Source organism: Streptomyces sp. NPDC096176, assembly GCF_044763255.1.
Classification (GTDB): Bacteria; Actinomycetota; Actinomycetes; order Streptomycetales; family Streptomycetaceae; genus Streptomyces.
In genome coordinates this window covers 60,186-117,024 of record NZ_JBIWFV010000002.1, presented here as the reverse complement: position 1 = coordinate 117,024, position 56,839 = coordinate 60,186, and the positions used below count along the sequence as shown (strand labels likewise).

General features: G+C 71.4%; 47 protein-coding genes, 5 tRNA genes, 1 other RNA gene and 1 pseudogene (2 of these 54 only partly in view). 25 read left to right on the top strand and 29 right to left on the bottom strand.

Annotated features, from left to right (window positions below; genetic code table 11):
• From ACIQ7Q_RS05685 to ACIQ7Q_RS05665, 5 genes are all read left to right on the top strand, one after another.
• Positions 1-416, top strand: the end of a protein-coding gene (locus ACIQ7Q_RS05685) for a bifunctional MaoC family dehydratase N-terminal/OB-fold nucleic acid binding domain-containing protein (RefSeq protein WP_403856630.1). 487 nt of this gene lie to the left of the window's left edge; only the last 416 of its 903 coding nucleotides appear in the window; its start codon lies beyond the left edge, outside the window; its stop codon occupies positions 414-416.
• A gap of 84 nt (positions 417-500) precedes the next feature.
• A complete protein-coding gene (locus ACIQ7Q_RS05680) occupies positions 501-950 on the top strand; it encodes a MaoC family dehydratase (protein ID WP_403856628.1) in 450 nt (149 codons plus the stop codon).
• On the top strand, positions 947-2,116 hold the full coding sequence (locus ACIQ7Q_RS05675; protein WP_403856626.1) for a lipid-transfer protein: 1,170 nt from the start codon (positions 947-949) through the stop codon (positions 2,114-2,116). The genes ACIQ7Q_RS05680 and ACIQ7Q_RS05675 overlap by 4 nt, the downstream gene beginning before the upstream one ends.
• Positions 2,117-2,238: 122 nt before the next feature.
• Positions 2,239-2,793 (top strand): SigE family RNA polymerase sigma factor, encoded by a 555-nt coding sequence (locus ACIQ7Q_RS05670; RefSeq protein WP_403856624.1) that lies wholly within the window; start codon positions 2,239-2,241, stop codon positions 2,791-2,793.
• Positions 2,794-2,973: 180 nt separating this feature from the next.
• On the top strand, positions 2,974-4,620 hold the full coding sequence (locus ACIQ7Q_RS05665) for a long-chain fatty acid--CoA ligase (protein WP_403856622.1): 1,647 nt from the start codon (positions 2,974-2,976) through the stop codon (positions 4,618-4,620).
• A gap of 250 nt (positions 4,621-4,870) precedes the next feature.
• Here ACIQ7Q_RS05665 and ACIQ7Q_RS05660 read toward each other — a convergent pair whose 3' ends face one another.
• On the bottom strand, positions 4,871-8,878 hold the full coding sequence (locus ACIQ7Q_RS05660) for a PAS domain-containing protein (RefSeq protein WP_403856620.1): 4,008 nt from the start codon (positions 8,876-8,878) through the stop codon (positions 4,871-4,873).
• Between the two features lie 168 nt (positions 8,879-9,046).
• Positions 9,047-9,520, bottom strand: a complete 474-nt coding sequence (locus tag ACIQ7Q_RS05655; RefSeq protein ID WP_403856618.1) for an SSI family serine proteinase inhibitor — start codon at positions 9,518-9,520, stop codon at positions 9,047-9,049.
• A gap of 203 nt (positions 9,521-9,723) precedes the next feature.
• Between ACIQ7Q_RS05655 and ACIQ7Q_RS05650 the strand changes: the two genes are divergently transcribed.
• The 4 genes from ACIQ7Q_RS05650 to ACIQ7Q_RS05635 all read left to right on the top strand — a co-directional run bounded on the left by ACIQ7Q_RS05650 (position 9,724) and on the right by ACIQ7Q_RS05635 (position 12,000).
• A tRNA-Ser gene (locus ACIQ7Q_RS05650) sits at positions 9,724-9,814 on the top strand.
• A gap of 187 nt (positions 9,815-10,001) precedes the next feature.
• Positions 10,002-10,074: transfer RNA gene (locus tag ACIQ7Q_RS05645), tRNA-Arg, on the top strand.
• A gap of 88 nt (positions 10,075-10,162) precedes the next feature.
• On the top strand, positions 10,163-11,035 hold the full coding sequence (locus ACIQ7Q_RS05640) for a DUF2797 domain-containing protein (RefSeq protein WP_403856616.1): 873 nt from the start codon (positions 10,163-10,165) through the stop codon (positions 11,033-11,035).
• A gap of 14 nt (positions 11,036-11,049) precedes the next feature.
• Entirely contained in the window at positions 11,050-12,000 is a 951-nt protein-coding gene (locus ACIQ7Q_RS05635; protein WP_403856614.1) for an amidohydrolase family protein, read from the top strand.
• Positions 12,001-12,114: 114 nt separating this feature from the next.
• On the opposite strand, the gene ACIQ7Q_RS05630 is transcribed toward ACIQ7Q_RS05635, so the two are convergent.
• Both ACIQ7Q_RS05630 and ACIQ7Q_RS05625 read right to left on the bottom strand, forming a co-directional pair.
• The gene (locus tag ACIQ7Q_RS05630; RefSeq protein WP_403856612.1) at positions 12,115-13,893 is read right to left on the bottom strand and encodes a S8 family serine peptidase; all 1,779 of its coding nucleotides are present in this window, start codon (positions 13,891-13,893) and stop codon (positions 12,115-12,117) included.
• 320 nt (positions 13,894-14,213) lie between these two features.
• Positions 14,214-17,069, bottom strand: coding sequence for a LuxR C-terminal-related transcriptional regulator (locus ACIQ7Q_RS05625; RefSeq protein WP_403856610.1), 2,856 nt, complete (start codon positions 17,067-17,069; stop codon positions 14,214-14,216).
• Positions 17,070-17,242: 173 nt separating this feature from the next.
• Here ACIQ7Q_RS05625 and ACIQ7Q_RS05620 point away from each other — a divergent pair, with 173 nt between their 5' ends.
• From ACIQ7Q_RS05620 to ACIQ7Q_RS05595, 6 genes are all read left to right on the top strand, one after another.
• On the top strand, positions 17,243-17,980 hold the full coding sequence (locus ACIQ7Q_RS05620; RefSeq protein ID WP_403856608.1) for a response regulator transcription factor: 738 nt from the start codon (positions 17,243-17,245) through the stop codon (positions 17,978-17,980).
• A gap of 1 nt (position 17,981) precedes the next feature.
• Positions 17,982-19,556 (top strand): sensor histidine kinase, encoded by a 1,575-nt coding sequence (locus tag ACIQ7Q_RS05615; RefSeq protein WP_403856606.1) that lies wholly within the window; start codon positions 17,982-17,984, stop codon positions 19,554-19,556.
• A 26-nt stretch (positions 19,557-19,582) separates the two neighbouring features.
• Complete coding sequence (locus ACIQ7Q_RS05610) at positions 19,583-21,022, top strand: glycosyltransferase (protein WP_403856604.1); 1,440 nt, start codon at positions 19,583-19,585, stop codon at positions 21,020-21,022.
• Complete coding sequence (locus ACIQ7Q_RS05605) at positions 21,019-23,199, top strand: ArnT family glycosyltransferase (RefSeq protein ID WP_403856602.1); 2,181 nt, start codon at positions 21,019-21,021, stop codon at positions 23,197-23,199. Before ACIQ7Q_RS05610 ends, ACIQ7Q_RS05605 begins: the two co-directional genes overlap by 4 nt.
• 72 nt (positions 23,200-23,271) lie before the next feature.
• Complete coding sequence (locus ACIQ7Q_RS05600) at positions 23,272-24,795, top strand: MFS transporter (protein ID WP_403856600.1); 1,524 nt, start codon at positions 23,272-23,274, stop codon at positions 24,793-24,795.
• 98 nt (positions 24,796-24,893) lie between these two features.
• Positions 24,894-25,667, top strand: coding sequence for a TetR/AcrR family transcriptional regulator (locus ACIQ7Q_RS05595; protein ID WP_403856598.1), 774 nt, complete (start codon positions 24,894-24,896; stop codon positions 25,665-25,667).
• A gap of 128 nt (positions 25,668-25,795) precedes the next feature.
• Here ACIQ7Q_RS05595 and ACIQ7Q_RS05590 read toward each other — a convergent pair whose 3' ends face one another.
• The 4 genes from ACIQ7Q_RS05590 to ACIQ7Q_RS05575 form a co-directional block, all read right to left on the bottom strand.
• Complete coding sequence (locus ACIQ7Q_RS05590; protein ID WP_403856596.1) at positions 25,796-26,263, bottom strand: PPOX class F420-dependent oxidoreductase; 468 nt, start codon at positions 26,261-26,263, stop codon at positions 25,796-25,798.
• Between the two features lie 10 nt (positions 26,264-26,273).
• A complete protein-coding gene (locus ACIQ7Q_RS05585; RefSeq protein WP_403856594.1) occupies positions 26,274-27,086 on the bottom strand; it encodes a YceI family protein in 813 nt (270 codons plus the stop codon).
• A gap of 386 nt (positions 27,087-27,472) precedes the next feature.
• Positions 27,473-29,917 (bottom strand): MFS transporter, encoded by a 2,445-nt coding sequence (locus tag ACIQ7Q_RS05580; RefSeq protein ID WP_403856592.1) that lies wholly within the window; start codon positions 29,915-29,917, stop codon positions 27,473-27,475.
• A gap of 17 nt (positions 29,918-29,934) precedes the next feature.
• Positions 29,935-30,390, bottom strand: coding sequence for a MarR family winged helix-turn-helix transcriptional regulator (locus tag ACIQ7Q_RS05575; RefSeq protein ID WP_403856590.1), 456 nt, complete (start codon positions 30,388-30,390; stop codon positions 29,935-29,937).
• Positions 30,391-30,592: 202 nt separating this feature from the next.
• Between ACIQ7Q_RS05575 and ACIQ7Q_RS05570 the strand changes: the two genes are divergently transcribed.
• Positions 30,593-30,814: a hypothetical protein gene (locus ACIQ7Q_RS05570; RefSeq protein ID WP_403856588.1), complete on the top strand. Its 222-nt coding sequence runs from the start codon at positions 30,593-30,595 to the stop codon at positions 30,812-30,814.
• A gap of 34 nt (positions 30,815-30,848) precedes the next feature.
• Here the strand turns inward: ACIQ7Q_RS05570 and ACIQ7Q_RS05565 are convergent, their stop codons facing one another.
• The 9 genes from ACIQ7Q_RS05565 to ACIQ7Q_RS05525 form a co-directional block, all read right to left on the bottom strand.
• On the bottom strand, positions 30,849-31,610 hold the full coding sequence (locus tag ACIQ7Q_RS05565; RefSeq protein ID WP_403856586.1) for a hypothetical protein: 762 nt from the start codon (positions 31,608-31,610) through the stop codon (positions 30,849-30,851).
• 199 nt (positions 31,611-31,809) lie between these two features.
• Positions 31,810-32,667, bottom strand: a complete 858-nt coding sequence (locus ACIQ7Q_RS05560) for an RNA polymerase sigma factor SigF (RefSeq protein ID WP_356632234.1) — start codon at positions 32,665-32,667, stop codon at positions 31,810-31,812.
• 234 nt (positions 32,668-32,901) lie between these two features.
• A complete protein-coding gene (locus ACIQ7Q_RS05555; protein ID WP_403856583.1) occupies positions 32,902-33,747 on the bottom strand; it encodes an RNA polymerase sigma factor SigF in 846 nt (281 codons plus the stop codon).
• Positions 33,748-33,925: 178 nt separating this feature from the next.
• Positions 33,926-34,219 (bottom strand): Dabb family protein, encoded by a 294-nt coding sequence (locus tag ACIQ7Q_RS05550; RefSeq protein WP_403856581.1) that lies wholly within the window; start codon positions 34,217-34,219, stop codon positions 33,926-33,928.
• 27 nt (positions 34,220-34,246) lie between these two features.
• Entirely contained in the window at positions 34,247-34,411 is a 165-nt protein-coding gene (locus tag ACIQ7Q_RS05545; RefSeq protein WP_356632240.1) for a hypothetical protein, read from the bottom strand.
• 169 nt (positions 34,412-34,580) lie between these two features.
• Positions 34,581-34,665, bottom strand: a tRNA-Ser gene (locus ACIQ7Q_RS05540).
• 80 nt (positions 34,666-34,745) lie between these two features.
• Positions 34,746-35,345 carry a tRNA adenosine(34) deaminase TadA gene (gene tadA, locus ACIQ7Q_RS05535; RefSeq protein WP_403856578.1) on the bottom strand — a complete coding sequence of 200 codons (600 nt, stop codon included), beginning with the start codon at positions 35,343-35,345 and terminating at the stop codon, positions 34,746-34,748.
• Positions 35,345-35,881: a hypothetical protein gene (locus ACIQ7Q_RS05530; RefSeq protein ID WP_403856576.1), complete on the bottom strand. Its 537-nt coding sequence runs from the start codon at positions 35,879-35,881 to the stop codon at positions 35,345-35,347. The genes tadA and ACIQ7Q_RS05530 overlap by 1 nt, the downstream gene beginning before the upstream one ends.
• A 151-nt stretch (positions 35,882-36,032) precedes the next feature.
• On the bottom strand, positions 36,033-36,215 hold the full coding sequence (locus tag ACIQ7Q_RS05525; RefSeq protein WP_403856574.1) for a hypothetical protein: 183 nt from the start codon (positions 36,213-36,215) through the stop codon (positions 36,033-36,035).
• A 117-nt stretch (positions 36,216-36,332) separates the two neighbouring features.
• On the opposite strand from ACIQ7Q_RS05525, the gene upp reads away from it, so the two are divergent.
• A complete protein-coding gene (gene upp / locus ACIQ7Q_RS05520) occupies positions 36,333-36,968 on the top strand; it encodes a uracil phosphoribosyltransferase (protein WP_403856572.1) in 636 nt (211 codons plus the stop codon).
• A 109-nt stretch (positions 36,969-37,077) separates the two neighbouring features.
• On the opposite strand, the gene ACIQ7Q_RS05515 is transcribed toward upp, so the two are convergent.
• Together ACIQ7Q_RS05515 and ACIQ7Q_RS05510 are read right to left on the bottom strand one after the other, a co-directional pair.
• Positions 37,078-37,698 (bottom strand): LytR C-terminal domain-containing protein, encoded by a 621-nt coding sequence (locus tag ACIQ7Q_RS05515; RefSeq protein WP_403856570.1) that lies wholly within the window; start codon positions 37,696-37,698, stop codon positions 37,078-37,080.
• A gap of 126 nt (positions 37,699-37,824) precedes the next feature.
• Complete coding sequence (locus tag ACIQ7Q_RS05510; RefSeq protein WP_003955420.1) at positions 37,825-38,121, bottom strand: type II toxin-antitoxin system VapB family antitoxin; 297 nt, start codon at positions 38,119-38,121, stop codon at positions 37,825-37,827.
• 38 nt (positions 38,122-38,159) lie between these two features.
• On the opposite strand from ACIQ7Q_RS05510, the pseudogene ACIQ7Q_RS05505 reads away from it, so the two are divergent.
• Positions 38,160-39,803 (top strand): annotated as a pseudogene (locus tag ACIQ7Q_RS05505) (helicase HerA-like domain-containing protein).
• 58 nt (positions 39,804-39,861) lie between these two features.
• Here ACIQ7Q_RS05505 and ACIQ7Q_RS05500 read toward each other — a convergent pair.
• The 6 genes from ACIQ7Q_RS05500 to ACIQ7Q_RS05475 all read right to left on the bottom strand — a co-directional run bounded on the left by ACIQ7Q_RS05500 (position 39,862) and on the right by ACIQ7Q_RS05475 (position 46,278).
• Entirely contained in the window at positions 39,862-41,397 is a 1,536-nt protein-coding gene (locus ACIQ7Q_RS05500; RefSeq protein WP_403857972.1) for a M28 family metallopeptidase, read from the bottom strand.
• A 162-nt stretch (positions 41,398-41,559) separates the two neighbouring features.
• Positions 41,560-42,234: an HhH-GPD-type base excision DNA repair protein gene (locus ACIQ7Q_RS05495; RefSeq protein ID WP_403856568.1), complete on the bottom strand. Its 675-nt coding sequence runs from the start codon at positions 42,232-42,234 to the stop codon at positions 41,560-41,562.
• Between the two features lie 112 nt (positions 42,235-42,346).
• A complete protein-coding gene (locus ACIQ7Q_RS05490) occupies positions 42,347-43,579 on the bottom strand; it encodes an RNA polymerase sigma factor (protein WP_403857970.1) in 1,233 nt (410 codons plus the stop codon).
• Positions 43,576-43,992 carry a YciI family protein gene (locus ACIQ7Q_RS05485; protein WP_403856566.1) on the bottom strand — a complete coding sequence of 139 codons (417 nt, stop codon included), beginning with the start codon at positions 43,990-43,992 and terminating at the stop codon, positions 43,576-43,578. Before ACIQ7Q_RS05485 ends, ACIQ7Q_RS05490 begins: the two co-directional genes overlap by 4 nt.
• 166 nt (positions 43,993-44,158) lie before the next feature.
• Positions 44,159-44,431: a hypothetical protein gene (locus tag ACIQ7Q_RS05480; RefSeq protein ID WP_403856564.1), complete on the bottom strand. Its 273-nt coding sequence runs from the start codon at positions 44,429-44,431 to the stop codon at positions 44,159-44,161.
• A 137-nt stretch (positions 44,432-44,568) separates the two neighbouring features.
• Positions 44,569-46,278, bottom strand: a complete 1,710-nt coding sequence (locus tag ACIQ7Q_RS05475; RefSeq protein WP_403856563.1) for a lysyl oxidase family protein — start codon at positions 46,276-46,278, stop codon at positions 44,569-44,571.
• Positions 46,279-46,765: 487 nt separating this feature from the next.
• Between ACIQ7Q_RS05475 and ACIQ7Q_RS05470 the strand changes: the two genes are divergently transcribed.
• On the top strand, positions 46,766-47,233 hold the full coding sequence (locus ACIQ7Q_RS05470; RefSeq protein ID WP_403856561.1) for a DUF3592 domain-containing protein: 468 nt from the start codon (positions 46,766-46,768) through the stop codon (positions 47,231-47,233).
• 125 nt (positions 47,234-47,358) lie between these two features.
• Here ACIQ7Q_RS05470 and ACIQ7Q_RS05465 read toward each other — a convergent pair.
• Positions 47,359-47,446 (bottom strand) — tRNA-Ser (locus ACIQ7Q_RS05465).
• A gap of 99 nt (positions 47,447-47,545) precedes the next feature.
• Here ACIQ7Q_RS05465 and ffs point away from each other — a divergent pair.
• The 6 genes from ffs (at position 47,546) to ACIQ7Q_RS05435 (ending at position 55,888) form a co-directional block, all read left to right on the top strand.
• An RNA gene (ffs, locus tag ACIQ7Q_RS05460) (signal recognition particle sRNA small type) lies at positions 47,546-47,640 on the top strand.
• 58 nt (positions 47,641-47,698) lie between these two features.
• Positions 47,699-49,981, top strand: a complete 2,283-nt coding sequence (locus ACIQ7Q_RS05455) for a DNA polymerase III subunit gamma and tau (protein WP_403856559.1) — start codon at positions 47,699-47,701, stop codon at positions 49,979-49,981.
• A gap of 61 nt (positions 49,982-50,042) precedes the next feature.
• Positions 50,043-51,293: a phosphoribosylamine--glycine ligase gene (purD, locus tag ACIQ7Q_RS05450; RefSeq protein WP_403856557.1), complete on the top strand. Its 1,251-nt coding sequence runs from the start codon at positions 50,043-50,045 to the stop codon at positions 51,291-51,293.
• A gap of 277 nt (positions 51,294-51,570) precedes the next feature.
• Positions 51,571-53,226: a hypothetical protein gene (locus ACIQ7Q_RS05445; protein WP_403856555.1), complete on the top strand. Its 1,656-nt coding sequence runs from the start codon at positions 51,571-51,573 to the stop codon at positions 53,224-53,226.
• Between the two features lie 210 nt (positions 53,227-53,436).
• Positions 53,437-54,897: a N,N-dimethylformamidase beta subunit family domain-containing protein gene (locus tag ACIQ7Q_RS05440; RefSeq protein WP_403856553.1), complete on the top strand. Its 1,461-nt coding sequence runs from the start codon at positions 53,437-53,439 to the stop codon at positions 54,895-54,897.
• Positions 54,898-54,988: 91 nt separating this feature from the next.
• On the top strand, positions 54,989-55,888 hold the full coding sequence (locus tag ACIQ7Q_RS05435; RefSeq protein WP_403856551.1) for a phosphoribosylaminoimidazolesuccinocarboxamide synthase: 900 nt from the start codon (positions 54,989-54,991) through the stop codon (positions 55,886-55,888).
• A gap of 43 nt (positions 55,889-55,931) precedes the next feature.
• Here ACIQ7Q_RS05435 and ACIQ7Q_RS05430 read toward each other — a convergent pair.
• The 3 genes from ACIQ7Q_RS05430 to ACIQ7Q_RS05420 all read right to left on the bottom strand — a co-directional run.
• A tRNA-Gly gene (locus tag ACIQ7Q_RS05430) sits at positions 55,932-56,004 on the bottom strand.
• A gap of 22 nt (positions 56,005-56,026) precedes the next feature.
• On the bottom strand, positions 56,027-56,662 hold the full coding sequence (locus tag ACIQ7Q_RS05425) for a response regulator (protein WP_403856549.1): 636 nt from the start codon (positions 56,660-56,662) through the stop codon (positions 56,027-56,029).
• A protein-coding gene (locus ACIQ7Q_RS05420) for a sensor histidine kinase (protein WP_403856547.1) crosses the window boundary here: on the bottom strand, positions 56,659-56,839 show its final stretch. The gene runs 1,037 nt beyond the window's last position; 181 of the gene's 1,218 nt are visible here — the last part of the coding sequence; the start codon falls outside the window, past its right edge; the stop codon is at positions 56,659-56,661. Before ACIQ7Q_RS05420 ends, ACIQ7Q_RS05425 begins: the two co-directional genes overlap by 4 nt.

Here is a 56,839-nt window from a genome sequence, read left to right as displayed (position 1 = left end):
GGCCCAAGGGAACGCGTCCGCGGCCGGTGATCAACAGGGACAACGCGGGATTCTGGGAAGGAGTGGCCGCGCACCGGCTGCTCATCCAGCGGTGCGGCGGCTGCGGGACGCTGCGTCTGCCCTGGCTGCCGGGGTGCGGTTCCTGCGGATCGCCCGAGTGGGACACGGTCGAGGCGAGCGGCCGGGGCAGCGTCTTCTCCTATGTGGTCATGCACCATCCACCGTTCCCCGCGTTCGACCCGCCGTTCGCGGTGGGCCTGATCGAGCTGGCGGAGGGAGTGCGCTTCGTGAGCAACGTGGTGGGTGTGCCGTACGACATGGTGCGCATCGATATGCCTGTGGAGCTGGAGTTCCTCGGCGTGGACGGCGAGTTCGAGCTGCCCGTCTTCCGGGGAGAACGGGGCGGTGACGGTTGACGTGGACTCCACGCCGACCGCCTGTCGGAGGCGGCGCCGAAGTCCTGTCCGAACCGGGCGCATTGCTCGGAAGGAGGAAATCCGATGACCCCGAGGACCCCGACGACCACCGCGGGCGCGAGCTGTCCGGTCCCATGCGCCGGCACGCAGCTGCCGCCCCTGACCGTCCCCGTCACCCGCACGCTGATTGTCGCCGGAGCACTCGCCTCACGCGACTACCAGGACGTGCACCACGACGCGGAGCGGGCCAAGGAGAAGGGCTCTCCCGACATCTTCATGAACATCCTGACGACGAACGGCCTCGTCGGCCGGTACGTCACCGACTACTTCGGCGACGGTGCCGTGCTCCGCAAGGTAGCCATACGGCTCGGCGCTCCCAACCACCCGGGCGACACCATGGTGTTGAGCGGCACGATCGGCGCCTTCGACGGGACGACGGCCGAAGTGCGGGTGGTCGGTGCCAACAGCCTCGGCAACCACGTCACCGGCACGGTGACGGTGGCCCTCCCGCCCCTCCCGGAGGCCGGCACATGAGCATCCGGCAGAGGGACACCCTCGGTGGCAGGGCGGCCGTCGTGGGCATCGGTGCGACCGAGTTCTCGAAGGACTCGGGGCGCAGTGAGCTGACGCTCGCCGTGGAGGCCGTGCGTGCCGCGCTCGACGATGCCGGCCTCTCCCCCGCCGAGGTCGACGGCATGGTCACCTTCACGATGGACACCAGCCCGGAGATCACCGTCGCCCAGGCCGCGGGCATCGGTGAGCTGTCCTTCTTCTCCCGTATCCACTACGGCGGAGGTGCGGCATGCGCCACCGTGCAGCAGGCGGCGCTGGCCGTCGCCGCGGGGATCGCCGATGTCGTCGTCTGCTACCGGGCGTTCAACGAGCGCTCCGGTCGGCGTTTCGGTTCCGGAGTGCAGCGCAGGGAGCCGTCGGCGGAGGGGGCCGCCCTCGGCTGGAACCTCCCCTTCGGGCTGCTCACTCCTGCCTCCTGGGTGGCGATGGCCGCCCAGCGCTATCTGTACGCGTACGGGCTGACCCCAAAGGCGTTCGGCCAGGTCGCGGTCGCCGGCCGGCGGTACGCGGCCACGAATCCCGCCGCGTATTTCCACGGCCGCCCGATCACCCTGGCCGACCATGCCGCATCCCGGTGGATCGTCGAGCCGCTTCGGCTGCTGGACTGCTGTCAGGAGACCGATGGCGGCCAGGCCCTGGTCGTGACCAGTGTCGAGCGGGCCCGGGATCTGCCTCAGCCGCCTGCGGTGGTCCTCGCCGCCGCGCAGGGTGCGGGCAGGGCCCAGGAGCAGATGACCAGTTTCTACCGCGACGATCTCACCGGCCTGCCCGAGATGGGGGTCGTCGCCCGACAGCTGTGGCGGACCTCCGGTCTCGCACCGGCCGACATCGACGTGGGGATCGTCTACGACCACTTCACGCCGTTCGTGCTGATGCAGCTGGAGGAGTTCGGTTTCTGCAAGCCGGGGGAGGGCGCCGACTTCGTGGCCGCGGACCTGCTTCCGCTGAACACCCACGGAGGGCAGTTGGGAGAGGCGTATCTGCATGGGATGAACGGCATCGCCGAGGCGGTCAGGCAATTGCGCGGCACGTCGGTGAACCAGATACCGGGCGCGGCCAGGACCCTGGTCACGGCGGGCACCGGCGTCCCCACCTCGGGGCTCGTCCTCGGGGCCGACAGCGCATAGCCCCTGAGGGTGCCCTCCACCTTCAGGAGGTGCAGCCCCCGCCGCCCCTACAACCTGAGGGGGACAAGGCTTCGGGACCTGGGGCCGATCCGCGACGGCGGGTCCGCTCCTAGCGTGGAGCCATGACCACGCCAGTCTGTACGAGCGCTTCCAAGGCCGCCGCGCCGGTGCCGTCGTACACGCCCTACACATCGTTCTCGTCGTACGTACGGGTGCGGGGGCCCGTGCTGCTGCGCACCGCGCGGTCGCTGACCTCGAATCCGAGTGACGCCGAGGATCTGCTGCAGACGGCGCTCACCAAGACGTATGTCGCCTGGGAGCGCATAGAGGACCATCGAGCGCTCGACGGATATGTGCGCCGTGCCCTGCTGAACACGCGTACGTCGCAGTGGCGCAAGCGCAAGGTGGACGAGTTCGCCTGCGACGAGCTGCCGGAACCGGAGACCGTGCCGGCGACCGATCCCGCCGAGCAGCAGGTCCTGCACGACGCGATGTGGCGCGCGGTGATGAAGCTGCCGGACCGCCAGCGGGCGATGGTCGTGCTCCGCTATTACGAGGACCTGAGCGAAGCCCAGACGGCCGAGGTGCTCGGCGTCTCGATCGGTACGGTCAAGAGCGCCGTTTCCCGGGCGCTCGGCAAGCTCCGCGAGGACCCGGGGCTCTCCCCGGTACGCTGAGGCACTGTTTCAGGCCACTCGGCGGGGCCGCCGAAGCGATCCTCTGTGCGCTGTTGTGCGTCATTGCGCGGGGATGTGCCGGGATTCCTTACCCCCGGGTAGTGACATACCGCGTGGTATGTGCGCAGAATCTTCCCACCTTTTCTGCCACGTAGCGCTAGCGCCCACCGGGAGGACGCCGTGCTGAGCACCATGCAGGACGTACCGCTGACTGTGACCCGCATCCTCCAGCATGGGATGACGATCCACGGGACATCACAGATCACCACCTGGACGGGGGAGCCCGAGCCGCAGCGTCGCACCTTCGCCGAGACCGGCAGGCGGGCGACCCAGCTGGCCAATGCCCTGCGCGACGAGCTCGGCATCGACGGCGACCAGCGGGTCGCCACCCTGATGTGGAACAACGCCGAGCACGTCGAGGCGTACTTCGCGATCCCCTCCATGGGCGCCGTGCTCCACACGCTGAACCTCCGTCTGCCCGCGGAGCAGCTCGTCTGGATCGTCAACCACGCCGCGGACCGGGCCGTGATCGTCAACGGCTCCCTGCTGCCCCTGCTCGCCCCGCTGCTGCCGCACCTGCCGACGATCGAGCACATCATCGTCTCCGGCCCCGGCGACCGCTCCCTCCTCGCCGACACCGAGGCGCAGGTCCACGAGTACGAGGAGCTGATCGCCGGCCGCCCGACCACCTTCGACTGGCCGGAACTGGACGAGCGCAGTGCCGCGGCCATGTGCTACACCTCCGGCACCACCGGCGACCCTAAGGGCGTCGTCTACTCGCACCGCTCCATCTACCTGCACTCCATGCAGGTCAACATGGCCGAGTCGATGGGCCTGACCGCCAGCGACACCACCCTCGTGGTCGTCCCCCAGTTCCATGTGAACGCCTGGGGCCTGCCGCACGCCACGTTCATGACCGGCATCAACATGCTGATGCCGGACCGCTTCCTGCAGCCCGCGCCGCTCGCCGACATGATCGAGCGGGAGAAGCCCTCGCACGCCGCGGCCGTTCCCACCATCTGGCAGGGTCTGCTCGCCGAGGTCACCGCGAAGCCCCGCGACCTGTCGTCGATGAAGCAGGTCACCATCGGCGGCGCCGCGTGTCCGCCTTCCCTCATGGAGGCGTACGACAAGCTCGGCGTGCGGCTCTGCCACGCGTGGGGCATGACGGAGACCTCGCCGCTCGGCACGATGGCCCACCCGCCGGCCGGGCTGAGCGCGGAGGAGGAGTGGCCGTACCGCATCACGCAGGGCCGCTTCCCCGCCGGTGTGGCGGCGCGGCTGGTCGGCCCCGGCGGCGAGATCCTGCCCTGGGACGGCGAGTCGGCAGGCGAGCTGGAGGTGCGCGGCACCTGGATCGCCGGCGCGTACTACGGCGGCGCGGGCGGTGAGGACTTCCGACCGGAGGACAAGTTCAGCGAGGACGGCTGGCTGAAGACCGGCGACGTCGGCGTGATCAGCCCCGACGGCTACCTGACCCTGACCGATCGCGCCAAGGACGTCATCAAGTCGGGCGGCGAGTGGATCTCCAGCGTCGACCTGGAGAACGCGCTGATGGCCCACCCCGAGGTCGCAGAGGCCGCCGTCGTAGCCGTACCCGACGAGAAGTGGGGCGAGCGTCCGCTGGCGACGGTCGTCCTCAAGGACGGTTCGACCGCGGACTACCACACGCTGAAGACCTTCCTGTCCGCGACGATCGCCAAGTGGCAGCTGCCGGAGCGCTGGGCGGTGATCCCGGCGGTGCCGAAGACCAGCGTCGGCAAGTTCGACAAGAAGGTCATCCGCAGGCAGTACGCGGACGGTGAGCTGGACGTCACCGAGCTGTAGCAGCGGCAGAGGTGCGCGAGGGGCCGGCGGTTGTCACGCCGGCCCCCTTCACGTCAGTTGGCGCCGGTCCCGTTTGGGCCGTCAGGTGACGCCGGTCCCGGTGGGGCCGGTCTTAGTGGGTGCCGCTCCCCACGGGTGCCGGAATTGGTGCCGGTTCCAGTCGGGCCGGCCTCAGCCCGGGCCGGCGCCGCTCCGCTCTGTCCCGCCCCGGTCCGTGCCCCGGTCCGGCCGGCTCCCGGTCGGGGCGGTCTCAGTTGGTGCCGATCTTCGCCAGCAAGTCGACGATCCTGGCCTGCACCTCGTCGCTGGTGGAGCGCTCCGCGAGGAAGAGCACCGTTTCCCCCGAGGACAGCCGGGGCAGCTCCTCCTGGTTGAGGCCGGCCGACGTGTAGACGACCAGCGGCGTGCGGTTCAACTGGCCGTTCGCGCGCAGCCAGTCGATGATCCCGGCCCGGCGGCGGCGTACCTGCATCAGGTCCATCACCACCAGGTTGGGCCGCATCTGGGTCGCGAGCGTGACCGCGTCCGCGTCCGCTCCCGCCCGCGCGACCTGCATGCCGCGCCGCTCCAGGGTGGAGGTCAGTGCGAGGGCGATCTCCTCGTGCTCCTCGATCAGGAGCACACGCGACGGGTGCTGGTCGCTGTCCCGCGGGGCCAGCGCCTTGAGCAGCACGGCCGGGTCGGCGCCGTACGCGGCCTCGCGCGTGGCTTGACCGAGCCCCGCCGTCACCAGCACCGGCACCTCGGCGGCCACGGCGGCCTGGCGCAGCGACTGCAGCGCGGTACGGGTGATCGGCCCGGTGAGTGGGTCCACGAACAGCGCGGCCGGGAACGCCGCGATCTGCGCGTCGACCTCTTCGCGCGAGTGCACGACGACCGGCCGGTAGCCGCGGTCGCTGAGCGCCTGCTGCGTGGAGACGTCGGGGGCGGGCCACACCAGCAGCCGCCGCGGGTTGTCGAGCGGCTCCGGGGGCAGCTCGTCGTCGACGGGCTGCGGCTGCGGCCGGTTGGCCACCTCGACCGCACCGCCGGGGCCGTCCAACGGCTGGGGCCCTTCCGCCCCCTCGTCCGGTGCCCCGATGACGTAGGCCCTGCCCTCGGTGCGGCTGTCCGTCCGGTCGGCGGAGAGCCGGGGCCCGTTCTGCTGGGCGGCCGTCGGCGTCGCCGGAACCGGAACGGGTGCCGCCGTCGGCTGCGGGTGCGGACGGGCGGCGGGCTCGGGGAACGCGCTGTCGGCGCGTGTCGCCAGCTTGCGGCGGCGGCCGGAGCCGAGGGTCTGGTTCTGCTGCTGGGTGAGGTGCTGCGCGAACGGTACGCCCTGGCCGAGCGTGCGCACGCTGAACGCGCGCCCCTGTGTGGAGTCCGCAGCGGCCGGTTCCTCCGCCGGCAGCGGCTGCGCGGCCGGCGGCCGGACAGGCTCCGGCGCGGGCAACGCGCGGTTTCCGGGCGCCGCCTCCTGCGGTTGCGGCTGTGCCTGCGGTCGGGCCTGCGCGGCGGCCGGGACCTGGGCGGCGGCCGAAGCGTCTGTCGGCTGCGCCTGGCCCTGGGCCGGTGCCGCAGGCGGCAGAGGCATCGATACGGAACCGGTGTCCGGGGCCCGCACGGAACCGGTGTCCTGGGTCTGCCCCGGCGCGGCGGTGTCCCCGTCGGTCACGCCCACAGAGCCCTGCCCGCCGCCCGAGGTGCCGTCCTGCACCCAGTCGGCCCGACCGGTCGCCATCGGCCCTTCGGGACCTGCCGGACCTGCCGGACCTGCCGGACCTGCCGGGACGGGAGCCGACGGACCCGCCAGGACCTGACCGGCACCGGTCGACTGCTGCGGCATCGACTGCTGCGGCATCGGCTGTTCGCCCTGGCGCGCACGCCTGCGTCCCGTCGGCGCGGGGTGCTGCTGCGGCGGGGTGTGGTGCTGCGTGCCCGGTGCCGTGGTCACGGCGTCGTGCCGCTCCGGCGTGGAGTCGTCCGCCGTGCCCGCCGTGGCGGGCACCCGGTCGGCCTCGGCCGGCGGCAGCGCGAACGCGGCGCGCGGTCCGCTCTCGGCCTCGGCCGGTGCGGCAGCCAGCGCACGCCTCGCGCGCCGGCCGGCCGGTTGGGCCGGCTGCTGAGCCACGGCCTGCGGGGCCTGCTGCGGGCCGGCCGGCGCGGCTGAGAGCTCCGGCCGGCCGCTTTCGACGGCTCGCCGCGCGCGCCGCCCCGAGGGCTGGAGACCCTGGGCGTCGACCGGTACTCCCTGCGGCGGCACGGTCTCCCCGCGCGCAGCGCGTCCGCCCGCACCCTCGGCGGCGGTCACCACAGCGCCCTCCGCGGGCCGTAGGGCGGCCACGGCGTTCTCCACGGGGCTGGGGCGGCCGCGTCGGCGACCGGTCCCGCCGCTGCTGCCCGTGCCCTCGCCCTTGTCCTGCGCGGGGATGAGTTCGGCGTCCGGGTGTGTCGCCCGGCGCCGTCCGGTCGGCTGCGCGGCCACGGGGTCCTCCATGGCCACGGGGCTCTCCAGGAAAGCGTCCGTGGACGAGCGACGCGCCCGCCGCCGCCCGCCGCCCCCGGACGTCGTGGGAGCGGGGTCGGTAGCGGGGACGGGGTCGGACGACTGCTGCGCGGGCAGCACGGCCATTTGCTCGGCGACCGGAGCGGACGGGACCGTCCCGGCGCCCTCGCCCAGCGGCACCTCGAGCACGTACGCGCTGCCGCTCATCCCCGGCACCTCGTGCGTCTGCAGCACACCGCCGTGCGCCCGTACGATCCCGCGCACGATCGGCTCGTGCACCGGGTCCCCCCCGGCGAACGGCCCGCGCACCTCGATCCGCACGACGTCGCCGCGCTGCGCCGCCGCGACCACGACCGTCGAGTCCACATATCCGCCGCCGGGCACCAGCCTGGCCTTGCCGGTGGAGTCGACGCCCGCCACGTCCGCGACCAGGTGGGCGAGCGCCGTCGCCAGCCGTGCCCCGTCCACCTCGGCCTCTATCGGCGGCGCGTGCACCGCGAACTGCGCGCGCCCGGGGCCGATGAGTTCGACGGCGCCGTCGACTCCGGCCGCCACGACCGCGTCGAGGAGGACATTGGACTTCGTCAGCCGCTCCACGCCCGTGTCGAGCCGCTGATAGCCGAGAACATTGTCGACAAGTGTGGTCATCCGGGCGTAACCGGCGGCGAGATGGTGCAGGATCTGGTTCGCCTCGGGCCACAGCTGCCCGGCCGGGTCCGCGGCCAGCGTGCCCAGTTCGGTGCGCAGCTCCTCCAGCGGACCGCGCAGCGACTCACCGAGCACGGCGGTCAGCTGGGCGTGCCGGGCGGCGAGATCCTCGTACCGTTCGGTGCCCGCCTCCAGCTCGGACGCGTAGCGCTCGGCCTTGTCGGCGAGCTCCGCCTCGTACCGTTCCGTGGCGTCGGCGAGCTCCGCGGTGAGCCGCTCCGTCGTCTCCGCCAGCTCGGCGGCGTGCTTCTGTGCCTGCTCCTCGTAGGGCCGCCGGTCGGTGAACGTCATCACCGCTCCGACCAGCTGGTCCCCGTCACGCACCGGTGCCGTGGTCAGGTCGACGGCGACCTTGTCGCCGCTCTTCGTCCAGAGCACCTGGCCCCGCACCCGGTGCTTGCGCCCCGACTTGAGGGTGTCGGCGAGCGGCGACTCCGCGTACGGGAAGGGCTCGCCGTCGGCACGCGAGTGCAGGATCAGCGGGTGCAGTTCCTGGCCGCCCAGGTCGCTGGCGCGGAAGCCGAGGATCTGTGCGGCGGCCGGGTTCACGAGCACGACCCGCCCGTCGGTGTCCGTGCCCACCACGCCTTCCGACGCGGCCCGAAGGATCATCTCGGTCTGCCGCTGCGAACGCGCCAGCTCCGCCTCGGTGTCCATGGTCCCCGACAGATCCCGGACCACGAGCATCAGCAGCTCGTCGCCGGTGTACGCGTTGTACGAGTCGTAGGCCTCGCGCCCGTCCTCGAGGCTCGCGCTGGTCACCTCGACCGGAAACTCACTGCCGTCCGTACGCCGGGCGATCATGCGGGCCGGCTTGGTGCGGCCGCGCTCGTCGGCGGCGTCGGGACGGCGCATGGAGCCGGGGATCAGCCGGGAGTCGAACTCGGGCAACAGGTCGAGCAGCCCCCGCCCGACGAGCGCGGTGCCCGGCGCCTCGAACAATTCGAGGGCGATGGTGTTGGCGTTGACGACCGTGCCGTTGGCATTGACGAGGACGAGCCCGTCCGGAAGGGCGTCGAGTATGGCTGCGAGGCGAGCAGCGCCTCGGGATGGCCTGCTGCTCACGACGACGGTTCCTCCCTGACCTACTGCATATTGCGGACGGCCGGCCCCATCTTGCCTCTCGGGCCTCGGCCTGTCACTGAGGGAGTCTAAGGGCAGCGGATGGGGCTCAGGCGGCGGATGAGGGGGAGCTCTCACCAAGGTTGTGTGCACATGGCGTACCCCGTCGGCCTATGACCTGGTGTTCGGCAGTACTGGCTCGAGTGTCTGCCATCGCGAGATCTCACACCCGTTCGACCGGTCGAAGGTGGCGTCGATCTGCCGGCCCTGCCATGTGCCGGTGATCCGCGCGGTGGCCGGCCCGCCGAACTGCTGGGTGCAGATCTGGTCCTGCGGCACCGGAGCGAACGGGTCCCGCTCCTGCTGCGCGAGCTCCTCGAGGCGGCTGCAGGCCGACTCGGCCGACGGGTGCGTCCCGCCGGCCGGTCCGCACTGCAGCTCGTATCTCCCGTCCGTCCGGGTGTTCCCGGTCTGGGAGACGGTCACCGACAGGTGGTCGGGCTGCTCCGTCACCACCGGCGGGTCGGGCTGCTCCATCAGCGGCAGGGGCAACGGCAGCGGCGAGGCCGCCGCACCCGCGGCGGGGACGGCCGCGGCCAGCGCGGCGACGGACGCGGTTGCGGTGAGAACGAGGCGGCGCAGCATGGGGGCTCCTGGAGAGTCATTGGGTCCGGCCGGGAGCCGCGACGGGCCCCGGCATGTCTAACGCTGCTCACGCCACGGCGTTGCGCAACCCGAAGCGCTTTGCTCTGCGGGCCAAAGGGCTAGTACCGTGGACGGCGATTGGTGACAGGCCACTGGGCTGTGTCATCATCTGCACGCACCACCCGCGCCTGCGCGGGTGTGCTGGAGGCGTCGCCTAGTCCGGTCTATGGCGCCGCACTGCTAATGCGGTTTGGGTCTTAAAGCCCATCGAGGGTTCAAATCCCTCCGCCTCCGCAGTTGATCACCGAAGCCCCGGCCACACGGCCGGGGCTTCGGTCGTTCCAGCGGCGCGCCACAGAGGCCCGTTTCGGGCGTTTGCCCAGGTCGGAGCTGGTACGGCTAATGGATTTCGCGTGACGGCGCCGGTCATGTAATGTTGTTCCCGCAACGCCGACCGGGCAGAAAAGCCCAGGGAAGCAAGGCACTCGTAGCTTAACGGATAGAGCATCTGACTACGGATCAGAAGGTTGCAGGTTCGAATCCTGCCGAGTGCACAGCAGGCGAGAGGCCCCCGGAGATGATCCGGGGGCCTCTCGCGTTGGGGGGCAGGATGGGGTGGGGGAGCAGCGGCCGGAGGTGTGGATGGCTTGGCGGTGTGCCGGGATCAGTTGGCCGCCGGGGGCGCGGACGGGCGTGCTCGTGTGGGCGGGCGGGCGGGTCAGTCCACTGGTCGCCGGCAAGGAGCTCGGCTTCCGGGCCGAGGGCGCCCGCCGGTGTGTCGGTGCGCGGGGGAACGTATGTCCCCTGGCCGCCGTGGTGCCCGGACGGACGACGCAGGCGCGGTGCCCGGAGTGCGCGCGGCTGGACCGGGCGCATTCGGTGGCCGCGGACACGATCGCCGACGACCCGCGCACGTACCGCGTGTATCTGGCCTGGTTCGGGCCCGGGATGGTCAAGGTCGGGATCACCGCGGAGGCGCGCGGGCCGGCGCGGCTGCTGGAGCAGGGGGCGGTGGTCTTCAGCTGGCTGGGCCGCGGCCCGTTGATGGCCGCGCGGCGGACGGAGGAACTGCTGCGTACGGCTCTCGGCGTGCCGGACCGGATTCCGTACGCCGACAAGCGTGCGGTACGGGCCGCGTTGCCGGGGCCGGCTGAACGGGTCGCGGAGATCGAGGAGCTGCACGGGCGCGCGCTGGCGTTGCCCGGGTGGGCGGAGTCGTTGGAGCGGATCGCGTTCGAGGCGGTCGACCACGCCGGGGTGTTCGGGCTCGACGGGCTGCCGGCCGCGACCGGCGTGGTGCGCGAACTGGTGGACGGCGGGGTGGTCGCGGGCCGGCTCCTCGCGGCCGCCGGGCCCGACCTGCATCTGCGGACCGCCGGGGGGCAGGTCGTCGTCGTGGACACGAGGCTGATGACCGGCTGGGGACTGGTCGGGGCGGACCCCGGGGCCGGTATCAGTGTGCCCGTCGCCGAGGTGGGTGCGGGGGACCCGGGCGTTCAGGACGGCCTGTTCTGATGCGGGCGGACGGGATGCAGAGGGGACACGGCACGGGTGGAGGGAGCACGGCGTTGAGTGACGGCATCAATGGTGGCAGCAGTGGTGATGGCGAGGCTGTGAAGGACTTCTGGCAGCGGCTCGGGCTGCCGGGGCTCGTGGACGTCCACACGCATTTCATGCCCGAACGCGTCCTCGCGAAAGTGTGGGCCTACTTCGATGCCGTCGGCCCGATGACCGGGCTGGAATGGCCCATCACCTACCGCCACGAGGAGGAGGAACGGGTCGCGCTGCTGCGGGAGTTCGGTGTACGAGGCTTCACCTCGATGCTCTACCCGCACAAGGCCGGCATGGCGGCCTGGCTCAACGGGTGGGCGGCGGACTTCGCCGCGCGGACCCCGGACTGTGCGCATACCGCGACGCTGTTCCCCGAGGACGGGGTGGCGGCCTATGTGCGCGAGGCGGTCGAGAGCGGGGCGCGGATCTTCAAGTCGCATCTGCAGGTCGGCGCGTACGACCCGTGCGACCCGCTGCTGGACCCGGTCTGGGGGCTGCTCGCGGAGGCGCGGGTGCCGGTGGTGATGCACTGCGGTTCCGGTCCGGCGCCCGGCAAGCACACGGGGCCGGAGCCGGTCGGCCGGCTGCTGGCGCGCCATCCGCGGCTGCGGCTGGTGGTGGCACACATGGGGATGCCCGAGTACGGCGACTTCCTCGCTCTCGCGGAGCGGTACGAGGAGGTCCGGCTCGACACGACGATGGCGTTCACGGACTTCAGCGAGGCGTTCGCGCCGTTCCCGGAGGGGGAGCGGGGGCGGCTCGCGGATCTCGGGGACCGGATCGTGCTGGGGACGGACTTCCCCAACATCCCGTACCCGTATGTGCACCAGCTGCGGGTGCTGGAGGAACTGGGACTCGGGGACGACTGGCTGCGCGCTGTCTGTCACGACAACGGCGCGCGGCTGCTGGGGCTGACGCCGGGCCGGTGAGAGCCGGGTCGCGGAAGGCAGGTGAAGGCCGGTGAAGGGCGGACACGGCAAGGGCCTGCCGATGCCCTCCTCGACATCGGCAGGCCCTGGTTCCGGCCTGGAGTTGCGAACCCGTCAGAAGGTCAGGCCCCAGGAGTCGATGTAGCCCGTGTCGCCGCTGTAGACGTCGGTCACCCGCAGCTTCCAGGTGCCGTTCGCGGCGACGCCGGAGGCGTCGACGGTGTAGGTGGTGATGACGTTGTCCGCGCTGTCGCTGGAGCTGGAGCCCTTCAGCCGGGCGGAGGAGCCGTTCGGGGCGACGAGCTCGACGACGAGGTCACCGCGGTAGGTGTGCTTGATGTCGACCGCGATCTTGAGGTCGGCCGGGGCGTTGCCGCTGATGCCGGTCACCGAGAGGGAGGAGGTGACCGCGGTGCCGTTGTCGGCGATGGTCACGTTGCCCGCGTTGGTGAACACGTTGCCGGTGGACGGCTCGGGGTCGCCACCGCCGGGCGTGCCGAGCGTGGCAGCGGCGTCCGCGAGGCCCGCGCCGCAGCCGCCGGAGCAGGAGCCGGGCAGCGTACGGGCGTTGCTCTTGATCGCGGACTCGATCTGCGCCGGTGTCAGGGCCGGGTCGGTGTCCACCATCAGCGCGGCGAGGCCGGCGATGTGCGGGGCAGCCATGCTGGTGCCCTGGTAGGCCACGTAGTTCTCGCTGCCGACGCTGCGGGTGCCGGTGTTCAGCGTGGACAAGATGCCGTTGGCCGAGCTCACCGCGGTCTCGCCGCCGGGCGCGGTGATGTCGACGACGGTGCCGTAGTTGGAGTAGGACGCCCGGTTGCCCTCGCGGTCGGAGGCCGCGACGGTGATGACGTTGCTGCAACTGGCGGGGTTGAAGTTCGCCGCGTTGGCGTTGCTGTTGCCGGCGGCGACGACGACGGTCGTGCCGCGGCTCACGGCGCCGTTGATGGCGCTCTGGGTGCCGGAGTCGCAGGCGCCGCCGCCGCCGAGGCTCATGTTGATGACGTCGGCCGGGTTCGCATTGGCGGGCACGCCCTGGACGGAGCCGCCGGACGCCCAGGTGATGGCGTCGATGATGTCGGCGGTCGTGCCCCCGCACTTGCCGAGCACGCGGACGGGCTGCACGGTCGCGTTGTACGCGATGCCGGCGACGCCCTTGCTGTTGTTGGCGGTGGCGGCGATGGTGCCGGCGACGTGGGTGCCGTGCCACGAGTTGTTGGTGTCCCGCGAGGGAACCGGCTGGCCGGCGGCGTCGGTGCCGCACTCGCCCCGGTTCATCCAGTCACCCGGGTCGGCGGGGTTGCTGTCGCGGCCGCCGCCGTCGTTGGCCATGAACGAGTCGGAGATGAAGTCGTACCCGGCGACCACGTTGGCGGCAAGGTCGGAGTGGGCCACGTAGCCGGTGTCGATGACGGCGACCTTCACGCCCTCGCCGGTCGCCTTGTCCCACGCACCCGGGACGTTCATACCGGCGGTCGCCTCGAACAGGTCCCACTGGCGCTGGTACTCGGTGTCGTTCGGAGCCGCGGCGGTGGCGTACATCCGGGTGTCCGGGACGACGTAGGCGACGTCCGGGTCGGCACGGAAGGCGGCCATGACGTCTTCGGTGTCGGCCTTGCCGAGTTCGCCGCCGAGGTCGACGAGCGCGGCGCCGGTTCCGAGGCGCCGGTCGAAGTCGAGGGATTCGCCGGCCTTGCGGCCCTTGGCCTCCGCGTCCTTGCCGGCCGCGTCGTTGGACTTCGCCTCCGCGGCCTGCGCCTTGTAGCCGACGATCAGGCGCTCGACGGGCGCCTTGTCCGTGGCCTTGGCCGGGACGGCCGTCGGTTCGGCGGGCGGGAGGGGCGCGGCGATGGAGGTGGCGGCGCCGGCGCACAGCAGAGCGGTGGTGGTCACCGCGAGGAGGGATATGCGAAAGGGTCTGGAACCGTTCAAGATGGCTGCTGCCTTTCAAGTCCGTTCCGGCAGGCCTGGCCCGCGTGGGGATGGTTCGGGTCATGACAAGCCGGCCCTGCGGCCGCGCCAGGGAGGTGAGGGGTTGGGGATGACGGCCGTGGCGCACGGGCGGGTTGGGGGCCCGGCCGTGCAGGCACCGGCCGGACGACGCGCGGTCAGCAGCTCCCCCGCGGCGGACCGCGTTCGATCGGCCAGTGGCTGGAACCTACGGCGTGATTTCGTATGCGCCTATACGGGTACGGGGCGCTACGGATACCCGATTAACCCCTACTGCTGCGGTAATCCGCACCATTCGTGCCGGTATGCGGGGCCGGGGAGTCGGCGACGGCGGCACGAGTCTCGGCCAAGTCCTGCCGGGACTGGGTGCCGAGTTTGCGCATGGCCCGCGCGACGTGTTGTTCGACGGTCCGAGGGGACAGATGCAGGGTCGTCGCGATCTCCCGGTTCGTCAGCCCGGTCGCCGCGAGCTCGGCGACCTCGCTCTCCCGGGGCGAGAGTTGGTCCCCGTACGAGGGCCTGCCGGGCGGCCTGGCCTCCCTGGCCGGCTGGTGCGAGCGGAGTACGGCCCGGGCGCGGGCGGCGTCCCAGACGGCGCCGAGGTCGGCGAACTGCTGCGTGCAAGCCGTCAACTCGGCGACGGCCTGGGCCCTGAGGGCACCGGCCACGTCGGCCTCGTCAGCGGTGGCCACGTCGGCGCCCGACCCGGCCTCCGCCACCGCCGCCGCCTCCGCCTCCGTCGCCGTCTCGGCCTCCGTCACCGCCACCGTCGCCGCCTCCGCCCCCGTCGCCGTCTCCAGCGCGCAACGCGCCGCGCCCTCCGTGGTCAGGGCCTGGGCGTACGGGCGGGTCAGGGCGGAGTACGCCGCCGCGGCCTGGCGGTAGAGCGGGACGGCGTCCCGCGGGCGCCCGCCGGCCTCGGCCAGCGCGGCCCGGCTCCAGATCAGCGCGGCGGACGCGGCGGGCGCCTGCACTCCCGAGAGCCCCGCAGCGAAGTCCTCCACCATGGCCTCGGCCGTCGCGTGGTCACCCGCCCGCGCCGTGGCCTCCACGGCCCAGGGTGCGAGCTCGGCCGCCCACACCCACACGCCCTTCGCCACCAGGGCCGCCCATGCCATCTCGGCCTCCGCCACCGCCGCCGGCAGTTCCTGCCGGGCCAGCGCGAGGCGTATCAGCGCTCCGGACGTGGCCGCGGCCAGGGGTGCCGCCGCGTGTTCGTGGGACGAGGCCTCGGGGCCGGACAGCCAGAACGAGGCGCGCCCCCACTCCCCCTGCGCCAGGGCGAGCAGTCCGCGCACCATGCGGGCGTCGGCGCAGATGACGGGCATGTCGGAGGTCGCCGTCACGAACGTCTCGCACCGCTCGGCCAGTCCGGCCCAGCGCCCGGTGACGAACTCGAGCAGCAGCCGTGCGCCCAGGGCGGTGTGCTCGGTGTAGGGGGCGCCGCTCTTCGCGGACAGTTCGAGGCCCGCCGTCAGGAGTTCCTCCGCGCGCTCGTGGTGGCCGAGCCACACCGCGGAGTCCGCCGCGTTGCACAGGCCGCGCGCGGCGTGCTGACGGCATCGCGGATCGGAGCTGTCCGTGGGCAGTGTCGTGATGAGATCCCATGCCCGCGGGTCGCCGCAACTCATGGTGAGGCCCACACGGTTGGCGGCGACGGCCGCGCGGACGACCTCGTCTCCGCTGTCGGCCGCGGCCTGCGCCGCGCCCTCCAGCCAGGTCCGGTGGACATCGATCGAGCATCCGGGCCAGTACGGCATGGCCAGCGCCGACATCGCCCGGGCCGCCAGGTCCGGCCGGGCGTCCCGCAGTTCGGCGGCGGCGCGCTCCAGTTCCTGCCAGCCCTTTCCGCCCATGCCGACCTGGTTGCACAGCAGCAGCCCCAGATCGAGCCGGAGCTCGCCGCGTACCGCGGCCGGCAGGGCCGGGTCCTCGACGATCTGGCTCAGCACCTCGACGGTCTGGTTCGAGCGCAGACCGACGACCGCGCTGCGCGCCAGCATCGGTGCGAGCCGGGCGCGCGTCTGCGGTGGCACCGAGGGGGAGGCCAGTGTCTGCTCCAGCAGCCGGATCGCCTCCTGGTGCCGTCCGCCCTCCGCGGCCTCGAGCGCGGCGTGCTCCACGGCGCGCAGCCAGCCGCGAATCCGCCCGCCTGCCTTGTGGTGCCTGGCCAGCGACGTCCAGGGCACGGGCTGTCTGCGGGCCAGTACGTCCGCCGCCCGACCGTGCAACTCCTGCCGCACGGGCCCCGGTACGGATCCGTGCACGGCGAGCGCCGCGAGCGGGGCGGGCAGTCCGTAGCGGCCCTCGCTCGCCTCCGTCAATGCCGCGCCGGAGAGCGCGGCGAGCAGGGCCTGCCTGCCGGGTTCGGGGCCCAGTCCCGACACTGCTGTCAGTTCGTCGCCGGTCACCGGCTCGTCCAGAACGGCGGCGGCCCAGACGATCGGCCGGTGCTCGGGGGGCAGCGCGGCCGTCCGGCCGAGGCTCAGGTCGGACAGCCGTACGGGCACACCGACGGCGTCGACGTCGGCGGCCGTGCACCGCTGCCCGGGGCTCTGACTCAGGACCGCCAGCAGGTCGACCACGACTTGGGCCACCCCGCCCGAGCGTTCGTGCAGTCGTGTCACCGCGTCGGCCGTGCAGCGTTCGCCGAGCGCGCCCGTCGCGGCCTGCCGGACCTGGTTCGCGGTCCACGGCTGTATGCGGTGGCGCAGGACGGTCAGCTCGGGCGGGTAACGAGGCGGTGGTGCGCCGAGGGGCAGCCCGGCGTGGGCCAACTCCTCGGGCCGGTAGGTGACCACGGCCGCCAGGCCGGGCTGCGGATGCTCCAGCAGGCGGCGGAGTGCGAGGAGCTCGTTCGCGTCCGCGCGCTGGACGTCGTCCACGACGAGCAGAACCGGCTCGCCCCGGACCGGCTCCGGCGGCGTGCCGCCCTCGCCGCACGCCCAACGCAGGCAGGTGGCCCGGGTGGCCTCCGGGAGCGTGGTCAGCTCTTGGGCGAGGCGGCTCTTGCCCGTGCCGGCGGCGCCTTCCACCAGGACGAGCACCGGCGCGGCACTGTCCGCGGTGAGCGTCCGCCGCAGCCGCTGCTGCCAGAAGGATTCGTGTGCCGTGACCACGCCGCTCGTCCCCTGACTCTCGGTTCCCGACCCCCTGGTCGATCCCTCCGGCGATTCGCCGAGGCATCCGTATGCCAGGCACCGTATACATCGCTTGCCGTGCCCGTACCTTCTCAGGGAATTCACAGGTTGGGGAAAGAAGCCTCTCAGGGCAAGGTCACAGGCTGGCGAACATGACGACGACCTCGCCCCAGGGGCGCACAGAAATGCTCAGGCCGGACGGCAGCCCCGTGCGGGTGCTCGTCGTGGACGACGAGGCGTCGCTGAGCGAGCTGCTGTCGATGGCTCTGCGGTACGAGGGCTGGGAGGTGCGCAGCGCGGACGACGGCGCGGGGGCGGTACGCGCCGTGCGTGAGTTCCGGCCCGACGCGGTCGTCCTCGACGTCATGCTTCCGGACATGGACGGGCTCGCCGTCCTGGGACGGCTGCGGCGGGAACTGCCTCAGGTGCCCGTCCTCTTCCTGACCGCCAGGGACTCCGTCGAGGACCGGATCGCCGGGCTGACTGCCGGTGGCGACGACTACGTCACCAAGCCGTTCTCGCTGGAGGAGGTCGTGGCCCGGCTGCGGGGCCTGATCCGGCGGTCGGGTACAGCGGCCGTGCGCAGCGAGTCGCTGCTCGCCGTCGGTGACCTGACGCTCGACGAGGACAGCCACGAGGTGACGCGGGGCGGCCGGTCGGTCCATCTCACCGCCACCGAGTTCGAGCTGCTGCGCTATCTGATGCGCAACCCGCGCCGGGTGCTGAGCAAGGCGCAGATCCTGGACCGGGTGTGGAGCTACGACTTCGGGGGTCAGGCCAACGTCGTCGAGCTCTACATCTCGTATCTGCGCAGGAAGATCGACGCGGGCCGCTCGCCGATGATCCACACGCGCCGCGGAGCGGGGTACCTGATCAAGCCGGGTGAGTGAGATGGCGGCGAGCCGGCCGTGGTCGCTGCGGGCCCGGCTGGTGGTCTCCGCCGTGCTGCTGATCGCCGTGGTGGGCGCGGTGATCGGGACGGTCACCACGATCGCGTTCCGCACCCATCTCCACAGGCAGCTGGACTCCGAACTGCGGGCGGTGGCGGCACGCGCCGCGGGGCCGCAGGTCAGGAGCGACGGTAAGCCGCCGGGCGACATGCCGCGCAAGGGGCCGCTGGACTTCGTCACGGGCGGCGGCGCGCCGGTCGGGACCGTGGGCGCGCTGGTCGAGGCCGACGGCAAGGTCGAGGTGGCGGTCGCCAGTACCCAGGAGGAGCCGGACGGCCCCGCCCCCACCGAACAGCCGCTCGACACGGCGCAGCGGGAGGCGCTCGCCTCGGTGGCACGCGACGGTGAGCCGCACACGGTGGAGCTGCCGGGGCGTGGCGGGTACCGGGTGGAGTACGCAGAAGGCGTGCGGGGTTCGTTCCTGGTCGGAGTGCCCACGCGTGAGGTGGAGGACACGCTGCGGACCCTGGTCGTCGTCGAGGTGTGTGTCACGGGTGCCGCGCTGGTCGCCGCCGGGTTCGCGGGCGCCGGCATGGTCGGGATGGCGCTGCGGCCGCTGCGCCGGGTCGCCGCGACCGCGACCCGTGTCTCCGAACTGCGGCTCCACAGCGGGGAGGTGGCCCTGCACGAGCGGGTGCCGGAGGCCGAGGCCGATCCGCGCACCGAGGTCGGGCAGGTCGGCGCGGCGCTGAATCGCCTGCTCGGCCATGTCGGTTCCGCGCTGGCGGCACGGCAGGAGAGCGAGACGCGGGTACGACAGTTCGTCGCGGACGCCAGTCATGAGCTGCGCACCCCGCTGGCATCGATACGCGGGTACGCGGAGCTGACGCGGCGCGGTCGCGAGAGGCATACGGCCGGCCCGGACACCCGGCACGCCTTGGGCCGCATCGAGGCGGAGGCGACGCGGATGACGGGGCTGGTGGAGGATCTGCTGCTGCTCGCCCGGCTGGATGCGGGACGGCCGCTCTCGCAGGAGAGCACTGATCTCTCACGGTTGGTCGTGGACGCCGTCGCGGACGCACGGGCGGCAGGACCGGACCATGTGTGGCGGCTGGAGCTGCCGCCCGAGCCGGCGACGGTACGGGGCGACGGTCCCCGACTCCATCAGGTCCTGGTCAACCTTCTGGCCAACGCCCGCACGCACACGCCCTCGGGCACGACCGTCACGGCGCGCGTGCGGCCCGCCCCACCGGACCACCGTTCCGGTGCCGCCCCACCGGCCGGCGCACCGGCCGCAGTCGTCCTCGAGATCGAGGACGACGGCCCCGGGGTCCCCGAGCAACTGCTCCCCCACATCTTCGAGCGCTTCGCCCGCGGTGACGCCTCCCGGTCGCGGCAGGCCGGTAGCACCGGCCTCGGGCTCGCCATCGTGCACGCCGTGGTCGCCGCTCACGGCGGCGCCGTGTCCGTGCGCTCGCGTCCCGGCCGCACGGTCTTCTCGGTCGCGCTGCCACCTGCGAGCCCCGCCGCACCGCACAACTCACAGACGGTCCACAGGCTGATCACACAGGCGTGACAGCGGCCCCTTCGAGGGTCGTCGGTATGCGAACCGACACCCCATGGGGGACCCTGCCGGCCCGCGAGCACCTGCTCGCCGGGACGGCCGACCGACCCGTACTCGATGTGGTGATTCCCGTCCACAACGAGGAGGCCGACCTCGAACGGTGTGTGGTGCGGCTGCACGAGCACCTCGCCGGCACCTTCCCGTACGGCTTCCGGATCACCGTCGCGGACAACGCGAGCACCGACCACACGCCTGAGGTCGCGGCGCGCCTGGAGGCCGGCATCGCCGAAGTGCGGGCGTACCGGCTGGACGAAAAGGGGCGGGGCCGGGCGCTGCGCACGGTCTGGACCCACTCGGACGCTCCCGTCCTCGCCTACATGGACGTCGACCTGTCCACCGACCTCAACGCGCTGCTCCCGCTGGTCGCCCCGTTGATCTCCGGCCACTCGGACCTCGCGATCGGATCCCGGCTGGCACGCGCCTCGCGGGTGGTACGCGGCCCGAAGCGGGAGTTCGTCTCACGCGCCTACAACCTGATCCTCAAGTCCTCGCTGGCCGCCCGCTTCTCCGACGCGCAGTGCGGGTTCAAGGCGATCCGGCGCGAGGTGGCACAGCGGCTGCTGCCGATGGTCGAGGACACCGGATGGTTCTTCGACACCGAACTGCTGGTGCTGGCGGAAAGCGCGGGCCTGCGCATCCACGAGGTGCCGGTGGACTGGGTCGACGACCCCCACTCGAGCGTTCACATCGTCAGCACCGCCGTCGAGGACCTCAAGGGCGTCTGGCGGGTGGGGCGCGCGCTCGCGGTCGGCGCGCTGCCTCTGGACCGCCTCGCGCGGCCCTTCGGCGACGACCCGCGCGACCGTGAACTGGCGGGTGTGCCCGGGGGACTGACGCGGCAGCTCGTCGGCTTCTGTGTGGTCGGAGCCTTCTCGACCCTGCTCTACCTGTTGCTGTACTCGCTCTTCCGCGGCGGCATCGGCGACACCGCCGGCCTCGGCCCGCAGGCCGCCAACGCCATCGCCCTGCTGCTCTCCGCTGTCGCCAACACTGCGGCCAACCGACGGCTGACGTTCGGAGTCCGCGGCCGGGCGCGCGCGGTACGCCACCAGGCGCAGGGCCTCGTCGTGTTCGGCGTCGGACTCGCATTGACCAGCGGTTCGCTCGCCGCTCTGGACGCGGCGGCCGGCAGCCCCTCCCACGGCACGGAGCTGGTCATCCTGATCGCCGCGAACCTCGCCGCGACCGTGCTGCGGTTCCTGCTCTTCCGCGTGTGGGTCTTCCCCGACCGCCGCCGGACGCACGACAACCCGGCGCAAGCGCGCCCTACCGGCAACAACCCGGCGCAAGGCCGGCCTACCGGCAGCCACTTGGCGCAAGGCCGTCCTACCGGCAGCGACCTGGCATCTGGCCACCCGACCCCGGCCGCCCCGGCGCAAGGCCGCCCCGCCCACGACGACATGAGGTACATCCCGTGACCACGACACTTCCGTCCGGCGAGCCCACGGCGGCCGACGGCGCCGGGCACGCCCGCCCGCACACCGGAGCCCTGGCGGGGGTGTGGCGCGGCAGAGAAGGTGACGCCCGCTGGGTGCGGCCCGCCCTGCTCGGCCTCCTGCTCGCGACCGCTCTGCTCTACCTCTGGAACCTGAGCGCCTCCGGATACGCCAACTCCTTCTACTCCGCGGCCGTGCAGGCGGGCAGTGAGAGCTGGAAGGCCTTCTTCTTCGGATCGTCCGACGCCGCAAACTCCATCACCGTCGACAAGCCCCCGGCGGCGCTCTGGCCGATGGCCCTGTCCGTGCGGCTCTTCGGCCTCGGCTCGTGGCAGATCCTCGTTCCCGAAGTGCTGATGGGCGTCGCCACGGTGGGAGTGCTGTACGCGGCGGTGCGACGGCGTTTCACACCGGCGGCCGGTCTGGTCGCGGGCGTCGTGCTGGCGCTGACGCCGGTCGCCGCGCTGATGTTCCGCTTCAACAACCCGGACGCGCTGCTCGCGCTGCTGATGACGGTCACCGTGTACTGCGTCCTGCGTGCGCTTGAGGGCGCGCGGACGAAGTGGCTGGTGTGGGCGGGTGCCGCGGTGGGCCTCGCGTTCCTGACGAAGACGCTGCAAGCGTTCCTGATCCTGCCGCCGCTGGCGCTCGTGTACGCCGTGTGCGCGCCGACGACCCTGCGGCGCCGGCTCGGCCAACTCGCCCTGGCGGGCCTCGCGATCGTGGTCTGCGGCGGCTGGTGGGTGGCGGTCGTCGAGCTGTGGCCGACGTCGTCGCGCCCGTACATCGGCGGCTCGCAGAACAACAGCTTCCTGGAGCTGACCTTCGGCTACAACGGACTCGGCCGGATCAACGGCGAGGAGACAGGCAGCGTCGGAGGCGGCGGGGGTCGCGGCTGGGGGGAGAGCGGCATCGACCGGATGTTCGCGGGGAACATCGGCGGACAGATCTCCTGGCTGCTGCCCGCCGCCCTGCTGCTGCTCGCCGCCGGCCTGGTGCTGACCCGCCGGGCGGGCCGTTCGGACACGGCGCGTGCGGCGTTCGCGGTCTGGGGCGGCTCCCTGCTGACGACGGCGGGGGTCTTCAGCTTCATGGCCGGAATCTTCCACGAGTACTACACCGTCGCTCTGGCCCCGTACATCGCCGCGCTGGTCGGCATGGGCGCCACGATGCTGTGGGAGGAGCGGGCGAAGCCGCTGTGGGCTGCGGTGTCGGCAACGACGGTGGGGTTGACGGCATGGTGGGCGTACGTGCTGCTGGGCCGTTCCGCGGACTATCTGCCGTGGCTGCGTACTGCGGTGCTGATCGGCGGTCTCGTCTCCGCGGCAGGTCTGCTGCTCACCGCCCGGGTGGGTCGCAGGGCGGCGATCGGGGCGGCGGCCCTGGCCCTCGTGGCGTCCCTGGCCGGGCCTGCGGCGTACTCGCTCACGACGCTTGCGGAGGGACATTCGGGCTCGATCGTGACGGCGGGCCCCGCGGTGGCGGGCAGCCGGGGCGGCGGCCCAGGCGGCGGGCCGGGTGGCGGTGCAGGTGGGGACGACGGCGGCGCCCGGATGCAGCCGTCCGGCGGGCAGGGGGTTCACCAGGCCGCACCCGGCGGCCTGGGCCAGGGCCAAGTCCGCGGTCAGGACGGCCAGGCCCAGGGTCGGCCCCAAGGTCAAGGGCTGGGCCAAGGTCAAGGGCTGGGCCAAAGTCAGGACGGCCAGGGCCAGGGCCGGATGCCCGGCGGCTTCCCCGGTAACGGCGAGGCAGACGGACCCGGCGGACCCGGCGGTGGCGCCATGGGTGGCCTCCTGAACGGCTCGGCCGTCGACGCCGAAGCCGCGGCCGCGCTGGAGCGCAACGCGGACGCGTACACGTGGGCCGCCGCGGCCATCGGCTCCCAGAACGCGGCGAGCTACCAACTCGCCACCGGCGAACCGGTGATGGCGATCGGCGGCTTCAACGGCAGCGATCCGTCGCCCACGCTCGCCCGGTTCAAGCAGTACGTGGCCGAAGGACGGATCCACTACTTCATCGGCGGCGACTCAGGCCCGGGCGGCGGTCGCGGAGGGCTCGGCGGCAACACCGGATCGGAGATTTCGGCCTGGGTCCAGGAGACGTTCACCGAGGTCACCGTGGGTGGCTCGACGCTCTACGACCTGACGGACCCGACATAGCGCTATACAGCGTATGGGAGTCTCTTGTACGGTGTACGAGAACTGATCTCGTACACCGTACAAGGAGCGTGAATGACGGCAACGACCGCCGAGACCAAGAAGGCCCCCTCGGGCCACCCGCAGCGCTGGTTGATCCTCGGCGTCATCTGCCTCGCCCAGCTCACCGTGCTGCTCGACAACACCGTCCTGTCCGTCGCGATCCCCTCCCTCACCCGGGAGCTCGACGCCTCGACGGCCGACATCCAGTGGATGATCAACGCCTACTCGCTGGTCCAGTCGGGCCTGCTGCTCACCGCGGGCAACGCGGCCGACCGCTACGGGCGCAAGAAGATGCTCGCCGCGGGTCTGACCCTCTTCGGCATCGGCTCGCTCGCCGCCGGACTCGCCCAGTCCTCCGGCCAGTTGATCGCCGCGCGTGCCGGCATGGGCGTCGGTGGAGCGCTGCTGATGACCACGACCCTCGCCGTCATCGTGCAGGTCTTCGACGAGACCGAGCGGGTGAAGGCGATCGGCCTGTGGTCGACCGTCAGCTCCCTCGGCTTCGCAGCCGGACCGCTGATCGGCGGCGTGATGCTCGACCACTTCTGGTGGGGCGCGATCTTCCTGATCAACATCCCGGTCGCCGTGATCGGCCTGGTGGCGGCCGTCGTCCTCGTCCCCGAGTCGAAGAACCCGCAGGGCGAGCGGCCCGACCTGCTCGGAGCGGTGCTGTCCACGATCGGTATGACGGCCGTCGTGTACGCGATCATCTCCGGTCCGGACCATGGTTGGACATCCACGCAGGTTCTCGGTTCCGCCGCTCTCGGCGTGCTGGTCCTCGGCGTCTTCGTATTCTGGGAGCTGCGGATCCCGTACCCGATGCTGGACATGCACTTCTTCCGCAACAAGCGCTTCATCGGTGCGGTCGCCGGCGCGATCCTGGTGGCGTTCGGCATGACCGGCTCCCTGTTCCTGCTGACGCAGCACCTGCAGTTCGTGCTCGGGTACGGAGCGCTCGACGCCGGTCTGCGCACCGCGCCGCTGGCGCTCACCGTCGTCGCGTTGAACATGACGGGCGTCGGCGCCCGTCTGCTGATCAAACTGGGCACGCCGGTCACCATCGCCCTCGGTATGGCCCTTGTCTCCGGCGGCCTCGCCGCGATCGCGGTCCTCGGGGCGAACGGCTACAGCGGGATGCTGATCGGTCTGGTCGTGATGGGCGCCGGCGTGGCCCTGTCCATGCCGGCCATGGCCAACGCGATCATGAGCGCCATCCCTCCGGAGAAGGCCGGCGTCGGCGCGGGCATCAACGGCACCCTCGCCGAGTTCGGCAACGGCCTCGGCGTCGCCGTCCTGGGCGCCGTGCTCAACTCCCGCTTCGCGGCGCTGGTGCCCGCGGCGGTGGGCGCCGCTTCGCTGCCCGCCGCCCTCGCGGCTGCGGACGACGCAGGCGAGCGGGCACGGATCTCGGAAGCCTTCGCCTCGGGCCTCGAGACAAGTCAGCTGGTCGGTGCCGTGGCCGTGCTGGCGGGCGGGCTGCTGGCCGCGCTGCTGCTGCGCAGGGCGGAGCGGTCGGATGCTTCGGGAGCCGAGGATGCTCCTGAAGCGACTGCATAGGACAGCGAGTGCACAGGACAGCGGAATAGCATCGTGACCGGGCGGACCGGCGCGTTCCGGCGCCGTCCGCCCGCTGGAGGAACCGAGGAGGCTGCGCGATGGTGAGTGCGACCGACCGCACGAAGCGTTCCATGAGAACCAGCGTGTGGCTGGAAGGCAAGGCGGACCGGGGGCGTAAATCGTCCCAGCCGGCCGGCCTGGACCGCGACAAGATCATCGAAGCCACGGTCCGGCTCCTCGATGCCGAGGGGGCGGACAAGTTCTCCATGCGGAAGCTGGCCGCGGAGCTGCACGTCACCGCGATGTCGGTCTACTGGTACGTGGACACCAAGGACGACCTGCTGGAGCTGGCGCTCGACGCGGTCTTCGGCACGGTCCCGCTGCCCGACACGAGCACCGGCGGCGAATGGCGCGATCAGCTGCGGGAACTGGCCGCCGGATACCGGGCACTTCTGGTCCGGCATCCATGGGTGACGCCGCTGATCGGCACCTATCTGAACATCGGGCCGCACTCCATGGCCTTCTCGCAGGCGGCCCAGCAGATCGTCCGCAACACCGGTCTGCCGCCGCACGGCCGCACGGGAGCCCTCGGCGCCGTCTTCCAGTTCGTCTACGGATTCGGCACCATCGAGGGCCACTTCGTCGAGCGCTGCGCGGCGGCCGGGCTGAGCCAGGACGAGTACTTCCGCGAGGCCATGGGGTCGATCCGCGAACAGCCGCAGTACGACGAGAGCTTCGCGCAGGCCGACGAGCTGATGGAGGCCCGTGGCGGCGGCACGGTGGAGGAGAAGCGTGAGCGGGACTTCTACTTCGCGCTCGATCTTCTGATCGCCGGCATCGAGGCGATGGTGGAACGATCCAAGGGCCGGTGAGGCCCGCCGGCGCGCAGGCAGTGTGAGGACGGCCGGCTCGGGCTCGTACAAAGTCCCCCTACGGAGCCCGAGCCGGCCGCTCTGTCCGCACCGTGCCGGCCGCTCCGGCCCCACCGCCACCCGACCGGTCAGTCCTCGCCGAGCCGGGCGGGGAAGCCGCCCGTGGCGATCGGCCCCCACCGCTCCGGTGTGACGCGGATGATCGACTTGCCCTGCTTGATCATCGCCTCGCGGTACTCGTGCCAGTCGGGGTGCTCGCCGGAGATGTTGCGGAAGTACTCGACGAGCGGCTCCACCGACTCGGGGGAGTCGATCACCTCCGCCCGGCCGTCGATCTGCACCCACGGGCCGTTCCAGTCGTCCGAGAGTACGATCACGCTGACCCGCTCGTCCCGCTTGGCGTTGCGCGCCTTCGCCCGTTCCGGATAGGTCGAGACGACGATCCGGCCCGAGTCGTCCACCCCGCAGGTGAGCGGCGAGCCCTGCGGTGAGCCGTCGGCGCGGCGGGTCAGCAGGATCGCCCGGTGACGCGGCCGTACGAAGGACAGCAACTGCTCGAGGTCCACCCTGGTGTTGGTGGCGATGTGGCGTGGCATGGCCGGCACCCTACGGGAGCTGCCCGCCCTGCACCGCCTGGATGTCCAGCTCCACCCTGAGCGTCGTCCCGATGGCGGAGACACCGGCCTGCACCACCTGGTTGTAGTTCATCGCGAAGTCTTCACGGTGCAGCTCCGCCGTGGCGTGGAAAGCGGCGCGCACCCCGCCCCACGGGTCGGGCCCGGTGCCCAGGTAGCTCAGGTCCAGATCGACCTCGCGTACGACACCGTGCAACGACAACTCGCCCCGCACGGTCCAGCGGTCGGGACCGGCCGGGGCAAGCGCCGTGGACCGGTACGTGATCTGCGGGAAACGCTCGGCGTCCAGGAAGTCCGGTGACCTCAGATGCTTGTCCCGCAGTCCGTTTCCCGTGTCGATGGACGCGGCCGAGATCACCGCGTCGACCCGTGAGCGCTCCACGTCCTGCGCGATCTCGATCGACCCGCCGAAATCGGTGAAGCGCCCGCGCACGCTGGAGATAACGAGGTGCTGAGCGGTGGCTCCCACCGAGGAGTGCGCCGGGTCGAGCGACCAGACACCCGGTGGCGGCAGCTCCACTCCGCCCTGGCGGGCCAGTACCACGGCGCCGACGTCCACACGGCCGCTCGCCGTGACGAGAGCGGTCGAGGCGACCGGCGCGTAGCCGAGCGCCGTCACGATCACCGTGTACGGCCCTGCGGGGAGCGTGGTCGTGTCGCTCACTGTGCCGTCGGCGTCGGCCTGCGCCCGCACCACCTGTGTGCCGGTCATGTCCGTCACGGTCACGACCGCGTGCTGGACCGCCCAGCCGTCGCGGGTCCGTACCTGTGCGCGAAGTGCCATGCCCTCGATCCCGTTTCTCTTTCCGGCCCTTGGGGGCCGTGCTGATGTGGTCTGTGGTTGTCGCAGGCCGTGGTCGCCGCAGAAAGGTGTTCGGGCCCCGGGGGTCGGGCGACCGGCCGTCCCTGCCCGCCGCCTCGCCCCCCGGGGCCCGCCTCCGCCGGGCAGGCGTCTCGTCTCCGCTGGGAACGAGCGCCGGCACCGGGGTCTGTCAGGGCCTCTCTTCGGATCTCGCCGGGCTCGCGTGCCCTGGCACCGCGCTCCCCCAGCTACCGCCGGGAGGGGCACCCACGCTGCGTTGTCGTCGGTCGGCAGCCCCCCTACGCCCTTCGGGCGTGGAGGGACCCCACTCGCTGATCCGGCCTGATCCAAGCGAAAGGCCCTACTCGCTACTCGCCCGGGTGGGCGAGTTCGATGTCGTGGTCGTCGACGCCGCGACCGGTCACGCTCAACTGGCCTGCCACCGGCGGGTATCCGGTCGCGATGACCGTGTACTCGCCCGCGTCGAGGTCGGCGAAGGCGTACGCGCCGTCGTCGCCGGTCGTCGTGGTGGCGACCACGTTCCCCGCGGCGTCCACGAGGGTCACCCGGGCGTCGGCCAGCGGCCTGCGATCCACGCCGCCGCGCACGGCGCCCTGGACCACGGCTCCCGACTGCAGGGCCGCCTCGATCCGGGTCACGCCCTGGCCGCCGATCTCCACGGGCAGCGCGAGCGGCCGGTAGCCGGCGGCGTTCACCGCAACGGTCACCGCGCCCGGCACCAGCTCGGCGAAGGCGAACCGGCCCTGCTCCGCGCTCGTTCCGGTGGCCAGTACATCGCCGCGCACGTCCGTGACGACGACCATGGCGCCTTCGACCGGGCTGCCGCCCTCGGCGGCCCGTACGACTCCGGCGAGCCCGCTCGTACCGGACAGGAGGATGTCGTAAACCAACGGCTCGTCGGTGACGATCACCGTGGAGGCCTGCGGCTGGAACCCGTCGGCCGAGGCGATCAGCACGTACGAGCCCGCTCCCGGCGCGTCCAGTGTGTAGCCGCCGTCCGCATGCGCCACGGAGCGACCCAGCTGTCGGCCCGTCGGAGAGATCAGGGTGACCGCCGCCCGGGGCACCGGCGCGCCCTCGGAGCCGCGCACCACTCCGCGTACCGCTACACCGGTCGTGACCGGCTCGGCCTGGACCACCGGCGCCGGCGCCGGGGCGGTGGTCGCGGCGGCGGGAACGGTTTCGGGGGTCTCGGGGGCCTTGTCGTTCGACGAACTGCTCTTCAGAGCAACCTCCTTGATGAACAGCGTCACGAGGAAGGCGACGAGAGCGAAGGGAGCGGAGTACAGGAAGATGTCGGCGACTCCGTGCCCGTACGCCGTTTCCATCACCGTGCGGATCGGTTCCGGCAGCGTGTCCAGATCGGGGATGCTGCCGCCGCCCGTACCGCCGTGACCGAGCGCCGCGCCCTGCGGGCCGAGTTCGGCGAGCCCGTCCTTGACGTAGTGGGTGACCCGGTTGGCCATGACCGCGCCCAGCGCGGACACGCCGATCGCACCGCCGAGGGACCGGAAGAAGGTGACGACGGAGCTGGCCGCACCGAGGTCCGAGGGGGCGACCTGGTTCTGTGTGCAGAGCACCAGGTTCTGCATCATCATGCCGAGGCCGAGACCCATGACGGCCATGAAGACGCCGATGTGCCAGTACTCGGTGTCGTAGCGGATGGTGCCCAGGAGACCGAGGCCCGCCGTGACCAGCGCGCCGCCGGCGACCAGCCAGGCCTTCCAGCGGCCGGTGTTGGTGATGATCTGTCCGGAGACGGTCGACGAGACGAACAGACCGCCGATCATCGGGATCGTCAGCACGCCGGACATCGTCGGCGACTCGCCCCGCGCCAGCTGGAAGTACTGGCTGAAGAACACCGTGCCGGCGAACATCGCGACGCCGACGAAGAGCGAGGCAAGCGAGGCCAGCGTGAGGGTGCGGTTGCGGAACAGCCGCAGCGGGATGATCGGTTCGCTCGCCTTGGTCTCGATGAGCAGGAAGAGCGCACCGAGGACGACGGAGCCGCCGACCATCGCGCCGGTCTGCCAGGAGAGCCAGTCGTACTTGTCGCCCGCGAAGGTCACCCAGACCAGCAGCAGCGAGACGGCGGCGCTGATGAAGAACGCACCGGACCAGTCGACCTTCACCTCGCGCTTGACCACCGGCAGCTTCAGGGTCTTCTGCAGGACGATCAGAGCGATGAGCGCGAACGGCACGCCGACGTAGAAGCACCAGCGCCAGCCCAGCCAGTCGGTGTCGGTGATGACACCGCCGAGCAGCGGGCCGCCGACGGTGGCGACGGCGAAGACGGCGCCGAGGTAACCGCTGTAGCGGCCGCGCTCGCGGGGCGCGATCATCGCGGCCATCACGATCTGCGCGAGTGCGGACAGACCGCCGACACCGATGCCCTGGACCACCCGGCAGGCGATCAGCATGCCCGAGTTCTGCGAGAGCCCGGCGACCACCGAACCCAGCACATAGATGAGCAGCGATATCTGGACCAGCAGCTTCTTGGAGAAGAGGTCCGAGAGCTTGCCCCAGAGCGGGGTGGTGGCGGTCATCGCCAGCAGCGAGGCGGTGACGACCCAGGTGTAGGCGCTCTGGCCCCCGCCCAGATCGCTGATGATCTCCGGCAGTGCGTTGGAGACGATCGTCGACGACAGAATCGCGACGAACATGCCGAGCAGCAGCCCGGAGAGGGCCTCCATGATCTGCCGGTGGGTCATCGGCGCTCCGCCGTCGGCGGCGGAGCCGCCGCCGTGCTTGGCGTGGGCGCCCCGCACACCGCTCGGTGTGGTTGTAGCCATGAACTTCCTTCGCTCTTCTATGCGGGTGTACGGGTGGCGTGGGCCCGGCAGTCCCCGACGGATTCCCGGAGGCGGGCCAGCATCGCGCTGAGCTGTCCGACGTCGTCGTCGGACCAGTCCTTGAGGTAATGGGCGAACATGTCCGTGGTCCGCCGGCCGAGGGTGTCGAGCAGGTCCTCGCCCGCGGGCGTGAGTCGCAGGATGCGCGAGCGCCGGTCGTCGGGGGCGGGGGAGCGCTCCAGCCATCCCCGTTCCACCACGTGGGCCACGTGCCGGCTGGTCACCGACATGTCGACGGCCAGCAGCTCGGCGAGACGGCTCATGCGCATCTCCCCGTACCGGTCGACGAGCGCCAGCACGGCCGCCGAACCCGAGGGGCACTCGGCGGGCAGGATGCGCGCGAGGCTGCGTTTCACGGCCCCGACAGCGCTGATCTGCCGGGCTAGTTCCTCGTACTGACTCCGCTCGGCCACGGCCCCTCCCACTTTTTGTTGCTTAGGGCAACGATAAAAGCTATTGGTTGCTACAGGCAAATGAAAACGGGGTCGAATGGGTAAAGGAACCCAAAAGGCTTTGCATGTGCGGAGTCATGCGGGGGTCATGTCCGCCCAGGAGGCTCTCCGTCGTCCGCCCGGGGTTGGGCCCGGCAACCGCCGTTCGCTAGGGTCCTGCTCCATGGCACACAACCCCCATGCTCCCCAAGGCCAGGGCTCCGAGGGCAACTACGACCCCGCGGGCAGCACCCAGATGTTCCGCGCCTTCGTCGACGAAGGCGTCCCCCAGGGCCGCGCGGCGGCGACGCCCGCGGCGACGTCCTCCTCGCGCGTCGGCCTGATCGTCGGCGTGATCGCGGCGGTGGTCGTCCTCGGTGCTGTCGCCTGGCTCGCGCTCGCCTGAGCCCTGTTCCGGCGACGCCCGGCGCCCGCGGTCGTCAGGCCCAGGTCGCGCTGACGTCCTGGGTCTCGATTCGCATGCCGAGCGGCACCCGCCAGGCGTCCACGCACACCGTGTACGCCTGCTTCCGTGCGGCTCCGGGTGCGATCGGCGCCGGGAGCGGCTGACGGGACTCGATGGTGGCCCAGTCGATGCCGAGCGCGCCGATGATGTGCGTTGCGAAAGTGACGGTGCCGGAGGCCGCGGCCCTGCCGCCGGTGTTGCGGAACTCGACGGTGACGCGCTCGCACCATCGCTTGTCGAGGGCCTCCCTGACCGGCTTGCCGAGCTGGATCACGGCGGGTCCGATGGGCTCCGGGTCCGGCTTCGGCCCTGGGGCCGGTGCGGGATCGGGGCCGGCGTCGGGCGCCGACTGTGACGGCGTGGGGCCGGGGGTGCCGGGCGTGTTCGCCGGCCCCTCGCCTCCCGGGGTGCCGCCCGTAGGGCTCTGTGCGGGCGGGCTGTCGCCGCCTGTTCCTGCGGTCGGCCCCGTGTTCTCGGAGCCACGCCCGGGCTTTCCTTCCACAGGGCCCCGCCCGGGGTTGGTGCCGCCGTCGCCACGGCCGTTCTGAGGCAGGCCGTCCAGCGGGGCCATCGAGATCTCGCCCTTCGGCGGCACGGCGGCCGTGGGCGCCCGCTCGCTGCCGGCCCCTGCGGCGCCGAGCGCCACGTCACCCTCTCCGCTGCCGCCCCCGCACGCGGTCAGCGCCCCGCCGAGGCAGAGCGCCACCGCCACGATTCCGGTCCCTCGTCGCCGCATCGCGCCAGTGTGGCTGACGCTCCGTCAGTAAGGAAGCCCCGTACGACCCCTCCTGCGGCCGCCCGGTACGGGCACCCGACACGGCCGCCCGGTACGGGCACCCGATTCGGCCGCCCGGCACGGCCGCCCGACGGGCCCGACCGACACGGCCGCCCGGTACGGCCGCTCGATGCTGCCGTCCACAGTCGACGCGCGCCGCTCAGTCCGCGATGAGTCCCTCACGCAGCTGCGCCAGCGTGCGGGTCAGCAGTCGCGAGACGTGCATCTGGGAGATGCCGACCTCCTCGCCGATCTGTGACTGGGTCATGTTGGCGAAGAAGCGGAGCATGATGATCTGCCGCTCACGCGGGGGAAGTTTGGCGAGCAGGGGCTTGAGCGACTCGCGGTACTCGACGCCCTCGAGAGCCGCGTCCTCGTAGCCCAGCCGGTCCGCGAGCGAGCCCTCTCCGCCGTCGTCCTCCGGGGACGGGGAGTCGAGCGACGAGGCGGTGTAGGCGTTTCCGACGGCGAGCCCGTCGACGACGTCCTCCTCCGACACCCCGAGCACCGCGGCCAGTTCGGGCACGGTCGGCGAACGGTCGAGCTTCTGTGCCAGCTCGTCGCTCGCCTTGGTGAGGGCGAGTCGCAGCTCCTGGAGCCGGCGCGGCACCCGCACCGACCAGGAGGTGTCGCGGAAGAAGCGCTTGATCTCGCCGACGACCGTCGGCATGGCGAAGGTCGGGAACTCCACGCCCCGTTCGCAGTCGAACCGGTCGATGGCCTTGATCAGCCCGATCGTGCCGACCTGGACGATGTCCTCCATCGGTTCGTTGCGGCTGCGGAAGCGCGCCGCGGCGTACCGGACGAGGGGGAGGTTGAGCTCGATGAGGGTGTCGCGCACGTAGGTGCGCTCCGGGCTGTCGTCGGCCGCACCCTCGCTGTCCAGGGCACGCAGCCGCAGGAACAGGGAGCGGGAGAGAGTGCGGGTGTCGATGGCTTCCGAGCTGTCGGGCACGACGGGTGCGGGTGCGCCAGGAGCGCGCGTGAGCACCTTCGAGCTGCCCTGTTCTACGGACATGCCACCCCCTTGAGGTCGCGGACGGTCGCGGTGGCCGCGACCGTCTGAGGAACGCAGCCTCAACCTGAATACCGGCGGCGAGGCTGCGGCAAACGCGGTTCCAGCAGAATGTCACATGTCGGCAACACGCTGTAGTGACATGTCGACAAGTATCGCGTAAAAATGACCAGGAAACAGGGGGTGTAAGGCTTTTGAGTCGCCATCAGCAGTTCCCGAGTGGTCTACCCGTTCGAGCTACGCTTCGATCCTGTTTGCGGAACGAAGTCGAGCGAAACTTCTCGCCAGCAGCCGCGACACATGCATCTGGGAGACTCCGAGCTCCTGACTGATCTGGGACTGTGTCAGGTTGCTGTAGTAACGGAGCATCAGGATCCGCTGCTCGCGCTCCGGCAGCTGTACGAGGAGATGGCGCACCAGGTCCCGGTGTTCGACGCCGGCCAGCGCCGGGTCCTCATAGCCGAGCCGGTCCAGCAGCCCGGGCATTCCGTCGCCCTCCTGAGCCGCCTCCAGCGAGGTCGCGTGGTACGAGCGGCCCGCCTCGATACAGGCCAGCACCTCGTCCTCGCCGATCTTCAGCCGCTCGGCGATCTCGGCGGTCGTGGGTGAACGGCCGTTCGCCGTCGTCAGGTCCTCGGTGGCGCCGTTGACCTGCACCCACAGCTCGTGGAGTCGGCGCGGCACGTGCACGGTCCGCACGTTGTCGCGGAAGTACCGCTTGATCTCGCCGACGACCGTCGGCATCGCGAACGTCGGGAACTGCACGCCGCGGTCGGGGTCGAACCGGTCGATCGCGTTGATCAGTCCGATCGTGCCGACCTGGACGACGTCCTCCATCGGCTCGTTGCGGCTGCGGAAGCGTGCGGCGGCGTACCGCACGAGCGGAAGGTTGGCCTCGATGAGGGCGGCGCGCACCCGGGAGTGCTCCGCGGTGCCCACTTCCAGCCCCTTGAGGCGGCCGAACAGCACCTGGGTCAGAGCCCTGGTGTCGGCGCCCCGCCGCTGCTGCTTCGCGGCTGCGGGAGCGGCGTCGTCCGGCCTTTCGTTCTGAGGTGGCACCTGAGGCGCAGTACTGGCCGACACGGTCAAGCCACCCCTTTGCGGTCATTTATGGTCAAACCCATCCGTCAAAAGCGGTCATAGCATCACAAGACATGTCCACTGTGTGCAAGCACCCGATAACGCCGTGTTGACTTGGATGTTGGGATGGAAAACCGAAAAGCCCCCCGCCCAAGAAGGCGAGGGGCGGGAGCGGGACGGCTCAGAACTCGTAGTCGGCGATCACCCACGTGGCGAACTCGCGCCACTGACCGGCGGCGGCCTGATGGGCCGGGTGCTCGATGTACCGCTGCAGCGCGTCCTTGTCGGCGACGGCCGAGTTGATGGCGAAGTCGTAGGCGATGGGCCGGTCGGTGATGTTCCAGGCGCACTCCCAGAACTCCAGCTCCGGGACGACCCCGTCGAGTTCCTGGAAGGCCTTCACACCGGCTGCGACGCGCGGCTCGTCGCGCTCGACGCCCTCGTTGAGCTTGAAGAGGACCAGATGGCGGATCAAGGGGCACTCCCTGGTTGGCCGGACGACCTAGTTGACGAGCTCGGTCATGAACTCTCCGACGCCCTGCGCGGCGCTCGAAATGCCCTCGAACCCTACCCCCACCAGGTCCGCGGCCCGGTCCGGGGAGTTGATGATCGTGTACAGGATGAAGACGACGACGACGTAGACGGCTATCTTCTTCGCTTGCCCCATCGGTCCCTGTCTCCCCTGCTGTCCCTGCCCCTGGCGACGATCGCGTGAGTCTAGCCGAGGGGGTTCGAACAGAATCCGCAGGACCACGGGGCCTGTGCCGCGTGGTTTCTCCGTGCCGTGGGAAAGGCGAAGGGCCCCGGTGCGATGCACCGGGGCCCTTCGACAAGAGCGGTAGCGGAGGGATTTGAACCCTCGGTGACTTGCGCCACACTCGCTTTCGAGGCGAGCTCCTTCGGCCGCTCGGACACGCTACCGGGAGAGAGCTTAGCCCAAGGTGGGCCGTGCTCTGAAATCGGTATCCGCAGCGGTCCGGAAGGGCGCCCGCCAAGAGCTCTCAGCGGTCCCCGGACCGGCCGTTCTCGATGGACGGATCGATGGACGGATCGATGGACGGGCCGCCCGCCCGGCCGCCCGGCCGGTCACGGAAGAAGGCCGTCAACTGCGTCGCGCACTCGTCCTCCAGCACCCCGAGGACGACCTCCGGCCGGTGGTTGAGCCGCCGGTCCCGCACGACGTCCCACAGCGACCCGGCCGCGCCCGCCTTCTCGTCCCGGGCGCCGTAGACCACCCGCTCCACGCGGGACTGCACGATCGCGCCCGCGCACATGGTGCACGGTTCCAGCGTCACGACCAGCGTGCAGCCGGTCAGCCGCCACTCCCCGACGACGGCCGCGGCCCTGCGGATGGCCACCACCTCCGCGTGCGCCGTCGGATCGCCCGTCGCCTCACGTTCGTTGTGGCCCGCCGCGAGGATCGTGCCGTCGCCGGACAGCACGAGCGCACCGACCGGCACATCGCCGCCCTGGGCGGCGCGGTCCGCCTCGCCGAGGGCGAGACGCATCGCCGTCTCCCACGGACCGCGCACGGGGTCGGCCGGGCGGGGCACCGAACCGGCCGAGCTCTCCGGTGCCTGCTCTCCTGCCGGGTCGGCCACTAGCGCACTGTCTCCAGCACCTCGCCCGCGCCGAGCGCGTCCGCGATTTCCATCAGCGCGTCCGTGTCCAGCGCCAGCAGTTCCTTCTCCGACAGGCCGAGGTCGGCGAGGATCTCGCGGTCGCCGACCGGTCCCGACGGCACGGCCTCGCCGCCCTGGACCGGGACGTCCGCCCTGTCCTCGTCTTCCTCGTCCGGTTCTCCGTCCTCCGTACCGTCGAGATTCAGCGCGTCCAGATCGTCGGCCGGGTCGTCATCCTCCCCGCCGAGCAGTTCGTTGGTGAGGATCTCCCCGTACGAGGAGCGCGCGGCCGCGGCCGCGTCCGACACGAAGATACGAGGGTCCTCCTCGCCCTCGACCCGCAGGACGCCGAACCAGGCGTCCTCCTGCTCGATGAAGACGAGCACCGTGTCCTCGTCCACCGAGGCATCGCGGGCCAGGTCGGTCAGGTCCGACAGGGTCTCCACATCGTCGAGCTCTGTGTCGCTCGCTTCCCACCCGTCTTGAGTGCGCGCGAGCAGTGCGGCGAAGTACACCGTGACTCTCCCACTGATCAGAGGTGTGACGACCGGCGGTGCGTTGCGTTCGTGCCCCGCCCACTCGGAATCGTGGCAGAAAGAGGCGCGTTGCGAGAGGTCTTCCGTCGTTGCGTCGGCCACCAGTTCTTACGGGTGTGCAGGGGACGGACTACCAGCGGAAGGTCCGCATGCGCATCTGCTGGCGCATCCGGGCGGCTCGGGCCCGTCGCGGCTGGACGCGTTCGCGCAGTGCCTTTGCCTCGTTCAGCTCACGCAGGAACTGGGCGCGTCGCCTGCGGCGCTCCGCGTCGGACGCGGTTTCCTCTACATGCTCCGGCTCAAACTCCGGCATCGGCCACACCACCCCACGACTGCATCCGTCTTCCCCTCCGGCGTCGCGGCCTGGGGGACACCCTCCACCTTCCCTCCGGAACCGTCCTTGATGCGAGCCCGGGCTACTGTTGACGGCATGCGGATCCACGTCGTCGACCACCCCCTGGTGGCGCACAAACTCACCACTCTGCGCGACAGGCGCACCGATTCCCCGACCTTCCGGCGGCTCGCCGACGAGCTGGTCACCCTGCTCGCGTACGAGGCCACCCGCGACGTGCGCACCGAGCAGGTCGACATCGAGACCCCGGTGACGGGCACGACGGGGGTGAAGCTGTCCCACCCGCGGCCGCTCGTGGTGCCGATCCTGCGGGCCGGGCTGGGCATGCTCGACGGCATGGTCCGGCTGCTGCCGACCGCCGAGGTGGGCTTCCTCGGGATGATCCGCAACGAGGAGACGCTCGAGGCGTCCACGTACGCGACGCGCATGCCTGAGGACCTGTCGGGCCGCCAGGTGTACGTGCTGGACCCGATGCTGGCCACCGGCGGCACCCTGGTCGCGGCGATCCAGGAGCTGATCAAGCGCGGCGCGGACGATGTGACCGCGGTCGTGCTGCTGGCGGCGCCGGAGGGCGTCGAGGTGATGGAGCGCGAGCTGGCGGGCACCCCGGTGACCGTGGTGACCGCGTCGGTGGACGAGCGCCTGAACGAGCACGGGTACATCGTGCCGGGCCTCGGCGACGCGGGTGACCGCATGTACGGGTCGGCCGAATAGCCCGTCCGTGCAGCGCGTCGGCATACGGCAGACGACTGAGGGCCGGAGTTTTCCGGCCCTCAGTCGTGTCGTCAGTCGTGTCGCGAGCCGTCTCGCGAGTCGTGTCGCGTCAGCACTTTCCCGAGGGCGCCGGCTTCGGCTTGGTCAGGGCCGTCAGGGCGACATCGGCGCTCGCCTTCGCGTCGAGGGCCTTGAACGCCGTGCCGATGATCAGGTCGACGTCCGCGGTCTCGCGGGTGTCGGTCTTCAACTGGTAGCCCCTCACCTGCGTGCCGAGCACGCGGAACGAGCCCTCCCGGGCTGTCGCGGCCCCGAGGAGCAACGCGGGACCGGGCACCTTCTTGTCGTACGCGGCGGGCGCGTTGGCGACCTTGCCGATCCTGAAGCCACGTTTCTTCAGCTCGTCGGCCGTCGTCTTGGCCAGGCCGGACCGCGCGGTCGCGTTGTAGACGTTCACCGTGATCTGGCGCGGCAGCGGCGGCGGCGGAGCCGCCGAGGGAGTCGGCTTGGGTTTGCACGCGGCGGCGCGCGCGCTCGCGGACGGCTTGCCGCCGCCGGTGAAGGCGTCGATGAGCTGCACGGTCCCCCAACCGGCAACGCCCAGCGCGACGACCGCGGCGACCACTGCAAAGACGATCCTGCGGCGGTTCCGGGGGCGTCGCATTCGCGGGTACTTGTCGCCCGTGATGCGGTACTTTCCACCCATGCCGGGGGGAGTCAGCATGCTCATGGGCGCAGCGTAATGCCGCCCGGTGGCTATGCCTACTAAACGATCAACGGATTGCGTCCGTAGGGTGGCGAAAGAACCCCGAAAGGATCAGTCGTCGGCCGGCCGTCGGACCGCCGCACGTCGGACTCAGCCCAGCTCGAGCACGCGGGCGTGCAGCACCTGGCGCTGCTGCAGGGCAGCACGGACGGCGCGGTGAAGGCCGTCCTCCAGGTAGAGGTCGCCCTGCCACTTCACGACATGGGCGAAGAGGTCCCCGTAGAACGTCGAGTCCTCCGCGAGGAGGGTCTCGAGATCCAGCTGGCCCTTGGTGGTCACGAGCTGATCGAGGCGGACCGGGCGCGGCGCGACATCCGCCCACTGCCGGGTGCTTTCCCGGCCGTGGTCGGGATACGGCCGCCCGTTACCGATGCGCTTGAAGATCACACGGAAAGCCTACCGGTCAAGAGGCTCATGGCGCAGCCATGGACCCGTGGTGCGATCCTGATCAAAACTTTTCAAACCGGGAAATTGGGGGCTCTCATGAGCCGCAGCGAGCAGGCGCCGGGGCAGAAGATCGCCGCCGGATACGCCTTCACCGGCTCCGCACTGGAGCTGGGAGCCCTGCTCTGGGACGGACAGTGCGACCCGGCCGCACGGATCCGCGTACCGCTGTCGGTGCTCAACCGGCACGGTCTGGTCGCAGGGGCCACCGGCACCGGCAAGACCAAGACCCTCCAGTTGATCGCGGAACAGCTGTCGGCGAACGGCGTGCCCGTCTTCCTCGCCGACATCAAGGGCGACGTCTCCGGCATCTCCGCTCCCGGCGAGGGCGGTGACAAGGTGATGGAGCGGGCCGGGCAGGTCGGGCAGGACTGGACCGGTCAGGGCTTCCCCTGCGAGTTCTACGGTCTGGGCGGCATCGGGCCGGGCATTCCGCTGCGCGCGACCGTCACCGACTTCGGACCGGTTCTGCTGTCCAAGGTGCTCGAACTCAACCGGACGCAGGAGCAGTCGCTGGGGCTGCTCTTCCACTACGCCGACTCCAAGGGCTGGAGCTGGTCGACCTGAAGGACCTGCGGGCCGTGGTCGCCTTCCTGGTGTCCGACACGGGGAAGGCGGAGCTCAAGGGCATCGGCGGTATCTCCGCCGCCACCGCCGGGGTGATCCTGCGATCGATCACCGCCCTCGAGCAGCAGGGCGCGGCCGGGTTCTTCGGCGAGCCGGAGTTCGACACCGCGGAGCTGCTGCGGACGGCGCCGGACGGTCGCGGGATCATCTCCGTGCTGGAACTGCCCGCGGTGCAGGACAGGCCCGAGCTGTTCTCGACGTTCCTGATGTGGCTGCTCGCGGACCTCTTCCACGACCTGCCGGAGGTCGGCGACGTCGACCGGCCGAAGCTGGTGTTCTTCTTCGACGAGGCGCATCTGCTCTTCAACGGGGCCTCGAAGGCGTTCCTGGAGTCGGTCACGCAGACCGTGCGGCTGATTCGCTCGAAAGGGGTCGGCGTCTTCTTCGTGACCCAGACTCCCAAGGACGTGCCGGGCGACGTACTGGCGCAGCTGGGCAACCGCGTGCAGCACGCGCTGCGCGCCTTCACCCCGGACGACGCCAAGGCGCTGAAAGCGACGGTGAAGACGTTCCCGAACTCCGCGTACGACCTGGAGGAGGTGCTCACGCAGCTGGGGACGGGCGAGGCGGTTGTCACCGTGCTGAGCGACAGGGGCGCGCCGACACCCGTGGCGGTGACGCGGCTGCGCGCGCCGCAGTCGCTGATGGGGCCCATCGACGCGGGGGCGCTGGACGCGGCGGTGAGGGCCTCGCCGCTGCACGCGCGGTACGCCGAGGCGGTCGACAGGGAGTCGGCGTACGAGAAGCTGACGGCCGAGCAGCAGGAGGCCGAGGCGGCTGCGGAGGCGGCGGCGGCGCAGGAAGCCGCTGCACGGGAGGCAGCCGAGCGGGAGGCCGTCGAGCCGAAGTCCGCGCCGCGGGGCGGGAGGCGCGACGAGTCGCTCGCGGGACAGGTCATGGGGAGCGGGATTTTCAGGTCGCTCGCCCGGTCGGTCGGCACGCAGCTGGGGCGGGAGATCTCGCGGTCGCTCTTCGGGACGGCGCGCCGCAGGCGGTGAGCCCGCGGCGCGCCGCGCCGGGTCGTGCCGGTGGTGCTACCCGGTCACGCCGGTGGTGTTACTCGGTCACCTCGTGGTCGTGACCGTCGTGCAGGCCGCCGCCGCTGCCCGCGTCACCCTCCGTCGGGACGGTCGTGACGGGCTTGCGCAGCGAGCTGATGTCGTGGGCGTAGGTGCCCACGGCGTTGGCGATGACGCCGATGTTTGCGGCGAACGCCTCCATGTTGATGTTGTCGAGGTTGTCGCCGGCGGCGTGGTAGTTCACGTCGTACGCGATGCCCGCGACGCCGCCGAACTTCTTCGCCTGCGCCTCGGTCTTGATGCCCTCGGCCCCGGTGAACGTGCCACCGGACGGGATGCCGACCTCGATGAACGGCCCGTAGTCGGAGCGGCCGGTGAAGTCGGTGCCCTCGTGCGGGGTGTCCTGCCTGTCGAGGAACTCGTTGATGTCGCGCTCGAGCTGCGCGGAGCCCGCCGGGCCCGCTCCCGCGCCGACGCCGTCCGAGTCGTCGCCGTCGTAGACGAACAGCCCGTAGTTCGGCGAGGCGATCATGTCGAAGTTCAGGTAGAGCCTGATCTCCTTCTCGCCCAGGCTGCTGAGGTTGGCGACGTAGTGCTCGGAGCCGAGCAGGCCGTTCTCCTCGGCGGACCACCAGGCGAAGCGGACCTTGTTGGCGGGCTGTTTCTCCCGCTTGGCGAGCTCCTGTGCGACCTCGAGCAGTCCTGCGGAGCCGGAGCCGTTGTCGTTGATGCCGGGGCCGGCGGTCACGGAGTCGAGGTGCGCGCCGAGCATCACCGTGTTGGCGGCGTTGCCGCGGCGGGTCTCCGCGATCACGTTGTTGGTCGCGCGCTTCTCCTGCAGCTCGCGGACCTCGAACGAGACCTCAAGCGGCCCCTTGGCCAGGTCCGCGGCGAGCTTCTCGCCCTCGGCAAGGGTGATTCCGCCGGTCGGGATCTTGGCAGAGGCCTGGTCGCCCAGGGTGCCGGAGAGCACGCCCTCGGTGTTGTTGTAGATGATCGCGCCGGCCGCTCCCGCGGCCGCGGCGGCCGCCTGCTTCTCGGCGAACGCGCAGCCGCCGCGCTTGATCAGCGCGATCTTGCCGGTGAACGTGCCCGACGCGTAGTCGGCCGCCTCGCAGCCGGTCGTGCCGTCCACCGGTACGCCGACCAGATCGGCCTTGATGCCGCCGACAGGGGTCGACTTGGTGTACGTCATGGCTTTGATCTCGACGTCACGGGGCGCAGGTGACGTCACGGAGAGCTTCTCGGCCAGTGTCTCGGTGTAGATGAACTCGAAGCGCTGGTACGAGACGTCGTATCCGTACTTCTTCATCTGCTGGTACACGTACGCGGCCGACGCGTCGTGACCGAGCGAGCCGGCGGCCCGGTGGCCGCCCGTGCTGTCCGCTATCTGCTGGAACTTCTCCAGGTGCTCAAAAGCGTCGTCCGCGGACGACTTCTCGACCAGCTTCCGTGCCAGCTTCGACGCGTCCTTGGCGGCCCGCTCCGCGGGGTCCTGACGGTGCGCAGCGGACGGGGAGGCGGATGCCAGCAGGAGCGGGGTCGCGAGTGCGGCTGCGGCCACGGTGGCCACGGCTCTGCGATGGGTTGCCTTCACAGAGGTCCTTCCCGATGTGAACGAGGGTTGAGGGGAAGCTAGCGATCTCCACGCCTTCTGTGAACACTTGTGCCGTAACTCATGGCGCATTTCGTCTCATTGACCCACGGAGTCTCTGCATCCACTTCAATCGGCCGCCTATCGGCGCTTCTTGGGATCGGCGGTCTTCGAACTCCTGGCCTGCGTCGCGGCGGCCGTCTTCGTCGCCTTCACGTTCCTGGCGGTCTCCGCGGCTTTGGCGGCTTTGGCGGCGGCCTTCTTCTCCTGCTTGTACGCCCGCACCCTGGCGAGCGACTCGGGACCGGTGATGTCGGCCGCCGACCGGTAGGAGTCCTCCTCGCCGTACGCGCCGGCCGCCTCCCGCCAGCCCTCGGGACGTACGCCGTACTGCTTGCCCAGCAGGGCCAGGAAGATCTGCGCCTTCTGTTCGCCGTAGCCCGGCAGTGCCTTCAGCCTGGCCAACAGTTCCTTCCCGCTCGCCACATCCGCCCAGACGGCGCTCGCGTCACCGCCGTACTCGTCGACGAGGAACTGGCACAGCTCCTGCACCCGCTTGGCCATCGACGCCGGATAGCGGTGAACGGCAGGCTTCTCGCGCAGCAGTTCGGTGAAGGCGTCCGGGTCGTACGCGGCGATCTCGGCGGCGTCCAGGTCGTCGGTCCCCAGCCGCTGCGCGATCGTGTGCGGGCCGGTGAACGCCCACTCCATGGGAATCTGCTGATCGAGGAGCATCCCGACCAGCGCGGCGAGCGGACTGCGGCCGAGCAGCTCGTCGGCCTCCGGTTGCTGGGCGAGATGAATGGTGGCCTTCATGCCCCCGATGATCACCCCGCGGCAGGTGCGCCGCCAGTGAGAGGCCGTCGGTCGTGGCGTGCGTGGCACGGCGGCAGGCGCCCGGTTCTGCCGGTGCGGGACCGGAGCGGGCTCACGGCTGCAGGCGCGCGGCCCGGGTCTGCAGGTAGCGGGCCTCGGGGATGCTGAGAGTGCGGGCGGCCGCCGCGCGGTACGCGGCTCGGGCCTCCTCGAGATCGCCCGCCTTCTCGAGCAGATGGGCGCGGACGGCGTCGAGCCGGTGGTGGCCGGCCAACCGGTCCTCCAGTCGTTCCACTTCGGCAAGGCCGGCGCGGGGGCCGTGGACCATGGCCGTCGCCACCGCCCGGCCGAGCTGGGCCATCGGTTCCGGGGCGCGGTCCACGAGGAGGTCGTACAGGGCCAGGATCTGCGGCCAGTCGGTGTCGTCCGGGCTCGGCGCCTCGTCGTGCAATGCGGCGATCGCCGCCTGCAGTTGGTACGGGCCCGCCGGGCCCTGCGTGAGGGCCTCCTCCACGAGGGCGGTGCCCTCCGTGATCAGCGTGCGATCCCAGAGGGCGCGGTCCTGCTCGTCGAGCGGGACCAGTTCGCCGTGCGGTCCGGTACGGGCGGCGCTGCGGGCCTCGGTGAGCAGCATCAGCGCCAGCAGCCCGGTCACCGCGCCCTCCCGGGGCAGCAGCCTGCGGACCGCGCGGGCCAGCCGGACGGCCTCCCGCGCCAGGTCGGCGCGGTGCAGATCGCGGCCTGAGGTGGCCGTGTAGCCCTCGTTGAAGATCAGGTAGAGCACCTGGAGCACGACGGCGAGTCGCGCATCGCGGTCCGCGGGCCCCGGCTGCCGGAACGGCACGCCTCTTATCCGTTGCTTCGCCCGGCTGATCCTCTGGGCCATCGTCGCTTCCGGCACGAGATGCGCGCGGGCGATCTCGGCCGTCGTCAGACCGCCCACGGCCCGCAGGGTGAGGGCCACCTGCGCCGCCGGGCTCAGCTCGGGATGGCAGCAGAGAAAGAGCAGGGTGAGCGTGTCGTCGTCGGACGGGGCCCGGCTCTCGCCGGCAGGCGGTGCGGTGAAGGCGTCGCGAGGCGCGAGCCGGCCGGCGGTCTCCTCCCGTCGGCGACGTGCTTCCTCGCTGCGCAACAGGTCCGTCAGACGACGGGAGGCGACCTTGATCAGCCAGCCGCGCGCGTTGTCCGGTACGCCGTCCCGGGGCCACTGCTGCGCCGCCGCGAGCAGCGCCTCCTGCACGGAGTCCTCGGCCAGGTCGAAGTGGCCGTAGCGACGCACCAGCGCGCCGAGGACCTGCGGCGCGTGCCGGCGCAGCAGGTCCTCGACGTCGGTCGACCGCCTCAACACACGTCGCCTCCGCCGTCCATGATGGGCCGGATCACCACCGGGTAGTCGGTGGTGCCCTCGGGCACCGGGCACTGGGCGACGCGTGCCGCGATCTCCGTGACCCGGTCCAGGCTCTCGCAGTCCAGGACCCAGTAGCCGGCGAGAAGCTCCTTCGTCTCGCCGTACGGGCCGTCCGTGATCACCGGCCGGCCGTCCTTTCCGGCGGTGACGTACCGGGTCTGCGCGGGCTCGGCCAGGCCCTGCCCGTCGACGAGCTCACCGGACTCGGCGAGGTCGTCGTTGACGCTCTGCATGAACGAGAACATGGCCTGCATGTCCTTCTCGCTCCAGGCGGGGGCGTGCTCGGAGCCGTTGCCGCGCATCGCCTCGTAGTCCGCCTGCGTGCCCTGAACCATCACCAGGTACTTCATGACTCGCTCCTCGGGAAGAGTGGCCGCCCTTGTGGGCAACTCTCACAGGGGACGTCGGAGTCGGTGACGCATTCTCGACACGGCGCGGCGAATTTTTTCGGCGAGGTTCCGCCCTGGCTGCGGAGGGGCCATGAAGCGGCATGCAAAAAAGAGAGTCCGCGCGCGGTCAGTCGCCGGCGGACTCCTCGACGCGCACCACGCCCCGGTGCGTCAGCGCGATCAGGCTCGGCGAAGCGGTGGTCCCGAACGTGTCGGCCTCGAGCATGACGAGCCCCTCCCCCGCGAGGTACTCGCATGCGGCGCCCATCTCCTGATCGTCGACCTCCAGGGTTTCGCGCACCCCGGCGGCGCTCACCAGGGCCGACGTCCCGCCCGACCTCTCGTACACCTCGTGGAGAATGCGGCTCCGCAGTGCTTTCCGCTCGCTGACGCTGACCATGGCGCCGCCCTTTGCTGATCCGTGTACTTCCACGGTAAGCCCGGATTCGTCCCGCGCCACGACTTCGGCCCCCGGGAAACCTCCCGGGGGCCGAGGCCTTTCATGGCGCGACGCCGGTCATGGCGTCGAGGGGGACGTCAGTTGGCGTTCACCAGGTCGTGGGCGGGCACCGTCACGGTGCGGGCGCCCGGACGGCCGCCCAGGACGATCTTGCGCAGCGCGCTGTTGTTGTTGACGTTGGTCTCCTTGAGCCGCTTCTCCGGGTTGGCGAGCACCTGGATGTAGTACGTGCCGTTCGCCAGGTTGGTGATGTCGAAGGACTGGCCGGGCAGATCCTGGGTGTACGTGTCGCCGGAGCCGACGTCGAGCACCTCACGGACGGAGATCGAGTTCTCCTGGCCGCAGGCGGTGGACAGGTCGGTGCCGTCCGGGTGCCAGTTGGCGTTCTTCACCGTGTAGTCGACGGCGTCGGTGTTGGCGAGGCAGAAGGCCTCCTTGCCGCTGCGCACCGTCTCCTTCTTGTCGGCCTTGAGCAGCCGGTAGCTGGCGAAGTCGGTGAAGTGCCAGTGCTCGTGGCCCGGACGCGGGTCCCACTCCATGGTGCCGGTCGGCGTGTAGCCGATCTGCTTCCCGTTGGCGTCGTAGAAGTACTGATAGGCGTCCATCAGCTTCTTGCCGGGGGAGCGGAAGCCGTCGACCACGAGCTTCGCGGGGCCGGCGTTCCAGACGTTGGCGCTGAAGGCCAGGTAGTCCTTGCCCGGGATGTCGCCCTCGCCGTCGCTGATGGTGATGCCGTAGGCCGGCAGCGAACGGAGGTCGGGCTTGGGCACGTTCGGTACGGACGCCTTGCCCGTCGGCCGCGCGGCGTTGGGCCGCTCGCCGGGAGCCTGCCGCGAACCGTCGGTCTGCCCGCCGCCGTCACCCGCCCGAGCCGCCCCGAAGCCGGCCTTCTTGAGCGCCCAGGGGAGCGCGGGCGGCGCGGGAGCGTAGGGGCCGTGCCCGATGTTGTACGACGGGCCCGCCCCGGTCGTCGCGGCTGTGGGTGCGGGCGCGCGCATCGCCTTGTGCCCGGAGTGCCCGGTGGCATGGGAGTCGTGCCCGGCGGCACGGGAGCCGTGGCCGGCGGACGCCGTGCCGGCGCCCTCCTCCCAGCTGCGCTCGCGTATGGTCACCTTGATCGTCTGCGGCTTGTCCGCGATGCCGAACAGCTCGCGGTAGCGCTTCGTCACGGACACCTTGGCGGTGTATTTCCCGGCGGGCAGGGCGACCGGGGCCGAGTAGTAGCCCGAATACGTGTTGGACGCCCAGCCGTTCTCGACGCCCCACACCGAGCCGAGGGTGAACGGGTTGACCGGGCAACTCTGCGGGTACTTCGACCTGCTCGGAGCGTCGGGCCGCACCCGGCCGGACGCGTTGTTCGGGCAGAAGTCCTCCGTCTTCTTCAGCGCCGTTTTGCCCGCCGCGTCCGTGACGGTGATCTGCACGAAGCCCGGCAGCCCCGAGAAGTCCTTCACCAGACCCGCGGGAAGGGTCTTGGTGCGGGTCTTCTTCCCCTCACGAATGACCTGCGTGGCGACGACCGGGTCCTTGTAGGACTTACGGGTCACCTTGAGCTCGAGAGGCCCGTTCTCCGCGGTGACGTACGTGCCGAGGTCAAGGTAGACGCCGGGTTCTTCCTTCCACGAGTCGAGGGTCACCGACGTGGAGGCGGCGATCAGACTGAGCTTCGGGTCGGACGACGCCTTCGCGTCGTCGGGCGCGGCGGCGACGACACCGGCGGTCACGGCGATCGCCGCGGCGGCAGCGATCGCCGGGCGCCACAGGCGGGTCTGGTGGGATCTGGTCATCAATCCTCGTTCTCCGAGTGCCTGACTGACGGAACGGGTGGAGCGACAGACCGCGCACGGCGGTCCGACCGTGCCGGATCGGGCACGACGGGCTCTCCTGATCGCGAAGCTGTGCCCCCGCTGTGAGAGGTGTCCGGCGGTGTCCTGGGTTGTCTGTGGGCGGCGAATTGCGCATCGTTGGCCGGAAGTAGACGGTGAACGACGGATTCGGCCGCCATGGAGTCGCTGATTCCGCCCGGCGTTCCGCGACGCACCACGTCGAAGGGCCCCACCGTCAACGGTGGGGCCCTTCGGCTCCGTGATACCGGAGCGTCACGTGCATGGCGACCGCCGAGTTCCACCTTCAGCAGCGCTTGCCCTCTGGACCGCAGACGACTGCTGAACCCTTTGGAATCGATCACCTACGCTGCCGGCTGACGCGTCGCCCGGTACCAACCTGTCGCATCCATGCCGCCGTTGTCTGCCGCTGCTGATCGGAACAGGTCTCATGTCCCCTTCCCTCGTCCCTTGGCTCTTCTCGCTGGCCTTCACCCCGGTGGGAGCCGTCCTCGGCGTGGCGGCGTACCGCAATGTCCGTCGGAATCGGAGTCTGCTCCAGAGGGGCATGAGAGCGCAGGGCGTGGTGACCCGCCTTGAAGCGACCCGGATGCACCACGGCTCGGAAGCCACGATCACCATCCGGAGTTCCGGGACCACCGCGTACTACCCGGTCGTCGCCTGGACCACGGCCGACAACCGAGCCATGGAAACCAGGTCGAACACAGCCCGCCCCCGCGCCAGGACGTTCGCCGTCGGCGCCCGGGTGGAGGTCCGCTACGACCCGGCAGATCCCTCCCGCTGGATGCTCCCGGCCGAGAGCAACGGCATCTGGTGGCTCTTCGTCGCGCTGGGGGCGCTCTTCGTGGTGATCGGGCTGGGGTTCTTCTGCGGAGCGCTGCTCTCGCAGGTGCTCTGAGCCGGATGATCCCTCACACAGGATCATCCGGCGACGGCCCCCAGGAGTTCGAAACCGGGACGGTCAACGGCGAAGGGCCCCACCGCAAGCGGTGGGGCCCTTCGACATCGTGCCCGGTGAGGCACTGGCGGAGGATACGAGATTCGAACTCGTGAGGGGTTGCCCCCAACACGCTTTCCAAGCGTGCGCCCTAGGCCACTAGGCGAATCCTCCGCGGCAAACAATACAAGACGTTGAGGAGTGCTCGCGAACCTGTTCCCGGCATTCCGTCCGGGGGGTCCGAGCACCCCCGTCGATCGGGTAACCTGGGGCCCAGCCCCTCACGTGGCGCTATCTGACTGAACTCCCCCAGGGCCGGAAGGCAGCAAGGGTAGGTCGGCTCTGGCGGGTGCGTGAGGGGCGTTTGCGTTCCCGGGGAATCCCGGGCGGCTTCTGTTGTCGGTGGGCCCCGATAACCTCGTAGGTGTGTCGTCCCTTGCGCTGTACCGCCGCTACCGCCCCGAGTCGTTCGCAGAGGTCATCGGTCAGGAGCATGTCACTGACCCGCTCCAGCAGGCCCTGCGGAACAATCGGGTCAATCACGCGTACCTGTTCAGCGGGCCGCGCGGCTGCGGAAAGACGACCAGTGCGCGCATCCTCGCCCGCTGTCTGAACTGCGAGAAGGGCCCCACGCCGACCCCGTGCGGTGAGTGTCAGTCCTGCCAGGACCTCGCGCGGAACGGGCCGGGGTCGATCGACGTCATCGAGATCGACGCCGCTTCGCACGGTGGTGTGGACGACGCCCGTGAGCTGCGCGAGAAGGCCTTCTTCGGCCCGGCCGGCAGCCGGTACAAGATCTACATCATCGACGAGGCCCACATGGTCACCTCGGCGGGGTTCAACGCCCTGCTGAAGGTCGTCGAGGAGCCGCCGGAGCATCTCAAGTTCATCTTCGCGACCACCGAGCCCGAGAAGGTCATCGGCACCATCAGGTCGCGTACGCACCACTACCCGTTCCGCCTGGTCCCGCCCGGGACGCTCCGCGAGTATCTGGCGGAGGTGTGCGGCCGGGAGGGCATCCCCGTCGCGGACGGCGTGCTGCCGCTGGTCGTGCGGGCAGGCGCCGGATCCGTGCGTGACTCCATGTCCGTCATGGACCAGTTGCTCGCCGGCGCGGCCGACGACGGTGTGACATACGCCATGGCGACAGGTCTCCTCGGATACACGGACGGCTCGCTCCTCGACTCGGTCGTGGACGCCTTCGCGTCCGGCGACGGGGCCGCTGCCTTCGAGGTCGTGGACCGCGTCATCGAAGGCGGGAACGACCCCCGGCGGTTCGTCGCCGACCTGTTGGAGCGGCTGCGTGATCTGGTGATCCTCGCCGCCGTGCCGGACGCCGGGACGAAGGGGCTCATCGACGCCCCGGCCGATGTCGTCGAGCGGATGCAGGCGCAGGCCTCGGTGTTCGGGGCGGCCGAGCTCAGCAGGGCGGCCGACCTGGTCAACACGGGGCTGACCGAGATGCGCGGAGCCACGTCGCCGCGGTTGCAGCTTGAGCTGATCTGCGCGCGTGTGCTGCTGCCCGCCGCTTTCGACGACGAGCGGTCGGTGCAGGCCAGGCTGGACCGCCTGGAGCGGGGCGCGTCGTTCTCGGCCGGCGGGCAGGGGCCGGCGATGGGCTACGTCCCCGGCCCGGAAGCCCAGGCGCACGCTCCCGCGGTCGCGCCCGGCGGCGGGCCGGCCGCCGCCCGAGCCGCGGTGCGCGGCGAGGCGGCACCGGCAGCACCCGCTGCCCCCGCTCCCGTACCGACTCCGGCCCCCGCTGCGACGCCCGTGGCGCAGCCCGCGCCTGCCGCGCAGCAGGCCGCACAGCAGCAGGAGCCGCAGCCGTCCCAGCCCGCGGCGTCCCGCCCCGGTGCCTGGCCGGGGACTGCCGGCGCGGCCGGCACCGCCCCGGCTTCCGGCAGTGCCGCCCCCGCCGAGCCCGCACGCCGGCCCGGCGGCTGGCCCACCGCCTCCGCGCCCGGCCAGGGTGCCGCGCCCGCCCCGTCCGCGGCCCCCGCGCCTGCCGCCCCCGGCAAGCCGGGGCCCGGCCCGGCCATGGCGCAGGGCGCGGGCCAGGTGCGGAACATGTGGCCCGAGATCCTGGAGGCCGTGAAGAACCGCCGCCGTTTCACCTGGATCCTGCTCAGCCAGAACGCACAGGTGGCGGGCTTCGACGGCACGACGCTCCAGCTCGGCTTCATCAACGCCGGAGCCAGGGACAACTTCGCGAGCAGCGGCAGCGAGGACGTCCTGAAGCAGGCGCTCGCCGAGCAGTTCAACGTGCAGTGGAAGGTCGAGGCGATCATCGACCCCTCCGGTGGCACGGGCGGCCCCGGGGGGCCGAGCGGGCAGCCCCCCTCGACAGGCACCGGCGGATACGGTGGCCAGGGCGGGTACGGACAGAGCGGCCAGGGCCAGAACAGGCCGCCGGCCGCCCCGCAGACCGCGCCGGCCTCTGCCGCCCCACCCCGGCCCATACAGCCCGCGACGCAGCAGGCGCACCGGTCCGGCTCCGTTTCGGCCCCCGCGGCGTCCGCCTCGCAGTCCGCCCCGCAGCCGGAGCCGCCCCGCCCCGCCGAGGCGTACGCCCCACCGCCGGTTTCCATCGAGGACGACGTGCCGGAGGCGGACGACCCGGATCTGGTCGACTCCGCGCTGTCCGGTCACGACCTGATCGTCCGCGAGCTCGGAGCCACCGTGGTGGAGGAATATACGAACGAGTAGCGGGCCCGTCCTCGGAGGCCCGTACGACGACTTCCGGCGGGCGGCGGTTAGGCTGGCTGCCGTGAAGGTCCTCGTCATCGGCGGCGGCGCCCGCGAACATGCCCTGTGCCGCTCTCTGTCCCTCGATCCCGACGTCACCGCTCTGCACTGCGCGCCCGGAAACGCCGGCATCGCGGAGATCGCCGAGCTCCACCCGGTCGACCAGCTTGACGGCGCTGCCGTCGTGGAGCTCGCCACCGGCATCGGAGCCGAGTTCGTGGTGGTCGGCCCCGAGGCGCCCCTGGTCGCCGGGGTCGCCGACGCCGTGCGCAGGGCCGGTATCCCGTGCTTCGGCCCCTCCGAGGAGGCCGCGCAGCTGGAGGGCTCCAAGGCCTTCGCCAAGGACGTGATGGCCGGGGCCGGTGTTCCCACGGCCCGTAGCTACGTCTGCACGACCCGCGAGGAGATCGACGAGGCGCTCGACGCCTTCGGAACTCCGTACGTCGTGAAGGACGACGGCCTCGCGGCCGGCAAGGGCGTTGTCGTCACGGACGACCTCGCAGCCGCCCGCGAGCACGCGCTCGCCTGCGGCCGGGTCGTCATCGAGGAGTTCCTGGACGGCCCCGAGGTCTCCCTGTTCGCCATCACCGACGGTGAGACGGTCGTCCCGCTGCAGCCCGCGCAGGACTTCAAGCGCGCTCTCGACGACGACGAGGGCCCCAATACCGGCGGCATGGGCGCCTACTCGCCGCTCCCGTGGGCGGACCCCGAGCTGGTCGACGAGGTCATGGCGACCGTGCTGCAGCCGACCGTCGACGAACTGCGCCGCCGTGGGACGCCCTTCTCGGGGCTGCTGTACGCGGGGCTGGCGATCACCTCGCGCGGTGTGCGGGTCATCGAGTTCAACGCGCGGTTCGGCGACCCGGAGACGCAGGTGGTCCTGGCCCGCCTCAAGACCCCGCTGCTGAGCGTCCTGCTCAACGCCGCCAAGGGAACCCTGGACATCGAGCCGCCGCTCAAGTGGCGGGACGACGCGGCCGTGACCGTGGTCGTCGCCTCGCACAACTACCCGGGCACGCCGCGCACCGGCGACCCCATCGAGGGCCTCGACGCCGTCGCGGCCGAGGACGCGCCCCACGCGTATGTCCTGCACGCCGGTACGAAACGGGCCGGCGACGCGGTCGTGAGCGCGGGCGGGCGTGTCCTGTCGGTCACCGCGACCGGCAAGGACCTCGTCGAGGCCCGCGAGCGCGCCTACCGGGCCGTCGGCCGGATCCGTCTCGACGGCTCCCAGCACCGCACGGACATCGCACGCAAGGCCGCAGAGGCCTGACCAGCGCGGCTGAGCAGGCGTCGAGCCGCTCGGTGACGCCGACCCGGCCGTTGATCGACGCCCGCCCCGACATTCCGTCCGGGCGGGCGATCCTTTGCCCAAAGCCATTCCATCGAGTGACGGCTGCGCCATCCGGATGACGGCTGCCGAAGCCCCAACTAGGGTGCGGCGCAAGCATTCCGGCACATGGCCCACCGGCGTTTGCGATGTCAGTGGGCGGTGCCACAGTGGGGGAGTGACCAACACCGTCGCAGGGCAGAGGGGGTGAGGTCCGGCCGTGTCCGGTACCGGTATCGGTGAGTCGATGGGCACGCGCGGAGCACGTGCCAAGGCCCTTGCCGTGCTGCGCGTCCGCAGCAGGGCGGTGGCCGTGGCGCTGCTCCCGGCGGCCGTCGCCGTCGTTCTGCTCGCGGGCGGTGCCATGGGGCGCCTGGAGGGCGCGGGCTGGGACGCTGCGCGCTGGATCGTCTCCGTCGGCGCGGTGATCGTGCTGGTGCTCGCCGTTGCTGTCACGGCGGTGATCGTGCGGGCCACTCCGGCGCTCAGTCCGACGGTGGAGCTGCCCGAGCGGTCCGCCCCGGATCTGTACCGGCTGGTGCGGGACCTGGCGGAGCGCCTCCAGGTGCCCGCCCCCTCCGCGCTGGCGCTCACCCCGGACTGCGACAGCTGGCTCGAGGACCGTACGCACCCGGCGCACTCGCTGACGGGCGCCCGTCGGCGTACGGGCGAGGAGCCGGTGCTGGTGATCGGCTCTCCCTTCCTGTGGTGGATGAGGGTGGCCGAGCTGCGGGCGGTGCTCGCTCCGGTCGTCGCCGGCACCGGCTCCGCCGCCGACCCGGACATAGCCGCGGCCCGCCGTTTCGTACGGGGACTGGACGCCGCGGTGGCCGACGCGGCTCGCCCCGGCCAGGGATTCATACGGGGGCCGGCGGCCATTTTCGTCGGCAGGGCCGCACGGCTGCTGCTGCGCAGCTGCCAGGACCATGCCGCCGGGATGGAGCGCTGGGTCGCGGCCGCCGCTTCGGAGCGTGCACAGGCTGTGGACTACGGACTGCGGATCGTCGCCCAGGAGCAGGTCGGCCTCGCGTACGCGGGCTGGGACCGGCTGCTGACCAGGGTGGCGCTGCCCGCCTGGCGTATGGGCCGCTGGCCGTCGAGGCTGGACGCCGGCGTGGTCTCGGCCCTGACGGAGCTGTCGCGCCGCGACCGGCTCGCCGAGGGCTTCACCTCCCGGCTGGGCGAGCGCCCCGCGTGCGATCTGCTGGAGGAGCCGGGCGCGGTCGACGAGGCGGCTTCGCTGCTGGCCGCGCGTCTCTTCCATGGCGCGCCCACCGGTCCGGGCCCCGACTGGTCGCCCGTGGACTGGCAGCAGTACCCGGAAGAGGTCGTGGACCGTAAGTGGCGTACGGAGGCGGCCCGTATCCACCGGGTGCTCGACGAGCTGGGGGTCCCGCCGTCGACCGGGCCGCAGGGCCCGACGCTCGTCCGTGTGATCGACCACCTCTCCGCGCAGCCGGGCGGTGAGGCGAGCGACGCCCTGGCCGCCGTGCTGACAGCCCGGATGGCCCGCGAGGAGACCGTCCACGAGCCTGCCGCGCCCGCACCGGCCGGGGCGGACGGCTCCGCCGACGCCCTCGCGCTCTGGGGCGGCGGCGACCCGCTGCCGCTCATGCCGCTCCAGCCGCCGCGCACCGGCCGGGAGCTGCTCGCGGACCATGTCGTCGCGATGGTGTGCTGTGCGGCGGTCGACACCGTCGGTGCGGCGCCCGGCCTGGACTGGCTGGACGGTCCGGCCCTCCTGATAGACGGCGAGCGCCGGGCGGACCTCGCGGCGCCCGTGCTGAGCCTCGTCGAGGACGGCGACCCGCAGCCGCTGCGGGTCTGGCTCGGTTCCCTCGGTGTACGGCCCGAGAAGCCCGTCCGCCTGGTCTGAGCACCGCCGCCCCCGGCCGTGCGGCGGTGCCGTCCGTGAGCCGATGCGCCATGCGGACGAGGGGGAACGATCTCTTCCGGTTGTCGCCTCCTCGGTTGTCAATTAGCGACGAACGGTGACGGACTGCATGCGTAATGTGATGTGCTGGAGACCGGCGCTGAACAGGTCGGCGCATCACGGCGGTTGTCCGGCACCGAGGGAGGGCGCAGCATGGGGGCGGACCAGATCCGGCGGTGGGAATCGGGCGCCCTCGCCCACGCCGTCTCGGACCCCTTCGGCCAGGGTCCCCTGCCCTGGCTGCGCGGCAGCGAGCACTACTTCGACGACACCGGCCACGTCGTCCCCTGGTACGTCGACCCCGGTCTGGCCCGCGGCGGCTCCGGCGGCCCCCGCTCCGCCGACGACGTCCACCGCCAGATCAAGGGCTTCGCGTCCCCCGGTGCGGCCGCACCCGGCGAGGCGATCGATTTCCACATCACGGTGGACCCGCCGCAGCAGTTCTCCGTCGACGTCTACCGCATCGGCCACTACGGAGGCCACGGCGCCGCCAAGATCGCCACCAGCCCGCGCCTTTCCGGCATCGTCCAGCCACCGCCGCTCACCGCCGACCGCACGGTCTCCTGCCATCACTGGTGGCTCTCGTGGCGGCTGCAGATCCCGTCGTACTGGTCGATCGGCGCGTACGTCGCCGTGCTGACCACCCTGGACGGCTACCGCTCCCACATCCCCTTCACGGTCCGCGACGACCATCCCGCGGATCTGCTCCTGCTGCTGCCCGACGTCACCTGGCAGGCGTACAACCTCTATCCCGAGGACGGCCGCACCGGCGCGAGTCTCTACCACGCGTGGGACGAGCAGGGCCGGCTGCTCGGCGAGGAGGACGCCGCGGCCACGGTGTCCTTCGACCGCCCGTTCGCGGGCGCGGGCCTCCCGCTGCACGTGGGCCACGCCTATGACTTCATCCGCTGGGCCGAGCGGTACGGCTACGACCTCGCCTACGCCGAAACTCGTGACCTGCACGCGGGCCGCGTCGACCCGGCCCGCTACCGGGGCCTGGTCTTCCCCGGCCACGACGAGTACTGGTCGGCCCCCATGCGCCGCGCCGCGGAGCTGGCCCGCGACCGGGGCACCTCCCTCGTCTTCCTCTCCGCGAACACCATGTACTGGCAGGTCGAGCTCGGTCCCTCGCCCTCGGGAGTGCCCGACCGGCTGCTGACCTGCCGCAAGCGCCGCGGCCCCGGAAGGCCCGCGTTGTGGCGGGAGGTGGACCGGCCGGAGCAGCAACTGCTGGGCATCCAGTACGCGGGCCGTGTCCCCGAACCGTCCCCCCTGGTCGTACGGAACGCGGACCACTGGCTGTGGGAGGCGACCGGCGCCGGCGAGGGCGACGAGCTGCCCGGCCTGGTCGCCGGAGAGGCCGATCGCTACTTCCCCCGCACCGCGCTGCCCGAGCACGAGGGCCGCATCCTGCTCGCGCACTCCCCCTATCGCGACGGCGACGGGACGCTCCGGCACCAGGAGACGTCCCTCTACCGCGCCCCGTCCGGCGCGCTGGTCTTCGCTTCGGGCACTTTCGCCTGGTCCCCGGCCCTGGACCGGCCCGGCCATGTGGACGCCCGCGTCCAGCGGGCGACAGCGAATCTTCTGGACCGCATCTGCAAGCGGGACTGAGCTCCACCGGGCCCCGTGCACCCCTGGCCGGGTGGGCCCTGGCCGGATACGGGACAATCGGAGCTGTTGTTCACAGCCACGGGGAGGAACCGTGTCCGGATTCGTCGAAAAGCCCGAGCCGCTGCAGGTGCCGGGCTTGGTGCATCTGCACACCGGCAAGGTGCGCGAGCTGTACCAGAACGAGGCGGGCGACCTCGTGATGGTCGCCAGCGACCGCATGTCGGCGTTCGACTGGGTGCTGCCCACCGAGATCCCCGACAAGGGGCGGGTCCTGACCCGGCTCTCACTGTGGTGGTTCGAGCGGCTCGAGGACCTGATCGGCAACCATGTCGTCTCCACCGAGCTGCCCGAGGGCGCCCCCGCCGACTGGGAAGGCCGCACCATGGTCTGCAAGTCGCTGCGCATGGTGCCCGTCGAGTGCGTCGCCCGCGGCTACCTGACCGGCTCCGGCCTCGCCGAGTACCGCCAGACCCGCACGGTGTGCGGTCTGGCGCTTCCCGAGGGCCTCGAGGACGGCTCCGAGCTGCCGGCCCCGATCTTCACCCCGGCCACCAAGGCGGCCGTCGGCGACCACGACGAGAACGTCAGCTACGAGGAGGTCGCCCGCCAGGTGGGCGCGGAGACCGCCGCCCATCTGCGCCAGACCACGCTCGCCGTCTACTCCCGGGCCCGCGACATCGCCCGTGAGCGCGGCATCATCCTCGCCGACACCAAGTTCGAGTTCGGCTTCGACGGGGACGAGCTGATCCTGGCCGACGAGGTGCTCACCCCCGACTCGTCCCGCTTCTGGCCGGCCGAGACCTGGGAGCCGGGCCGTGCGCAGCCGTCGTACGACAAGCAGTTCGTCCGTGACTGGCTGACCTCCCCGGCCTCGGGCTGGGACCGGCACAGCGAGCAGCCGCCGCCCGCGCTGCCGCAGGAGATCGTCGAGGCGACCCGGGCCAAGTACCTCGAGGCCTACGAGCTGCTGACGGGAATGCCCTGGTCCTGAGCACGAAGAAGCCCCCGGCGAGATCGCCGGGGGCTTCACATTGAGCGGACGACGAGATTCGAACTCGCGACCCTCACCTTGGCAAGGTGATGCTCTACCAACTGAGCCACGTCCGCATGCGCCGTAGCGCGGAGACCACTATACCCAACCTCGGCGGCGCGCGAGACGTACCGCCGTGTGGCGGTTCTCGGCGCCCAGCTTGGCGGCGGCCGACGAGAGGTAGTTCCGTACCGTTCCCTGGGACAGCGACGCCCGCTCCGCGATCTCCGCGATGGGCGCCCCGTCCGCCGCGAGCCCGAGTACTTCGGCCTCCCGCGCGGTCAGCGGCGAATCGCCGGCCGAGATGGCATCGGCCGCCAACTCGGGGTCCACGTAGCGGTTCCCGGCGTGCACGGTACGGATGATCTCCGCGAGCCTCTGGGCACTCACGGTCTTCGGCACGAACCCCCGCACTCCCGCGACAAGGGCCCTCTTCAGGTGGCCGGGCAGCCCGTGACTGGTCACGATCATGGTGCGGCAGTCGGGCAGTTCCGCTCTCATGGCTGTGGCCACTGTCACACCGTCCGCGCCCGGCATCTGCAGATCCAGCACGGCCACGTCCGGCCGGTGCGTCCGTGCCATGGCCAGGGCCTCGGGGCCGGTGGCGGCCTCCGCGACCACGACCAGGTCGTCCTCGAGCGCGAGCAGCGCGGCGAGCGCGCCCCGGATCAGATGCTCGTCGTCGGCGAGCAGCACCCGCACGGGCCCGTCCCGGTCCGGCTCGTACGCCGTCATCGCGGCACCTGTGCCGTCAGCCGGAACATTCCGCCGCCGACCGGGCCGGCGTCCAGGGTGCCGCCGAGGGTCGCCAGCCGTTCGCGGAGCCCGGTGATGCCCGAGCCGCCGCCGACAGCGGGAGCGTCGCCGCCCAGGCCGTCGTTCTCGACGACCAGTACCGCCGTGGCCGACGAG

Coding starts and splice junctions, on each gene's coding strand:
- ACIQ7Q_RS05680 (WP_403856628.1), top strand. CDS start 501: ATGACCCCGAGGACCCCGACGACCACCGCGGGCGCGAGCTGTCCGGTC.
- ACIQ7Q_RS05675 (WP_403856626.1), top strand. CDS start 947: ATGAGCATCCGGCAGAGGGACACCCTCGGTGGCAGGGCGGCCGTCGTG.
- ACIQ7Q_RS05670 (WP_403856624.1), top strand. CDS start 2,239: ATGACCACGCCAGTCTGTACGAGCGCTTCCAAGGCCGCCGCGCCGGTG.
- ACIQ7Q_RS05655 (WP_403856618.1), bottom strand. CDS start 9,520: ATGCTGCGCCGCCTCGTTCTCACCGCAACCGCGTCCGTCGCCGCGCTG.
- ACIQ7Q_RS05640 (WP_403856616.1), top strand. CDS start 10,163: ATGGCTTGGCGGTGTGCCGGGATCAGTTGGCCGCCGGGGGCGCGGACG.
- ACIQ7Q_RS05635 (WP_403856614.1), top strand. CDS start 11,050: ATGCAGAGGGGACACGGCACGGGTGGAGGGAGCACGGCGTTGAGTGAC.
- ACIQ7Q_RS05620 (WP_403856608.1), top strand. CDS start 17,243: ATGACGACGACCTCGCCCCAGGGGCGCACAGAAATGCTCAGGCCGGAC.
- ACIQ7Q_RS05615 (WP_403856606.1), top strand. CDS start 17,982: ATGGCGGCGAGCCGGCCGTGGTCGCTGCGGGCCCGGCTGGTGGTCTCC.
- ACIQ7Q_RS05610 (WP_403856604.1), top strand. CDS start 19,583: ATGCGAACCGACACCCCATGGGGGACCCTGCCGGCCCGCGAGCACCTG.
- ACIQ7Q_RS05600 (WP_403856600.1), top strand. CDS start 23,272: ATGACGGCAACGACCGCCGAGACCAAGAAGGCCCCCTCGGGCCACCCG.
- ACIQ7Q_RS05595 (WP_403856598.1), top strand. CDS start 24,894: ATGGTGAGTGCGACCGACCGCACGAAGCGTTCCATGAGAACCAGCGTG.
- ACIQ7Q_RS05590 (WP_403856596.1), bottom strand. CDS start 26,263: ATGCCACGCCACATCGCCACCAACACCAGGGTGGACCTCGAGCAGTTG.
- ACIQ7Q_RS05585 (WP_403856594.1), bottom strand. CDS start 27,086: ATGGCACTTCGCGCACAGGTACGGACCCGCGACGGCTGGGCGGTCCAG.
- ACIQ7Q_RS05580 (WP_403856592.1), bottom strand. CDS start 29,917: ATGGCTACAACCACACCGAGCGGTGTGCGGGGCGCCCACGCCAAGCAC.
- ACIQ7Q_RS05570 (WP_403856588.1), top strand. CDS start 30,593: ATGGCACACAACCCCCATGCTCCCCAAGGCCAGGGCTCCGAGGGCAAC.
- ACIQ7Q_RS05565 (WP_403856586.1), bottom strand. CDS start 31,610: ATGCGGCGACGAGGGACCGGAATCGTGGCGGTGGCGCTCTGCCTCGGC.
- ACIQ7Q_RS05560 (WP_356632234.1), bottom strand. CDS start 32,667: ATGTCCGTAGAACAGGGCAGCTCGAAGGTGCTCACGCGCGCTCCTGGC.
- ACIQ7Q_RS05545 (WP_356632240.1), bottom strand. CDS start 34,411: ATGGGGCAAGCGAAGAAGATAGCCGTCTACGTCGTCGTCGTCTTCATC.
- ACIQ7Q_RS05525 (WP_403856574.1), bottom strand. CDS start 36,215: ATGCCGGAGTTTGAGCCGGAGCATGTAGAGGAAACCGCGTCCGACGCG.
- upp (WP_403856572.1), top strand. CDS start 36,333: ATGCGGATCCACGTCGTCGACCACCCCCTGGTGGCGCACAAACTCACC.
- ACIQ7Q_RS05515 (WP_403856570.1), bottom strand. CDS start 37,698: ATGAGCATGCTGACTCCCCCCGGCATGGGTGGAAAGTACCGCATCACG.
- ACIQ7Q_RS05495 (WP_403856568.1), bottom strand. CDS start 42,234: ATGAAGGCCACCATTCATCTCGCCCAGCAACCGGAGGCCGACGAGCTG.
- ACIQ7Q_RS05485 (WP_403856566.1), bottom strand. CDS start 43,992: ATGAAGTACCTGGTGATGGTTCAGGGCACGCAGGCGGACTACGAGGCG.
- ACIQ7Q_RS05480 (WP_403856564.1), bottom strand. CDS start 44,431: ATGGTCAGCGTCAGCGAGCGGAAAGCACTGCGGAGCCGCATTCTCCAC.
- ACIQ7Q_RS05475 (WP_403856563.1), bottom strand. CDS start 46,278: ATGACCAGATCCCACCAGACCCGCCTGTGGCGCCCGGCGATCGCTGCC.
- ACIQ7Q_RS05470 (WP_403856561.1), top strand. CDS start 46,766: ATGTCCCCTTCCCTCGTCCCTTGGCTCTTCTCGCTGGCCTTCACCCCG.
- ACIQ7Q_RS05440 (WP_403856553.1), top strand. CDS start 53,437: ATGGGGGCGGACCAGATCCGGCGGTGGGAATCGGGCGCCCTCGCCCAC.
- ACIQ7Q_RS05425 (WP_403856549.1), bottom strand. CDS start 56,662: ATGACGGCGTACGAGCCGGACCGGGACGGGCCCGTGCGGGTGCTGCTC.